The following is a 57671-nucleotide window of genomic DNA, read 5'->3' on the forward strand; positions in this document are numbered from 1 at the left end:
GTCGCGGATGATCCGGCCGTAGCCGGTGGAGTCCGGCACCTCGGCGGTCAGCACGGTGACGGCGTTGCCGTCGGCCTCGTGGGTGGCGGTGAGCTGCCGCAGGGTGGCGCCGGTCAGCAGCGGGGTGTCCCCGCAGACCACGACGACGGTCCCCTCGACGGAGCCCCCCAGCTCTTCGAGGGCCATGCGGACGGCGTGGCCGGTGCCGTTCTGCTCGTACTGGACGGCGGTGCGCACCTCGGCGTCGATCTGCGCGAGGTGGCCGGCGACCTGCTCGCGGGCGTGCCCCACGACGACGACGAGGTGCTGCGGCTCCAGCTCACGGGAGGCCGCGACGACGTGTCCGACGAGCGAACGCCCGCAGATCTCGTGGAGGACCTTGGGGGTGGCCGACTTCATGCGGGTGCCCTCACCCGCTGCGAGTACGACGACGGCTGCCGGGCGGTTGGCGCTCACGGGTGTGCCCTTCGGCTTCGGGGGTGGACCACCGAAGGATACCGGGGGGTCGGGGCGCCGGAACGAGCACGGGTCCCGACCGTGACGGCCGGGACCCGTGCTCGAATATGTGTTTGGCTCCCGGAGAAGGATTCGAACCCTCATTCAACGGACCAAAACCGTTTGTCCTGCCCTTAGACGATCCGGGATGGATTGTCGCGCACGCCCGGATCCGAAGATCAGATGCGGATGCAGCCCCTACTATGCCGCACCACCCGCCCCGGATGCGACGGTCTCCCCCCGGCGTTCCGACGTGCTGAATGGGCGAGAGGGGGAAGGAGGGCCGACCGTAGGGTGGGTGTTATGACCAGTACGGGGGATCAGCAGGCCGGGGCCGGGCGGGACGGGCCCCTGTGGTGGGAGCGGCGGCGGGCCGCCGTGCTCGACATCGCGCTCGGCGGGGTGTCCTCGCTGGAGTGCGCGTTCGAAGGGGTGCCGTTCGCGCGGGACGCCGGGCTGCCCGTGGTGCTCGGGGTGCTGTTCGGGCTGGTCGTGGGGGCGACCCTGGTCCTGCGGCGGCGCTGGCCCGCGGCCGTCGTGCTCGTGGGCATCGCCGTGACCCCGGCGGTCATGGGCTTCCTGCTGGCGCTCGTCGGCCTCTACACCCTGGCCGCCTCCGAGGTGCCCCGGCGGATCACCGCCGTGCTCGCCTCGATGTCGCTGGCCGGCACCTTCGTCGTCACGTACGTCCGGACCACCGGGGACCTGGCCGGGGAACGGTCCTGGGTGGCCGTGCTCTCGGTATTCATGGCGGTGGCCCTGACCGTCCCGCCCGTCCTGCTCGGCCTGTACATAGGGGCGCGGCGGCGGCTGATGGAGAGCCTGCAGGAACGCGCGGACTCGCTGGAGCGGGAGCTGTCCCTGCTGGCGGACCGGGCCGAGGAGCGGGCCGAATGGGCCCGTACGGAGGAACGCACGCGGATCGCGCGGGAGATGCACGACGTCGTGGCGCACCGGGTGAGCCTGATGGTGGTGCACGCGGCGGCCCTGGAGGCGGTGGCCGTGAAGGACCCGGCGAAGGCCGTGAAGAACGCGGCGCTCGTCGGGGACATGGGCCGGCAGGCCCTCACCGAACTGCGGGAGATGCTCGGCGTGCTGCGCGCGGGCGAGCCGAGGGCGGCCGCGGCCGCGGCCGTGCGGCCGGTGGCGGTGGCGGTGGCGGCGGGGCCCGCGGAGGACGGCGGGCCCGGGCCGGCGCTGCACGAGATCGAGGCGCTGGTGGGGCAGTCCCGGGTCGCCGGGATGGCGGTGGAGCTCGACGTGCAGGGGGAGGTGCGCGGGTATGCGGCGGAGGTGGAGCAGACGGCGTACCGGGTGGTGCAGGAGGCGCTGACCAACTGCCACAAGCATGCGCCGGGGGCGCGGGTGCGGGTGCGGCTCGCGCACCGGGGGGACGAGTTCGCGATGCAGGTGGAGAACGGGCCGTCCGACGGGCAGGCGGCCGGGGCGGGCCTGCCCAGCGGGGGCAACGGGCTGCTCGGCATGCGGGAGCGGGTCCTCGCCCTCGGCGGCGTCTTCGTCTCCGGCCCGACGGACCGGGGCGGCTTCCGCGTCTCCGCCATCCTCCCCGACCGGACCCCACCCCCACCCGCCCCCTGACCGGGGCTCCGCGCCTCAAGCGCCGGCGGGGCTTGGGTTGGGGGCTCCGCCCCCGGGCCCCCGCGCCTCAATCGCCGGCGGGGCTTGATCTTGCTCCGCAGGGTCCGGTTGCGCCGGGCACCATCCAGCCTCGCGGGGCACATTCCAGCCTCGCCGGCGTTTGAGGCGCGGGGTCTGGGGCGGAGCCCCAGTTCGGGAAGGGGCGGGTAGGGGAAAGCCCCGCAGGGTCACAGCCCGGCCCTTCGGGGGCTCCGCCCCCGCACCCCCGCGCCTCAATCGCCGGCGAGGCTTGATGGGGCCCCGCGCCTCAAGCACCGGCGGGGCTTGGGTTGGGGGCTCCGCCCCCCGGCCCCCGCGCCTCAAGCGCCGGCGGGGCTTGGGTGGGGGGGCTCCGCCCCCGGGCCCCGCGCCTCAAGCGCCGGCGGGGCTTGGGTTGGGGGCTCCGCCCCCCGGCCCCCGCGCCTCAAGCGCCGGCGAGGCTGGATTGGGGCCCCGCGTCGCCTCATACGCCGCCGGCGGGGAGGGGTGCGCCCCGCAGGGTTACGGTGTTGTGGTGAGGCGGGTGGGTTGGAGGCCCGTGAGGACCGTGGTGAGGGCTTCGTCGATGCCCGCGCCGAGGTACCAGTCCCCCGTGTGGTCGATGCCGTACACCCGCCCCGCCGCATCGATCGCCAGGTGCGAGCGCCCGTCGGATTCCACCCCCAGCGGGCAGACGTGCGTGTCCAGCGCCCGCCCCAGGTCGGCGAAGGTCCGCGCGAGGTGCAGCCCCGTGAGGGGGTCGATGCGCACCGGGGCGGGGGCTATCTGGCGCCCCGGCCCGGCGGGCCCGAAGGCCAGCCCGCCGAATTCGGCCCAGGCCTCGACCGCCGCGGGAAAGACCGTGTGCCGGTGCCCCGCCGGAGTCGTGTGGTCGCGCAGGGCATCGGCCCAGTACTCGGCCTGCTTGATGTCCCAGCGCCCGGGCTGCCACCCGGCGGCCCGCAGGGCGGTGTCCACGGACACGGGGAAACGGGTCGCCGAGGACCGGTCGTAAGAGGCGGAGGCGGAGCCGGAGGCGGACATCGGGCGCTCAGCCCTTCGTGTGGTCGTCGGGGGCGGCGAGATCGACGGGGCGCACCCCGAAGTGGCCGAGCATGGCCTCGCAGGACCGGCAGGGCGGCGCGTAACTGCCGTGCAGCGGGTCCCCGTCCTCGCGGATGCGCCGCGCGGTGAGCCGGGACTGCCGCAGGGAGCGCCGGGCCTCGCCGTGGGTGAGCGGCTTGCGGGAGGCGCGCTTGCTGCGCCCGGCCTCGACGGCGGCGAGGTGCCGGGACAGCAGGATCGCCTCGGGACATCGCCCGGTGAAGCGTTCCCGCTGCCCGGTGCCGAGGGTGTCGAGGAAGTCCTGGACGAGGGGGTGCAGCACGGGCGGCAGGTCGCCCTTGCCGGCGGTGCTGGTGAGGGTCTCGCCGCGGACGGAGAGGGCGGCGGCGACGGTCGGGAGGATCCCGTCGCGGCGGAAGCGGAGCACGGGTGCGCGGCGGCCGTCGTGCGGGCCCCAGGGCCGGCGGGGGTCGCCGGAGCCGTCCGGTTCCGTGCTGGTGCGAGGTGCCGTTTTCTGCATGGTGCTCTGTTCCCCTCCCGTGGCTCGCGGTGTTCCCGCTGGTGCGCACGCCCCCGTGCCGCTGGGACAGCCTGCCAAATGTCTCTGCCGATGCGGAAGCGGGGTCGAATTTTCGTATCAATTCGGATGTTCCCGGCCGTCCTGCGGGGGGTGGTGTACGGGGAGGGTGGCCCTCTTGCGGAAGCGCATAGGCTGTGCGGAACCAGCCAGATCCAGCAGGGGGCTACCGCCATGACGACAGGTCGGCTCGGGCAGCAGGCCGCGCCACCCAACGCCGCGTACGCCGGGCAGGTCGTGCAGTTTCCCGACCCGGTCCGTGCCGCCCGGCATCCCCGTGGCGTCCGCATGGACGCGAACGGCCATCCGGACTTCTCTCCGTACGCCCGCGCGGCGGTGGAGATCGCCGAGCCCCCGGAGGGCTTCGGCGTCGACGAACTGCGCCTGACGGACTACGTGTCCGCGAACGCCGCGTGCCACGCCTCCGGCCACGAGCTGTGGGGTGCGGCGGCCGCGGTCGCGACCCCGCACGGCTGGACCTGGCACCACGTGGCCGGCTCCCGCCGGCTGGAGCTCGTACCGGTCGAGGTGAAGGCGCTGCTGCGCCACCACGCGGGTCTGGTGACCGCGCAGGTGGACCACGGCAAGCGCGGCACCCGCCCGCTGCAGGAGCGGCGGCCGGCGCACTTCGGCCTGCCGAAGTCGGCGGTCTCGGTGACGGAACGGCAGGTCCAGGGCGTGGAGGAGGACCTGGGCTACCGCCTGCCGGAGGCCTACCGGTCCTTCCTGAAGGCCGCGGGCGGCTGCGCCCCCGCGGGCGTGGCGCTGGACGCCGAGCTCGGAATGCTGGTGGACCAGCCGTTCTTCACGGTCCGGGACGAGGCCGCGGTCAACGACCTGGTGTACGCGAACAAGTGCCTGCGCGACCACCTGACGAAGGACTACCTGTGCGTGGCCTTCGTGCAGGGCGGTCTGCTCGCCGTGAAGGTGCGCGGCGAGGCCCCCGGCTCGGTGTGGTTCTGCCCGTACGACGATGCGCGGGACCAGGACGGCTGGTCGGTGCAGGACCGGGTGGAGCGGCTGCTGCTGCCCTGTGGTGAAGACTTCGACGCCTTCCTGGAGCGGCTGGCTGGGAGCCCGGCCGAACTGGAGACGGTGGCGGGCCTGATGGTGGACGGCGGCTTCGCGCGCGTCGTCCCGGTGGAGGGGTGACGTCGCGGTGGTGACGTTCGCGCAGGCGCAGGAGCGCGCCGAGGAATGGGTCAACGGGGACGTGCCCGCGTACCAGCACCGCGAGGTGCGGGTGCGGGAGTTCGGCCTCGGGTTCGTGGTGTGGGCGGAGGACCGCCCGAACGGTCCGGTCTCGGGCGGCGGGCGGCAGCGCCTGGTCATCGCCCGGGACAGCGGCGAGGTGTCGCTCTGGCCGGGGCTGCCGGTGGGCGAGGTCATCCGCCGGTACGAGGAGGCCTACGGGGCGGAGCCGGTGACGGGCGGGGATGCGTCCGTGCCGCCGCAGCGGATCGACTCCGACCAGACCTCGTTCATGCTGAGCCCGCCGGAGTGGCTGCAGGAGGCGGCCGACCGGGCGGGCATCCCGGACGGGCGGCCGTCGGCGTCGTCCGCTTCGTCCGCACCGCCGGTGCCGCCCGCGCCGCCCGCGCCCCCGGCACCCCCGGTGTCCGCGCCGGCCGACCGGGCGGCCGCCGCCCCGGCCGACCCCTTCGCCCCGGCGGCCGCCGAGGCGCCCCCCTCGGGCCACACCCCGTGGGCCGGTACGGACGTCAACACGGACTCCGCCGAGGACGAGGGCTCGGTACCGCTGCCCCAGACGGTCTTCGCGCCCCCGCTGTCCGGCGTGGACGCGGAGGACCTGCCCGCCTCCGGGGTGGCCCCGGAGGCCAAGACCACGCTGATGGCGGGCGGCAGCCAGCTGCCGAAGACCGCGGTGAACCCGGCGGTGGTCCCGGCCGCCGGCCCGGGTCCCGATGCGGCCCCGGACGCGGCGGCCGACGGCGCCGAGGCGCGCCCGCCCGCGGCCGCGCCCGGCAGTGACGACCCGCACTACGCGGCGACGATGCTGGCCGGCCCGTCCGTGACGGCCGGTCCGCCCGCGCCCCCGACTCCCCCCGGCCCGCCCGGTGCGCCGACGCCCCCGGCGCCTCCCGGCCCGCCCGGGCCCCCCGGCGCGCCCGGGGGCAACGACCCGCACCACGCGGCGACGATGCTGGCCGGTCCGTCCGTGACCGGCGGTCCGCCCGCGCCCCCCGGTCCGCCCGGTGCGCCCGGTGCGCCGAACCCGCCCGGTCCGCCGGCTCCCCCCGGCCCGCCCGGGGCTCCCGGCGCGCCCGGAGCCGGGGGCGGCGACCCGCACTACGCGGCCACGATGCTGGCCGGTCCGTCCGTACCCGCGCCTCCCGGCCCGCCCGGCACCCCCGCCCCTCCCGGTCCGCCCGGTCCGCCCAGGGCGCCCGGCGGCGAGGACCCGCACCACGCGGCGACGATGCTGGCCGGTCCCTCCGTGACGGGCGGCCCGCCGGCGCCCCCGGGCCCGCCCGGCATGCCGCCGGCCGGTCCGCCCCAGGCCGGTCCGCCGCAGCCCGTGCCCCCGCAGCCCGGGGTGCCCACGGTCGGCCCCGGCTACCAGGCCGTGCTGCGCTACCGCGCGCCCGACGGCTCCGAGCAGCAGCTCATCCGCCGCTCGGCGCCCGGCACCCCGCACCCGGAGTGGCAGATCCTGCACGAGCTGCGGGCGATGAACGTGCCCCCGCAGCAGGTGCTCGAACTGCACACCGAGCTGGAGTCCTGCGAACTGCCCGGCGGCTACTGCGCCCGGATGATCCGCGAGACCTGGCCCCAGGTGCGGATCACGAGCGTGGCCCCGTACGGCACCGACCACGCGGGCCGTCAGCAGGGCATGCACCACCTGCTCACCCACCAGGGCGAGCTGCACCAGGTGGCGGACGGCCCGGCGCGCCCGGCGCCGGTACGGGCCCCGCTGCCGCAGGTGCCGCTCCAGCCGGCGGTCCCGATGGAGGCGATCGCGCAGGAGCTGGCGGGTGCCTTCGGGCCGCAGGGCGTGTTCCGCTACGACCAGCGGGCGGTCTCCCGCCAGGGCGTGCCGGAGATCGTGGCGCAGACCCTGGTCTGGGCGGGTCTGCCGGTGGACTTCGGCCCGTTCTTCTGGGCGCAGGCCGTGCCCGGGCAGCCGGTCCCGACGCTGGCCGAGCTGGCCCAGCAGCGCGGGGTGCAGGCGGCTTCGGACGCGGGCTCGTACCTGGTGGTGGGCAGCGACTTCGGCAAGGCGCTCTGCGTCCAGTACGGCACGGCGCACATAGTGGCGGTGCCGGTGGAGGCCGGTCCCGGCGGGGCGCCGGTGCCCCCGCAGTTCGTGAACTCCAGCCTGCCGCAGTTCGCGCGCTCGCTGGCGATGCTGGGTCACATGTGGCGGCTGCGCCTGCACCTGACCCCGGAGCAGGCGGGCCGCTGGACGGTCGACTTCCAGGCGAACCTGGCCGGTCTGGACCCGGCGGCGCTGGCCTCCCCGGAGAACTGGTGGTCGGTGCTGCTGGAGCAGATGTGGGACGGCCTGCTGTAGGCCGCGCCGCCGGGACGGCCCCGTGCCGTCCGGCCGACCGGCTGCCCGGCCGACCGGCCGAGCGGAGGCGGTCGACCGGCTGACCGGGTGAGCGGAGACGGCCGGTACGAGGACCGAAACGGTCCTTGTACCGGCCGTTTCGCGTGTCCGGATTCCGGCTTCTGACAGCAAATGACGCATCCTTGAGCGGAAGCCGGGTTTGAGCCGCGTGTCCGAGAGAGGGGCTTCCAGATGGGTGCAGCCGTGTCACCTCAGGGTTTCGCGATCGTCAGGGGCCGCGGCTACCGGCCGGCCCAGGTGGACCGCCGGCTCGCCGAGCTGTGCACGGCCCGGGACGAGGCCTGGGAGCGGGCCGCGCGGCTGACGGTGCTGGCCAAGCAGATGGAGGCGGAGGCGGCCCGGCTGCGGGAGGTGGTGGCGCAGCTGGCCCCGCAGACGTACGAGCTGCTGAGCGAGCGGGCCCGGCGGATCCTGGCGCTCGCGTACGAGGAGGCGGAGGAGCTCGCGTTCGAGGCGCGCGGGGACGCCGCGGCGACGATGGCGGCGGCCCAGGCGCACGCCGAGCGGGTGGCGGAGCTGGCCCGCGGGGATGCGCAGGCGGTCCGCGAGCAGACCGAGGTGCGGGCCCGGCAGGGGTTGCTGCGGGCGCAGCGGCAGGCGGACGACATGCGGCTGGCGGCCCGGGAGGACGCGAAGGCGTGGCGCGGGGAGGCGGTGGCCGCGCTGCGCGAGACCCGGCAGCGCGCGGACGCCCTGCTGGCGGAGCAGGAGCAGGACCACGCCGAGCGCCGGGATGCGGCGGAACGGGACTTCGCGGCGCGCTCGGCCGAGCTGGACGCGCGGCTCGCGGAGCTGGAGGCGTACGGGCAGAGCAGGCTGGCCGAGGCGAAGCGGGCGTACGCGGCGGCCGAGGAATCGGCGCGGCACGGCCAGGAGGACGCGGAGGCGCGGGGCGCGGAGCTGATCGCGCAGGCCCGGGTGCGGGAGGAGCGGATCGCCCGGGAGACCGACCGGGTGCTGCGGGAGCACGCGGAGGCGCAGGAGGAGATGCGCGCCCACATGGACCACGTCCGCTCCAGCCTGGCCGCCCTGACGGGCCGGGCGGCCACGGCGGAGGGCTGAGCCGCCGCCGCCCGGTCCGGCCGCGTCAGGCCGTGCGGGGCTCCGGGACCGGGGCTTGCAGCTGAGCCGGGACCGGGGCCTGGGCCGGGCCGTCGGCCGCGGGTGCGTCGGCCGGGGGCGCGTCGGCAGGGGCGGGCTGCGGGAAGGCGAACGGCACGGTGTTGCTCCGGAGCAGGGTGGCCGTGGTCAGCGTGACGGCGGCGGTGACCGGCCCGGCCGCGGTGTCGGGCGGGGCGCAGGGTGCGCTGACGGCCGTGTCCGTGGCCTGGGTGACGGTCAGCGGGCGGTCGTCGAGGGTGAGCGACGGGACCCCCGGCCCGGGGCGGAACCCGGCGCCGGTGACGAGGAGTTCGCCGTTCTCGTACCGCACCGCGGTGATGACGGGGATGGGGCGGCTGACCACCTTGTTGGCGAGGTAGGCCAGCGCCGGGCCGCCCGTGAGCAGGGCGATCTCCTCGGGCAGGGCCGGCAGCCCGGCGCGGATGTCGAGGAGGAACGGGATGACCACGTACGCCAGGGCCACCCCGTTGAACAGGACGTACTGGAAGTCGGCCAGGTCGGTCCCGCCCGCGTCGTTGTCGACCAACTCGCGCAGGCTGGCCTCGCCCGTGCTGCGGGGCTTGGTCAGCCGGCCGGCCTCGACCCTGCCGCCGACGATGCCCTTGGCGCCGAACAGCGCGAGGTACGGGCCGCCGAGCAGCAGCAGGTAGAGCGGGGCGAGGGGTTCGAGCGGGCCGTCCTCGCCCGCGAACCAGTCCAGCCCCCTGCCGGAGGCGAGCGCGTACGCGAGGAGGGTGAGCAGCATCCAGGCCAGGACCAGGGACCAGGCCAGGGCGAAGGTGCGGGAGGTGGACCAGCGGCCGTCCTTGCCGAGCATCGGCTGCTTCCAGGAGAGCAGGCCCGCCGAGCCCGCCACGGCGACCGCGACCGCCGCCCCCGTCACCCACGTCTGCGCGTCCACGTCCGCCCCTGCCCCCGCTGCGCCCCCGTACCGGCGCCTGCCGCGCCGGTCTCGCCTCTGGTCTACCGCGCGTCCCGGGACATGACAAGGCCGGGGCCCTCCCGGTGCGGGGCCCCGGCCTGGTGACGCCGTGTCGGGTGTTCCGTTACGGGGTGACGGTGATCGCCGCGCGGTCGTCCTTCGGGTTGGTGTCGCCGGCCGGGCGCTGCGGGCCGGCGTTCGGGGCGTCCGGGTCCACGGTCGGGAACTGGTGGTACATCCACACCTGGCCCTTGGCGTCCGCGACCACCCGGTCGATCTTCAGCTTGAACGGGAAGCGGATCTTGGCGCCGGCCTTGAAGGACGCGGGGGCCGGGACGCAGCGGTAGTGGGTCGCGCCGGTGGCCCGGTTGGTGACGGGCTCGCAGCCCGTGGGCAGTGCGGCGACGCTGACTCCGGCCGGCAGGGTCACGCGGGTGACGAGCTGGGACTCGTCGTCGGTGCCGGTCGTGCCCGGGCCCTTGAAGTCGAAGCCGAAGGAGGCGGCGACGGTCTGCCCGGCGCGGCCGCGGAGCGCGCCGCCGACGGCCGCGTACTCGCGCGGGTTGTCCACGGAGACGTAGGTGGTCTTCCGGTTGTCGTGCGGGTTCAGGTCGAGGGCCGGTCCGGCGGTCCCGGCGGCTGCTGCCGCGGTGGTCGCCGCGGTGGTCGTGACGGGCAGCAGCTGCAGGGCCGGGCCGGTCCCGCGGGTGAGGGTGCGGTCGGCGAGCCGGGCCTTGCGGGCCTCGGCGGTGTCCTCGGCCACGCCGTAGTCGAAGCTCTCCTGGAACCCGTCGCGGCCGGCCCTGACGGTCGGGGCGGTGGACAGCTTCCAGGTCCGGCCCGGCTCGTAGCTGCCGGTGAACTCGCACAGGACGGACGTCGAGCCGTCCTTGCGGGTGCCGTGGAAGCAGTTGCGGGCCTGTCCGGCGAGCAGGTCGAGGCCCCGGGTGGCGGAGAGGTCGGCCAGGAGGAGCCGGACGGGCTCGGTGCCCTTGTTGGAGAAGACGACCGGGGAGGTGAAGGACGCACCCGGCTTCAGGTTCTGGCTCGGCAGGCCGTTCCAGTGCATGGCGAGGTCCGGTCCGCCGATCTGGACCTTGGTGGTCCAGGGCTTGACGGTGGCGCCCGTCGCCTCACCGGTGATCTTGATCTCGCCGCTGGTGCCGGACTTCGCCCCCTTGGCCGCGGTGAGCTTGACGATGGCGACCCCGGTGGCGTCGGAGACGGCGGTGGTGGACGTGCAGACGGCCGTCTCGCCGGTGCGCCGGCAGTTGTCGCCGCCGTACCAGACCTTCCAGTCGGCCTTGCCCTTCAGCGAGCTGAGGTCGAAGGAAACCCGGTACGCGACCTGGCTGTTGTCGCCCTTGACCTTGGCGCGGAGGCGGACCGAGAAGGACTTGCGCACGGGTTCGGCCGCGCCGTCGCGGAGCGGCAGGGCCACCTGGGAGGCGGCGGTCAGGCGGAGTTCGCGGGGAGCGGGGTCCGCGGCCGGGGCGCCGGACGCGGCCTGGGCGTACGGGGCCGCCAGGCCCAGGGCCGCCGCGGTGGCCGTGGTGAGCAGCGAGATCTTCTTCATGTCCGCTTCGATCCGCGAGGGGCGTGCGGAGTTGTGGATTCCATGATCACGAAACGGCAACGGTGTGCGGAGGTGCAGGGTGCGGTCACGTACGCACGGACTCGGGCTGCTCCTCGCGGAGTTCGGGCAGGACGGGGAACCGGCGCGGGGCCACCAGCAGCAGGACCAGCAGGGCGGCCACCGCCGCGGCCGCCGCGCCCAGGTAGACGTGGTCCACCGCGGCCACCATCGAGGACTTGAGGTGGGTGGCCGCGGCCGGGCTGAGCGCGGCCGGTTCGGCGAGCGCCCGCGAGACCCCGTCGAGGTGCTCGGGCAGCCCGGAGACCGGCGCGCCCGCCAGCCGGGCGGCGATCGTGGCGTTGGCGACCGCCCCGAAGGCCGCCGCCCCCACGCTCTGGCCGACCTGCCGGCAGAAGAGGACGGAGGCGGTGGTGGTGCCCCGCTCCGACCAGCCCACCGTGGACTGGACGCCGACCATGAGCGGGAGCTGGAAGAGCCCGAGCGCGGCGCCCAGGGCCAGCATCAGCAGGGCGGGCTGCCAGGGCTGGGCGGGGTGCGGGAGCAGCGGGAAGGAGGCCAGGCAGACGATGGCGGCCGCCATGCCGAGGGCGGCGGAGTTGCGGAAGCCGATCCGGCGGTAGACGTGCTGGCTCAGGGCGGCGGAGACGGGCCAGCTGAGGGTCATCGCGGACATCACGAATCCGGCCCCGACCGGGCCCAGGCCCAGGGCGAACTGCGCGTACGTGGGCAGGAAGACCACGGGGGCGACCATCAGCACGCCCAGGGCGGCCATGGCCAGGTTCACCGCGGCGATGGTGCGCCGCTGCCAGACCCAGCCGGGCAGAATCGGTTCTGCGGCCCGGCGTTCCACCATCAGCGTGAGCAGCGCGAGCAGGGCGCTGCCGGTCAGCAGGGCGGCCGTGGGCCAGGACCACCAGGGCCAGGTCACCCCGCTCTGGACCAGGGTGAACAGCAGCAGCCCCCCGCAGGCGAACACGGAGGCGGCGCCCGCCCAGTCGATGCGGGTCCGCGGACCGCGCACCCCGGCCGGCTCCTTGAGGTGGCGGACGGTCAGGTATCCGGAGAGGGCGCTGACGGGCAGGCTGACCAGGAAGATCCACCGCCAGTCGGCGTACGCGGCGAGCAGCCCGCCGAGGGCCGGTCCGGCCACCGCCGAGGTGGCCCACACGCTGGAGAGCCGGGCCTGGATGCGGGGGCGGTCCTTCAGCGGGTAGAGGTCGGCGGCCAGGGTCTGCACGGTTCCCTGGATCGCCCCGCCGCCCAGGCCCTGGACGATGCGGAACGCGATGAGCGACCCCATGTTCCAGGCGCCCGCGCACAGCAGCGAGCCGATCAGGAACAGGGCGGAGCCGAACAGCAGGACGGGCTTGCGGCCGAAGGTGTCGGCCAGCTTGCCGTACACGGGGAGGGTGACCGTGACCGCGAGCAGATAGCCCGAGAAGAGCCAGGAGAAGACGGAGAAGCCGCCGAGGTCGCCGACGATCTGCGGGACGGCGGTGGCCACCGCGGTGCCGTCGATGGCGACCAGGGCCATGCCGAGCATCAGGGCCGCCACCACCGCGCGGCCCGGGCTGCGGTGTTCCGGCGCCTCCGGTGTCCCTGCCGCGCTGTCCGCCGTACCCACATGGGTCCTTTCACTGTGCACCTAGTTCGCCGGAACACCTTCTCACCGCGGTGCCGGGCCCGGATAGCCCTCAGGCCGGATCGTTCGAGGGGCGGACGTCCCCTAGGGGGACCTCCGTACTCAGACCCAGGGGCCGTTCGTCCCGGCGGATGAGGCGGCGGGGGTGGGGGTGGCCCTTAACTGGTCCATACGAGCGCGGGGTGGGGCTAACCCCCCGGTGAAGACACCCCCGGGCACCAGGGCGGCGGGGGGCCGCCCGCGGCGAGACTTCGATGCACCGGCACGAAGCCGCACGCGGCAGCACGAGGACGTACGGGGACGTACGCGAAGACGAGGAGAGACACCGTGACTACGGCTGTGACCATTCCCCGGCACGGGGGTACGGGCGGGCGGACGGCCGTCGCGGCGCGGGCGCGCCAGGTCGTGAAGGCGTACGGCTCGGGCGAGACCCGAGTCGTCGCGCTCGACCACGTCGACGTGGACATCGTCCGCGGACAGTTCACCGCGATCATGGGGCCTTCGGGATCCGGCAAGTCCACCCTGATGCACTGCCTGGCCGGCCTGGACACGGTCACCAGCGGGCAGATCCACATAGACGAGACCGAGATCACCGGGCTCAAGGACAAGAAGCTCACGCAGCTGCGCCGGGACCGGATCGGCTTCATCTTCCAGGCGTTCAACCTGCTGCCCACGCTCAACGCGCTGGAGAACATCACGCTGCCCATGGACATCGCGGGCCGCAAGCCGGACCGGCAGTGGCTGGACCGGGTCGTGGAGACCGTCGGGCTCGCGGGCCGCCTCAAGCACCGGCCCACCCAGCTCTCCGGCGGCCAGCAGCAGCGGGTCGCGGTGGCCCGGGCCCTCGCCGCCCGCCCCGAGATCATCTTCGGCGACGAGCCGACCGGAAACCTGGACTCCCGGGCCGGCGCCGAGGTCCTCGGCTTCCTGCGCCGCTCGGTGGACGAGCTCGGCCAGACCATCGTCATGGTCACCCACGACCCCGTCGCCGCGTCCTACGCCGACCGCGTGCTCTACCTCGCCGACGGCCGGATCGTGGACGAGATGTTCAACCCGACCGCCGACCAGGTGCTCGACCGCATGAAGGACTTCGACGCGCGCGGGCGGACGTCATGACCGTGCTCAAGACCTCGATGCGCAACTTCCTTGCGCACAAGGGACGGATGGCGCTCTCCGCCGTGGCCGTCCTGCTGTCCGTGGCCTTCGTCTGCGGCACCCTCGTGTTCACCGACACCATGAACGCGACGTTCGACAAGCTCTTCGCCTCCACCGCCGCCGACGTGACGGTCAGCCCCAAGAGCGCGGAGTCCCCGGGCGAGCCCAGCCCCACCGGCCGGCCCGACACCCTGCCCGCCTCCCTCGTCGCGAAGGCGGCGGCCGCCCCCGGCGTGAAGTCGGCGGCCGGCTCGGTCGTCTCGACGTCCGTCACCGTCGTCAACTCCGGCAACAAGAACATGGGATCGAGCACCGGCGCCCCGACCATCGCGGTCGGCTGGAGCGACCGCGAGCTCAAGACCATGGCGATCGCCTCCGGCCACGCCCCGCGCGGCCCCACCGAGGTGATGGTCGACGCCGACACCGCCGACAAGCACCACCTCAAGATCGGCGACGAGCTGCGCACCATCGCGGTCACCGGCGACTTCCGCGCCCGCATCAGCGGCATCGCGGACTTCAAGGTCACCAACCCCGGTGCGACCATCGTCTACTTCGACATGCCCACCGCCCAGCGCCAGCTGCTCGGCGCCACCGGCACGTTCACCAACATCGACATCACCGCCGAGCCCGGCGTCACCCACGACCGGGTGAAGAAGAGCGTCGACAGCGCCCTCGGCGCCGGCCACTACACCCTCCAGACCGCCAAGGAGGCCGCCGACACCGGCCGCGAGGAAATCGGCTCGTTCCTCAGCGTGATGAAGTACGCCATGCTCGGCTTCGCCGGCATCGCCTTCCTCGTCGGCATCTTCCTGATCTTCAACACCTTCTCCATGCTCGTCGCCCAGCGCACCCGCGAGATCGGCCTGATGCGCGCCATCGGAGCCGAGCGCAAGCAGGTCAACCGCTCGGTGCTCGTCGAGGCCTTCCTGCTCGGCATCGTCGGATCGGTCCTGGGCGTCGGCGCGGGCGTGGGCCTGGCCGTCGTCCTGATGAAGCTCATGGGCCAGATGGGCATGAACCTCTCCACCGACGACCTGACCGTCCTGTGGACCACCCCGGTCATCGGCCTCGTGCTCGGCATCGTCGTCACCGTGGTCTCCGCCTACATACCCGCCCGCCGCGCCGGCAAGGTCTCCCCCATGGCCGCCCTGCGCGACGCCGGCACCCCCGCCGACCGCCGCGCCGGACGGGTCCGCGGCACCCTGGGCCTGCTGCTCACCGCAGCCGGCGGCGGCGCCCTGCTGCTGGCCGGCGGCGCCGAGAAGGCGGCCGAGGGCTCCCTGTGGCTGGGCCTCGGCGTGGTGCTGAGCCTGATCGGCTTCATCGTCATCGGCCCGCTGCTGGCCGGCGCCGTGGTCAAGGTGCTCTCCGGCGTGGTCCTGCGGCCCTTCGGAGCCGTCGGCCGCCTCGCCGAGCGCAACGCCCTGCGCAACCCGCGCCGCACCGGGGCCACCGGCGCCGCGCTGATGATCGGCCTGGCCCTGGTCGCCTGCCTGTCCGTGGTCGGCTCCTCGATGGTGGCCTCGGCCACCGACGAGCTCGACCGCAGCGTCGGCGCGGACTTCATCATCCAGCCCGCGGGCGGCGCGCCCGTCCCGCTGGTGCCGCAGGCCGAGCAGGCCGTCAAGAAGGTGCCCGGGCTCGACCACGTCACCGCGTACCGCCTCGTCGACGCGAAGCTGACCGCCCCCGACGGCACCACCGAGAGCGAGGGCCTCGCCGTCACCGACCCCGGCTACGCCCAGGACGTGCGGCGCGAGATGGCCGCCGGCGAGCACGCGGCGGCCTACGGCAAGAACTCCATGTCCGTCGGCGACCTCTACGCGAAGAAGCACGGCATCAAGGTCGGCGACACGATGAAGGTCGCCTTCAAGGACGGGGCCACCGCCAAGCTGCGGATCGCCGCCATCACCTCGGACGAGGGGAACCTCGACAAGGGCGCCATGTACGTCAGCACGGCCACGGCCCGGCAGTACGTGCCGGCCGAGAAGCTGCCGGCACCGTTCATGCTGCTGGCCAAGGCCCGGGACGGGCAGGCCGACAGCGCGTACGAGGCCCTCAAGACGGCCATCGGCCCGTACCCGCAGTACAAGGCGCTCAACCAGACCGACTACAAGCAGACCCTCAAGGACCAGGTCGGCCAGCTGCTGAACATGGTCTACGGCCTGCTCGCGCTCGCGATCATCGTCGCGGTGCTCGGGGTCGTGAACACCCTGGCCCTGTCGGTCGTCGAGCGCACCCGCGAGATCGGCCTGATGCGCGCCATCGGGCTCTCCCGGCGCCAGCTGCGCCGCATGATCCGGCTGGAGTCGGTGGTCATCGCCCTCTTCGGCGCCCTGCTGGGCCTCGGCCTGGGCATGGGCTGGGGCGCCACCGCACAGAAGCTGCTCGCGCTGGAGGGGCTGAACGTGCTGGAGATCCCGTGGGGGACCATCCTCACCGTGTTCGTCGGCTCGGCCTTCGTGGGCCTGTTCGCCGCCCTGGTCCCGGCCTTCCGGGCCGGGAGGATGAACGTGCTGAACGCGATCGCCAGCGAGTAGTCGCCGGCGGGCAGCGGAAACCTCCGGCCGGTGCGGACCGGCCGGGAGCCGCCCCGGCCCCGGGGCGGCACGGGGGTGGGGCGGGGCCCGGTGTGCCGAACTCGGCGCGCCGGGCCCCGCCGCCGTACCTGCCGCCCCGCCCGGTCCGCCCCGGCGGTCAGACCCGGTGGAGCAGCACGTACCCGTGGGAGGCGCCGGCGCGGACGAACTCCGCGCCCGGGTGCAGCTGCCGCGCGTACTCCAGCGGGTCCGGGACCCAGCCGGAGGAGTTGTCGATCGCGATCCAGTCCGGGACCACCCCCCGCGTCCCGCCGATCCAGAAGACCCGGCACCGGGAGGTCAGCCGCGCGATCGGACCCACGTCCGCCTCCACGCTCGCCCCGTCCGGTATCCGCGCGAGCAGCTCCTCCACCGCCGCGACCCGCGCGCTCTTCTCGTACGTGGCCCCCTCGGCGAGCGCGGCCAGCGGCAGCGACGGGGTCAGGGCCAGGGCGGCCGCTGCCACGGCGGCCGGCAGCTGGAGGCTGTACGCGCGCAGCCAGGGCCGGGGACTGCGGCGGGTCCGGTCGATCGCGTCGGCCAGGGCCAGCACCACGACCGGCATCAGGACCGCGCTGTAGTGCCAGTCCGTGCCCCAGTAGTGGTCGTCGGCGGACACCATCCGCCAGCCGAGGGTGGGCAGGGCCACCAGCAGGAGCGGGGAGCGCAGGGCGAGCAGCCCGGTGGTGGGCACGAGGATCCACAGCAGGGTGCGGAACTTGGTGCCGAGGCCGTCCAGCGGGCCGCCGCCGTGCTCCAGCTTGGTCCAGTAGTCGTAGTCGCCCGCAGTGTTGAAGGCGGGAATGACCACGGTGAACACGAGGAGGGCGGCGACCAGCCCGAAGACCACCGCGCCCAGGGCCCACAGCGCGGCCCGCGGATCGTTTCTCCGGGCCCGGAGCGCGACCACGGCCGCCAGGGCGGCGAGGGTGACCCCGAGGTCCTCCTTGACCAGGACCAGCGGCAGCGCCCACAGCAGCGCCGCCCGGTACCGGGAGGCGAGGAGGGCCTCCAGGGCGAAGGCCAGCAGCGGCACCGCGAAGCAGATCTCGTGGAAGTCGAAGTCCGCGGCGCGCTGGATCCCCCAGGAGAGCCCGAAGGCCACCCCGAGGGCCGCGCCGCGGCTGCGCCCGAGCAGCCGGACGGCGGCCCGGGTGACGGGTATCACGGCCAGTGCGAACAGCGCGGACTGGGCGACGAGCAGGGTGACCGGGGTGGGGAACAGCCGGTAGGCCGGGGCGATCAGCGCGGTGACCGGGCTGAAGTGGTCCCCGAGTATGTGCGTGCCGGGACCCTTGAGGTCGGCGATCGGCGCCTGCAGCCCCGCGTACCCGCGGATCGCCTGCTCGAAGATCCCCAGGTCCCAGGAGAGGGTCTCCATACGGCGGTACCGCAGCACGCTGAGCGCGGTGTACGCGACGAAGAACACGGCGGCGAGCGCGTACGGCACCGGCTCGCTCCGCACCCGCCCGACCGCCCCGCGCACCCGCCCGCGCAGCCCCCGTCGCGCAGTGCGCCCCTCGGCCCCCGCCGCCCCCGGCTGCGCCCCCCGCTCGCCCCCGGCCTCCGCCCTCGGCCCGGGCACGGCAACCCCGCCGGCGCGCGCGGCCCCGGCGGGGGAGGCGGGCCGGTACGCCCCGGCCGCGGCCCGTCCGGTCGGCGGCAGGGCGGGCCCCGCGCCCGCCGCGGTGGCTGCCGGGTCCGCCGTGTCGGCTGGGCGCGCCGGGCCTCCCGGTCCGTACGGTCGGGTGCCGGTGCCGGTGCCGGTGCCGGTTCCGGCGTGGCGCGGCTCGGGGAGGTGCGGAGCCGCCGCCGGGGGCTGCCCCGGCCCGGGTGCGGGCACGGCGGGGACCGGTCCGTCGCCGGGGGCGGGGACCGGTCCGGGGGTCGGACGGCCGAGGTCGGGGGAAGGCATGGAGGGTCCTCGGGTCGGGGTCAGAGGGCCGGCGGGGTCAGGGCCAGGGCGGAGGCCGCCGCGGGCGCGGAGGCCCCCGGCGGCGCCGGTGCCGGGCCCGCCTCCGGTGGCGGGACGGCGAAGACCGGGTCCGAAGGAGCGTACGCGTCCGCTCCGGCACGTGCGCCCGTCCGGCCCGGCGCCCCGGATCCGGAGGCCTCGCCGCCCGGCTCCGATGCGCTCGGGGTCGGGCCCCCGGACGGCCCCCCGGCGCCGGTCGCGGGCGGCCCGCCCAGCGGGCCCAGGGTGCCGGTGGGCGTTGGCGTCGCAGCGGGGGGAGTCGGGGTGCCGGACGGGTCGCCGGTGCCGGACGGGTCGCCGGTGCCGGACGGATCGCCGCTGCCGGACGGATCACCGCTGCCGGAAGGGGGCGGGCTGACCGTGCCCGACCCCGAGCCGGCCCCGGAGGGCGGCGGCAGCGAGGCCGACGGCGACACCGACGGGGTGTCCGAGAAGGAACCGGTCGGCGCGGCCGGCCGCACCGGCTCGGGCTGCGAGCCCAGCGCGAGTCCGCCCGCCACCCCGCCCACCCCCAGCAGGCACACCGCCCCGGCGGCGACCAGGGCCAGCCGCCGGCGCCTGCGCGCGGTCCCGCGCCGCACGACGTACGCCACGTCGGCGGGCACGGCCTGCCGCCCCGCGTCCCGGGCTGCGCGCTTGAGCGCCTCGGAAAGCTGCTCAGACATCGGAGGCCTCCTCCAGGTGGGGCCGGAGCGCGGCTCGCGCGCGGGAGAGGTGGGTCTTGACGGTGCCGGCGGAGATCCCGGTCTCGGCCGCGACCTGTTCGACGGTCAGGTCGCACACGTAGTGCAGGACGGCCACCCGGCGCTGCCGGTCCGGCAGCTCCCGCAGCGCGGCCACCAGCGCGAGGCCGCCCGGGTCGGGCGCGGCCACCGCGGCCCCGCCCCCGTGCCGCCGCCAGGCCTCCGAGGCCCGCCGGCGCCGCCGCCACCGGCTCACGGCCAGCCGCCAGGCCACCGTGCGGATCCACGCCTCGGGCCCCGCGTCGCGCTTGAGCCGCCCCCGCCGGTCCCAGGCCCGTACGAAGGCCTCCTGCACCACGTCCTGCGCCTCGTGCAGGTCGCCGGTCATCAGGTAGACCTGTCCCACCAGCTGCTGGGCGGAGTGAGCGTAGAACTCCTCGAACTCCTCGACGGTCAAAAGGGCTCCCGGGGCTGGACAGATCTCACCCCGTATACGCCCGGGCCCCCCACCCCGGTTGACACCGCTCGCAAACTTTTTCGCCCCGGCCCGCCCCGGCCCGCCCCGCCCAGGCCCGCCCCGCCCCCGGCACGCGAACGGCCCCGGCCCCGCCGCACGAAGGCGGCGGGGCCGGGGCCGGGGACGTCCCCCGCGTGATCTCAGACGGCGAGCACGGGTACGTCGTACAGCGGGATGTGCTTGTCGCGCGTCACGAGGGTGAGCCCTTCGGTCTGCGCCTGGGCGACCAGTATCCGGTCGAAGGGGTCGCGGTGGTGCGGGGGCAGCCGACCGGCCCGCACTCCGTGTTCCGCGGTGATCGGGAGCGACAGGAACTGGCCGTCCCTGGCGCGCTCCGCGATGTCAGCGGGTGCGTTGAGCTTGCCGGTCGCCTGCTTGACCGAGAGCTCCCACGGGGTCACCGCGCTCATGTACACCCAGCGCTCGCGGCTGAGCAGGTCACGGGTCTCGTCGGTGAGGTCGCCGTTGAGCCACCACAGGACGACGTGCGTGTCGAGCAGGAGCTTCACGCGTCGACTCCGAAAGCCTCGGCGAACCCGTCGGGGAGCTCGTCGAAGTCGTCGGCGAGCTGGATCTGACCGGCCAGCGACCCGTAGTCGGTCCGCTGTACCTTGCCGGCCAGCGGAATCACCTTGGCGACCGGCTCGCCGGACTTGCTGATGATCACTTCTTCGCCCGTGGCGACGATTTCCAGGATCTTGGAGAAGTGGGTCTTCGCCTCGTGCACGTTGTACTGCCGGGCTGCTTCCATCGCGGCCTCTCAAGGCATAGGTGGACTAAGTGCTGGACTTAGGCTAACCGGGCGCACGTGGTCCCCGCCAGCTCCGTCCTCCCTGCGGGTGACCGCATTCCCTCGCGCGAGTGACGCAGCCACGTCGTAACCTGGGAGCCCCCGGCCCGTGCGACGTGTCGGGTCGTTCGCGTTGCCCGCGAACCTGCCCCTTCTGCCCTTCCCCCCGGACGGAAAGCCTTCATGAGCCTGCACGGTCTGCTCGACGCCGTCATCCAGGACCCCGCGCTCGGGGAGGCCGTCAAGACGGCCGCCGACGGCCACCGCATGCACGTCGACCTGGTCGGACCGCCCGCCGCGCGGCCCTTCGCCGTGGCCGCGCTGGCCCGGCGTACCGGCCGGACCGTGCTCGCCGTCACGGCCACCGGGCGCGAGGCCGAGGACCTGGCCGCCGCCCTGCGCTCCCTGCTGCCCGCCGACGAGGTCGTGGACTACCCGTCCTGGGAGACCCTGCCGCACGAGCGGCTGTCCCCGCGCAGCGACACCGTGGGCCGCCGCCTGGCCGTGCTGCGCCGGCTCGTGCACCCCAGCGCGGACGACCCGGCCGCCGGGCCGGTCTCGGTGGTCGTCGCCCCGATCCGCTCCGTGCTCCAGCCGCAGGTCAAGGGGCTCGGGGACCTGGTGCCCGTGGCACTGCGGCAGGGTGCGAGCGCCGACCTCGGCGAGATCACCGAGGCCCTCGCGGCCGCCGCGTACGCCCGGGTGGAGCTGGTCGAGAAGCGCGGGGAGTTCGCCGTCCGCGGCGGCATCCTCGACGTGTTCCCGCCCACCGAGGAGCACCCCCTGCGCATCGAGTTCTGGGGCGACGAGGTCGAGGAGATCCGCTACTTCAAGGTCGCCGACCAGCGCTCCCTGGAGGTGGCCGAGCACGGCCTGTGGGCCCCGCCCTGCCGGGAGCTGCTGCTCACCCCCCAGGTGCGCGAACGGGCCGCCGCCCTCGCCGAGGCCCACCCCGAGCTGGGCGAACTCCTCGGCAAGATCGCCGAGGGGATCGCCGTCGAGGGCATGGAATCCCTCGCCCCGGTCCTCGTCGACGACATGGAACTGCTGCTGGACGTGCTGCCCGACGGCGCGATGGCCGTGGTCTGCGACCCCGAGCGGGTGCGCACCCGGGCCGCCGACCTGGTCGCGACCAGCCAGGAGTTCCTCCAGGCCTCCTGGGCGGCCACCGCGGGCGGCGGCGAGGCCCCCATCGACGTGGGCGCCGCCTCCCTGTGGGGCATCGCGGACGTACGCGACCGGGCCCGCGAGCTCGGCATGATGTGGTGGACCGTTTCCCCGTTCGCCGCCGACGAGGACCTGTCCTCCGACACCCTCAAGCTCGGCATGCACGCCGCCGAGTCCTACCGCGGGGACACCGCACGCGCCCTCGCCGACACCAAGGGCTGGCTCGCCGACGGCTGGCGCACCGTCTTCCTCACCGAGGGCCACGGCCCGGCGGCCCGCACCGTCGAGGTGCTCGGCGGCGAGGGCATCCCGGCCCGCCTCGACGCCGGCCTCGACACCATCGAGCCCTCCCTGGTCCACGTGGCCTGCGGGGCCCTCGACACCGGTTTCGTCGACCCCGCCCTGCGGATCGCCGTCCTCACCGAGACCGACCTGACCGGCCAGCGGACCGCCACCAAGGACCTCGGCCGGATGCCGACCCGGCGCCGCAAGACCATCGACCCGCTGACCCTCGAAGTCGGCGACTACATCGTCCACGAGCAGCACGGCGTCGGCCGCTACCTCGAAATGGTGCAGCGCACCGTCCAGGGCGCCACCCGCGAGTACCTGCTCGTCGAGTACGCGCCCGCCAAGCGCGGCCAGCCCGGCGACCGCCTCTACATCCCCACCGACCAGCTGGAGCAGGTCACCAAGTACGTCGGCGGCGAGGCGCCCACCCTCCACCGGCTCGGCGGCGCCGACTGGACCAAGACCAAGGCGCGCGCCAAGAAGGCGGTCAAGGAGATCGCCGCCGACCTCATCAAGCTCTACAGCGCCCGGATGGCCGCCCCCGGCCACACCTTCGGCCCGGACACCCCCTGGCAGCGGGAGCTGGAGGACGCGTTCCCGTACGCGGAGACCCCCGACCAGCTGACCACCATCGCCGAGGTCAAGGAGGACATGGAGAAGTCGGTCCCGATGGACCGCCTGATCTGCGGAGACGTGGGCTACGGCAAGACCGAGATCGCGGTCCGCGCCGCCTTCAAGGCCGTGCAGGACGGCAAGCAGGTCGCCGTCCTCGTGCCCACCACCCTGCTCGTGCAGCAGCACTACGGCACCTTCTCCGAGCGCTACAGCCAGTTCCCCGTGGTCACCCGCGCCCTCTCCCGGTTCCAGACCGACACCGAGGCCAAGGCCACCCTGGAGGGCCTCAAGGACGGCTCGGTGGACGTGGTCATCGGCACCCACCGCCTCTTCTCCCAGGAGACGAAGTTCAAGGACCTGGGCCTGGTCATCGTCGACGAGGAGCAGCGCTTCGGCGTCGAGCACAAGGAGCAGCTGAAGAAGCTGCGGGCCAACGTGGACGTGCTGACCATGTCCGCGACCCCGATCCCCCGCACCCTGGAGATGGCGGTGACCGGCATCCGCGAGATGTCCACCATCACCACCCCGCCCGAGGAGCGGCACCCGGTCCTGACCTTCGTCGGCCCGTACGAGGAGAAGCAGATCGGCGCGGCCATCCGCCGCGAACTCCTGCGCGAGGGCCAGGTCTTCTACATCCACAACCGGGTCGAGTCCATCGACCGGGCCGCCGCCAAGCTGCGCGAGATCGTGCCCGAGGCGCGCATCGCCACCGCCCACGGCCAGATGTCGGAACAGGCCCTGGAGCAGGTCGTGGTCGACTTCTGGGAGAAGAAGTTCGACGTGCTCGTCTCCACGACCATCGTCGAGTCCGGCATCGACATCTCCAACGCCAACACCCTGATCGTGGAGCGCGGCGACAACTTCGGCCTCAGCCAGCTGCACCAGCTGCGCGGCCGGGTGGGCCGCGGCCGCGAGCGCGGGTACGCGTACTTCCTCTACCCGCCGGAGAAGCCGCTGACCGAGACCGCGCACGAGCGGCTCGCCACCATCGCCCAGCACACCGAGATGGGCGCCGGCATGTACGTGGCCATGAAGGACCTGGAGATCCGCGGCGCGGGCAACCTGCTCGGCGGCGAGCAGTCCGGCCACATCGCGGGCGTGGGCTTCGACCTGTACGTACGGATGGTCGGCGAGGCCGTGGCCGACTACCGGGCCTCCCTCGAAGGCGGAGCCGAGGAGGAGCCCCCGCTGGAGGTCAAGATCGAGCTGCCGGTGGACGCGCACGTCCCGCACGACTACGCCCCCGGCGAGCGGCTGCGCCTCCAGGCGTACCGCTCCATCGCCGCGGCCGCCACGGAGGAGGACGTCCGGGCCGTCCGCGAGGAGCTCACGGACCGGTACGGCAAGCTGCCCGAGCCGGTGGAGAACCTGCTGCTGGTGGCGGGGCTGCGGATGCTCGCCCGGGCCTGCGGGGTCGGCGACATCACCCTCCAGGGCAACAACATCCGCTTCGGGCCGGTGGAGCTGAGGGAGTCCCAGGAACTGCGGCTCAAGCGGCTCTACCCGGGAGCGGTCCTCAAGCCGGCCACCTCGCAGGTGCTCATCCCGCGGCCGAAGACCGGCAAGATCGGCGGCAAGCCGCTCGTCGGGCGGGAACTGCTGGCCTGGACCGGGGAGTTCCTCACCACGATCCTCGGCTCCTAGGCGGCCTGCCGTCCCCGGCGGCCTGCCGTCCCCGGGTGGTCTGCCACCCGGGGTGGTCTGCCACCCGGGGTGGTCTGCCACCCGGGGCGGTCTGTCGCCCGGGGCGGTCTGTCGCCCCGTCCGGGGGCGTGCCAGGATCGCGGGCATGCGCCGTCTCCCCGCCCCCACCGCCCTGCTGCTCGCCGCCGCGCTGGCCCTGGGCGGGTGCGCGGGGGGCTCGGCGGCGGACCGGGACGGCACGGGCGGGCCCGGCGGCCCGCCCGGCGGGGCCGCACTCGCGGCCGTGGACACGCTGGCCGTGAAGGGGCGGGCCCCGAAGACCGGCTACGGGCGGGAGCAGTTCGGCCGCGGCTGGCGGGACACCGACGGCAACGGCTGCCCCACCCGCGAGGACGTGCTGCGCCGGGACCTGGCGGACGCCCGGCTGCGCGACGGCCGCTGCACGGTGCTCTCCGGGGTGCTGGAGCGCGACCCGTACACCGGGCGGCGGCTGGAGTTCCGGCGCGGGCGCAGCGCCGTGGACGTGGACCACGTGGTCGCCCTGTCGGACGCCTGGCAGAAGGGGGCCCGCGGCTGGGACCGCACCCGGCGGATCGCGTTCGCCAACGACCCGCTGAACCTGCTGGCCGTGGACGCGCGCGCCAACCGCCGCAAGAGCGACGGGGACGCGGCCACCTGGCTGCCCGCGAACAAGCCCTACCGCTGTCCGTACGTGGCCGCCCAGGTGGCCGTGAAGAAGAAGTACGGGCTGTGGGTCACGGCGGGGGAGCGGGACGCGATGAAGCGCGTGCTGTCCCGCTGCCCCGGCCAGGCCCTCCCCGCGGACCGGGCCCCGGCCCGCTGAGCCCGCCGCCGCCCCGGCGGCCCTACGCGGTCTTGCCGCTCCGCTTCAGCTTGTCGGCGTCGATGACGTCCTTGTCGGCGGGCGGGGTGAGGTCCACCGGCTTGTCGTAGTCGGAGAAGGTGATGTCCCCGGGCTCCTTGCCGTTCTTGGTGGCGCGCAGCAGGTACGGCTCGCCCCGGGTGGCGACGTAGTACGTCTCCAGGCCGCCGTCCTGCGCGGGGGCGGTCACGGTCAGCGCCGACTGGCCGTTCACCGTCGCAGGGCCGCCCTTGCGGGCCACCGGGCTGCTCTTGCCGAAGGAGTCGAGGAGCTTCTCCAGGTTGCACATCTGGGCCGACTGCTTGGCCTCGGCGCTGTCCGCCCGCATCTTGAGCCAGCGGTTGGCGAGCATCGCCACCATCGCGTCGGCCTGGTTCTTCGGCATGCTCCTGGCCTGGGAGCGGTAGAGCTTCGCGTCGCCCTTGTAGTAGATGACCTCGGTCGACTTGATGATGTCGGCCGTGCCCGTGCCGCCGAGGGTGACCCGGCCGGAGCACTCGCCCTTGAGGTTCAGGGCGAGGTCCATCTCCACGTCCTTGCCGTCCGTACGGACGTGCCCGGTGAGGCGCATGGAGTCGGCGGACTTCGTCGCGGCGTACGCCTTCTCGTGGATCTCCGGTCCGGAGAGGTCGGCGAACGGGTCCGCGGCCTTCCCGGGCCCGGGTGCCTTTGCACTCGCGGGCGGCGCCTCGGGCTTGTCGTCGGTGCCCTGGTCCGACGAACCGCAGGCGGTGAGCCCGCCGAGTGCGGCGCAGACGAGTGCGCTCGCGGCCAGAGTGCGGATGCGCATCCGGTTCCCCCCTGTGTGTCGACTGTGCAAGCGAGGCTAACGGACCCCGGTGACAGCCTTCCCGGCCGCCGGGTACGGGGAACACGGCGCCGCCTCCGCCCCCAACCCGCCCCGTACCCGCCGCGCTTGACCGGCCCTGCGCGGAAATCCAGCCCCGCCACGGGTGCCTCCCGGCCCCCTGGGGCGGGGGAGATCGAGGCGCGGGGTCCGGGGCGCAGCCCCAAGGCAACGGTTGTGCAACCCGTGAGCCCGTGTCCCGGTCGATGTATACGCTCAGACCCTCGCGTTTTCCCACGTGGTGCCCCGCAGGCACCCGTACCCGACAGGAGCAGCAATGCACGGGCCAGGCCATGCACCCCCGCAGCCGGGGCGCCCCGCCGAAGGCACACTGGCCGCGCTCCGCGCGCTGTTCGCCGCGCTGACCCTGCTGAGCTGCGGTTTCCTCGGCTGGGCGGCCATCCTGCGGCTGGCGGTGCTCACCCGGAGGGCCGGGCACTGGGCGCTGCTCGCCCTGTCGGTGGTCAGCGGCATCGGCCTGCTGGTGTTCGCCGGCGCGGTCACCCCCTCCGACGAGAACGTGGAGATGAGCGACGGCGCCGCCATCGCCATCCTGTCCTGGATGCTCCTCAACACCGTCGGCATCCTCTGCTACTACATCTACGCCGAGGTGCGGCACTTCGAGGGCCGCCCCGCCCGCACCGGCCCGGTCGGCGGCCCCGTCGCCGGAGCGCCCGTGCCGCCGCTCCAGCAGCCCGCGATGCCGCCCGCCGGATACGGCTACCCGCCCGCCGGCCCGGCGGCCCACCACACGCCGGTCCCGCAGCCCCCGCACCACACCCCCGTGCCGCAGCCGCAGGCGCAGCCCCCGCACCACGCCCCGGTCCCGCCCCAGCCGCCGGTCCCGCAGCAGCCTGCCCCGCCGCAGCGCATCGGCCAGGTCCGCGCCGAGCTCGACGAGCTCAGCGAGCTGCTGCGCCGTGAGGAGCGCGACCGGTGAGCGGACGCGTCATCGCGGACCGCTACCAGCTCGCCACCCTCCTCGGGCAGGGCGGCATGGGCCAGGTCTGGACGGCGTACGACCAGCGGCTCGACCGCCGGGTCGCGGTGAAGCTGCTGCGCCCGGACAAGGCCACCGGCCCGGTCGGGGACACCGCCTCGGAGGAGATGCGCCGCCGCTTCGTGCGCGAGTGCCGGGTCACCGCCCAGGTGGACCACCCGGGCCTGGTCACCGTCCACGACGCGGGCAGCGACGAGGCCGACCTGTACCTCGTCATGCAGTACGTGGAGGGCGCCGACCTCGCCGACCACATCGCCGAGCACGACCCGTACCCCTGGCCGTGGGCGGTGTCCGTGGCCGCCCAGCTGTGCGGGGTGCTCGCGGCCGTGCACGCGGTGCCGATCGTCCACCGCGACCTCAAGCCGCGCAACGTCATGGTCCGGCCCGACGGCTCGGTGGTCGTGCTCGACCTGGGCGTGGCCTCCGTGATGGACACCGACACCACCCGCCTCACCCACACCGGCGCGCCCATCGGCAGCCCGGCGTACATGGCCCCCGAGCAGGCCATGGGCGGGGCCGTCGGCCCGTACACCGACCTGTACGCCCTCGGCGTGGTCCTCCACGAGCTCCTCAGCGGCAGCGTGCCCTTCGCCGGGTCCACCGCCCTCGGGGTGCTGCACCGGCACCTGTACGAGCCCCCGCTGCCGGTCCGTCAGGTGCGGCCCGAGGTGCCGCACCAGCTGGAGGCCCTGGTGCTGCGGCTGCTGGCCAAGGACCCCCGGCACCGGCCGGGCTCCGCGCAGGAGGTCTACGCGGCCCTGGTGCCGCTGCTGCCCGGCCAGGGCGCGGCCGGACCCGGGGGCGGTCCCCTCGACCCCACCCGGCCCTTCGTCCGCCCGCACGCCCCCTGGCCCGACCGGGCCGCGGCCGCCGCACCCGGCACCGCCCCGGCCGGACCGGCCGCCGGCTCCGGCCGGACCGACGTGGCCGCCGCAGTGGACCAGGTCAAGCGGCTCCTCGACGAAGGCCGGCTGACCCAGGCCGTGGACATCCTCGGCGGGATCCTGCCGGCGGCCGCCGCCCAGCACGGCGAGAAGTCCACGGTGGTCCGCTCCCTGCGCAAGCAGTACGCGGCCACGCTGATGGACGACGGGCAGTACCGGCGGGCCCTGCCCGAGCTGCGGCGGCTCGCGGACGAGCACGCGGCCGCCTCCGGGCCCGGCGACCCGCAGTCCCTCCGGTTCCGCTACGAGGCCGCCCAGTGCCTGGAGCAGCTCGGCGAACCCGCGGCGGCCCTCGCGGAGTACCGCGCGCTGCTGCCGTACTTCGAGAACCAGTACGCGAACGACGACCGCGAGCTGACCCTTGAGGTGCGGCGCCGGATCGGGCAGCTGCTGCTGGCGCTCGGGGACCGGGTGGCGGCGCACGAGACGATGGCGCGCCTGCTGTTCGATGCCGAGCGGCTGCACGGGCCGCACCACCCCTTCCCCGGCGAGATCCGCCGCACCCTCCACTGGCTGAACCAGGCCCCCTCCTAACCCTGCGCCTCAATCGCCGGCGGGGCTGGATTTGCCCCGGCCCGCCGGGGTTGGCCCCGCCCCGAACCCTGCGGAGCACATTCCAGCCCCTCCGGCGTTTGAGGAGCGGGTCCGGGCGGAGCCCGGTGCCCGGCGCCAGCCGGGTTGCCTTGGGGCTCCGCCCCAAACCCCGCGCCTCAATCGCCGGCGGGGCTGGATTTCCCCCGGCCCGGTGGGCAGCCGACCCTTCCGAGGCTGGATTTCCCCCGGCCCGGTGGGCAGCCGACCCTTCCGGGGCTGGGTTTGCCCCGGCCCGGTGGGCAGCCGAGCCTTCCGGGGCTGGGTTTGCCCCGGCCCGGTGCCCGGCGGCAGCCGGGGTGGCGCACCCTGATGCGGGGGGAATCGTTGGTCGAATCGGTGGCCCGGGCCACAGCGACTGCTTACCATCGATCACCGCAAGGCCTTGTGCACCAAAGCACAATCCTTCTGCCGGGAGGCTCCTTTGCACCGTCGCACAGCGCTCTCCGTCTCCGCCGCCCTGCTCGCGGCGGCCCCCCTCCTCACCGCGTGCTCGGAAGACACCCGGCCCGGCACGGCGGCCGTGGTCGGCGGTGAACGCATCACCATCTCGGCCCTGCAGGCGCAGACCCGGGACGTGCGCGACGCGCAGCACAAGTCCCCCGATGCCGCGCAGCTGATCTCCGACACCTCCGGCCTGGAGAAGTACAAGCTCAACTCCATGATCCAGAGCCGGGTGCTGGACCGGGCCGCCGAGAACGCCGGGATCACCATCAGCACCAAGGAGCTGGAGGACGCCCGCAAGGAGCGGATCCAGCAGTCCGGGGGCGTGGAGCAGTTCCGGGCGCTCGCCCTCCAGAAGGGCGGGCTCGCCCCCGGCCAGATCGACCGGGCCATCCGCGACCAGCTGATCCTGGCCCGGCTGAACCAGAAGTACGGCGAGGGCAAGCTCGCGGGCCCCGCCTCCGCGGCCGCCAAGGAGCTCGGCGTGAAGGTCAACCCGCGCTACGGCTCCTGGGACCCGTCCCAGCTCACCGTGGGTGCGGCCGCCACCCCGTGGATCCGCCAGGTCACCAAGCCGGTGCAGGAGGCACCCGTGGCGGGGTGAGCCCCGCGGCCGGAGGTAGGTTCGAAGCGTGACTGCTTCCGTTCCTTCCGACCTGCCCGAGGACCCCGCCGCCGTCGGCCGCATCGTCCTGCTGACCGCCAGCCACCGGGTCGCCCCCGGCCTGCTGTCCTGGCAGGCCTGGCAGACCCTGCGCACCGCCGACCTGGTGCTGTGCGCCGACCTCGGCCACCCGCAGCTGCCGTACCTGCGGGAGGCCGGTGTGACGGTCGAGCACGCCCGGCCGGACGCGCAGGAGCTCGTGGCGGCCTGCGCCGGCGGGCGCACGGTCGTGGTGGTCCCCGCCGGCGAGGGCGACCGCCGGCTCACCGACGGGCTGGCCCGGCTGGCCGGCTCGGGCCGCCACAGCATGCCCGACCTGGAGCTGCTGCCCGGCTCGTACGACCTGCCCGGCGCCCGGCTCCTCGACCTCGTGCAGGTCATGGACCGGATCCGGCGCGAGTGCCCGTGGTCCTCGCAGCAGACCCACCAGGGCCTGGCGAAGTACGGCATCGAGGAGGCGTACGAGCTCGTCGAGGCCATCGAGGACGGGGACCGCGCCGAGCTGCGCGAGGAGCTCGGCGACGTGCTGCTCCAGGTGGTCTTCCACGCGCGGATCGCCGAGGAGGACCCCGAGGAGCCGTTCTCGGTGGACGACGTGGCCGGGACCCTCGTGGAGAAGCTCGTCCACCGGCACCCGCACGTCTTCGGTGACGCGACCGCCGAGACCCCGGAGGAGGTCAAGGCCCACTGGCTGCGCACCAAGGCGGCGGAGAAGCAGCGCGCGTCGGTGACCGACGGGATCCCGCTGGGTCAGCCCGGACTGGCGCTCGCGGCCAAGCTCGCGGGGCGGGTGCGCAGCGGCGGGGTGCCGGTCGAGCTGCCCGCCGGGGAGGGCATCGGGTACGAGCTGCTGGCGCTGGCGGCGCGCGCGGAGGCCGAGGGGATCGACCCGGAGACGGCGCTGCGGGCGGCCGCCCGGACCTACCGGGACGCGATCCGCGCCGCGGAGGGGCTGGCGGAGTAGCGGGCGGGGACACAGGGTTCCCGGTCCCGCTCGCGGGCGGGTCCCCGCGTGCGGACGGCACGGGCGCCGGCTGTCCCCGTACGGGCCGACCCTGGCGGCGGTCGGCGGTCGGCGGTCGGCGGTGATGCGGTCGGCGGCGGTCGGCCGGGCCCGGCCTCAGTCCTCGTGGCCGGGGGCGGGCGGAGCGCCCGGGGTGCGGGCCGCGGGGTCGTGCCAGTGCGGGACCGGCCGGTTCAGGAACCACTCGCCGAAGCCCAGCGGGCGGGTCCGGTCGGCGCCGACGGCCGGGAGGGCGTCGTGGAAGACCCGGAGCGGGTCGGCGCCCAGCTCCGCCAGGAGCCGCACGGTCTCCTCGACGAACACGGGCGGGCCGCTGACGTAGACGTCCTGCTCGGCCCACCGGGCCCGGTTGCTCAGGGCGGTCGCGAGCCGTTCCGTGGCCTGCTTGCGGTGCCGCCCGGGGGCGGGGGTCACGTAGGTGACGGTCAGCCAGGGGTGCCCGGCCTGCCACGCGTCGATGAGCGGCCGGTCGTAGAGGTGCGCGCCGTCCCGGGCCGCGAGGAACAGCCGTACGTCCTGGCCGTGCGGGCGGCGGACCAGCTCCTCCAGCATGGCCCGCACCGGGGCCCAGCCGGTGCCCGCCGCCACGAAGGTGACCGGCCGGCCCGCCTCGCGGTGCAGGGCCATCGTCCCGCCGGCGGCGCCGAGCCGCAGCAGCTCCCCGGGCTGCGCCTCCTCGACCAGGGCCGTGCTGAGCCGCCCGCGCTTGATGCGGCTGACGTGCAGGTCGAGGGTGTGGTCGGGGCGGGGGGCGTTGCCGAGGGAGTAGGTGCGCCAGGTGCGGGGCACCCGCTCGCTGGTGACGCTCACGTACTGGCCGGGCCGGTGGGGGAGCGGCAGGTGCGGGCGGAGGGTCAGCACCGCGATGTCCTCGCCGTACCGGAGGTGCTGCACGATCTCCGCGTCCCACCAGGGCGGGTCGGCGCTGCGGGCGGCGCCGGCCATCATGGCGTCCGCGATGAGCGAGTACGCCTCGCCCCACGCCTTCTCCACGGCCGGGGTCCAGGCCTCGCCCGAGCATTCCGCGAGCGCGGCCAGCAGGCTGGCGCCGACGGCCGCGTAGTGCTCGGGGCCGGCGAGGAACTTGCGGTGGTCGCGTCCGAGGTCGCGCAGGTACGGGCCGACGGCCTCGTCCCCCAGGTGGGCGACGACGTGGGTGAGCGCGGCGAACAGCCGGTCCCGCTGGCGTTCCATCTCCTCGCCGGACTCCGGGAACATCTCCCGGACCCCCGGGTTGTGCCAGAACAGGTGCGAGTAGAAGTACTTGACCGCGTGCTCGGCCCGTCTCTCCACCACCGCGAAACTTCTTTTCAAGATCCTCACATCCACAGAACCGAAAGTAGGAACGTCGGATCGGCTCAGGTCAAGGTCCGTCCGATCTGCGGACAGCCGTCGCGAACCCGTCATATGGGATGAGCGCGGGCATGCACCCCGGGGGGATACCGTCGGGTGGTGCACGAAGAGAACGCAGCAGCTGGCCCCGCCGGACCCCCGGCCCCCACCCTGTTCGACTGGGAGTTCGCGACCGACCCGTATCCCGCGTACGCCTGGCTGCGCGAGCACTCCCCGGTGCACCGCACCAAGCTGCCCAGCGGGGTCGAGGCCTGGCTCGTCACCCGGTACGCCGACGCCCGCCAGGCTCTCGCCGACCAGCGGCTGAGCAAGAACCCGGCCCACCACGCGGAGCCCGCCCACGCCAAGGGCAAGACCGGCATCCCGGGCGAGCGCAAGGCCGAGCTGATGACCCACCTGCTCAACATCGACCCGCCCGACCACACCCGGCTGCGCCGGCTGGTGTCCAAGGCGTTCACCCCGCGCCGGGTCGCCGAGTTCACCCCCCGGGTGCAGGAGCTGACCGACCACCTCATCGACGGGTTCGCCGCGCGGGGCACGGCGGACCTCATCCACGAGTTCGCCTTCCCCCTCCCCATCTACGCCATCTGCGAGATGCTCGGGGTGCCGCGCGAGGACCAGGACGACTTCCGCGACTGGGCCGGGATGATGATCCGGCACGGGGGCGGCCCGCGCGGCGGGGTGGCCCGCTCGGTCAAGCAGATGCGCAACTACCTGGTCGAGCTGATCCACCGCAAGCGCGACGACCTGGGCGACGACCTCATCTCCGGACTCATCCGGGCGAGCGACCACGGCGAGCACCTGACGGAGAACGAGGCCGCCGCGATGGCCTTCATCCTCCTCTTCGCCGGCTTCGAGACCACGGTCAACCTCATCGGCAACGGGCTGCACTCCCTGTTCATGAACCCCGGCCAGCGCACCCGCCTCCAGGCCTCCCTCGCCGCCGGGGAGACGGAACTGCTGGCCACCGGCGTGGAGGAGCTGCTGCGCTACGACGGCCCCGTGGAGCTGGCCACCTGGCGGTTCGCCACCCGGCCGCTGACCCTCGGCGGGCAGGACATCGCCGCCGGGGACCCGGTGCTCGTGGTGCTCGCGGCCGCCGACCGCGATCCCGAGCGGTTCGCCGCGCCCGACACCCTGGACCTCTCGCGCACCGACAACCAGCACCTCGGGTACGGGCACGGCATCCACTACTGCCTCGGCGCCCCGCTGGCCCGGCTGGAGGGCCAGACCGCACTGGCCACCCTGCTGACCCGCCTGCCGGACCTGCGACTTGACGCGGATCCCGCCGAACTCCGGTGGCGCGGCGGGCTCATCATGCGCGGACTGCGCACGCTGCCCGTCGCGTTCACGCCGTCCGGAGGCTGAAAGCGGAACCCGCCGGAAACTGAACCGGATTCAAGCATTCCTGGACCGTTCTTGACGGACCATCAGGAGTGTGACCTTCGCGTGATCTGCGCTGCATCGACTTGTGACAAACGTTCGAGGCCGGTTAGGTTCGCCGTCGCCCCTTTGCTGTCACGCGAAAGGTCCACAGCCATGCGTTCCGGGAACGGCCGCCACAGACGCCCCCGTCAGGCACCCGCCATCGTCGTCACGGCCGGAGTCACCGGCTCCGCGCTCGCGTTGCCGCTGCTCGCGGCCACCAACGCGTCCGCAGCGGAAGCCGCCACCTGGGACAAGGTCGCCGAGTGCGAGAGCGGCGGCGCCTGGAGCGCAGACTTCGGCAACGCCGCGTACGGCGGGCTCCAGCTCACCCAGCAGATGTGGAAGGACGGCGGCGGGCTGGAGTTCGCCACCCGCCCCGACCTGGCCAGCCGCTCCCAGCAGATAGCCGTCGCCGAGCGGATCCTCGGCAGCGAGGGCCCCGGTGCCTGGCCGCTGTGCGCGGGCCCGGCGGGCCTCACCGGGAAGGGCCCGGCCGCCGACGTGGACCCCGGCTCCGCCGCCTCGCCGCGCCCGGTCTCCCCGGCCCCCGTGCGCCCCGACGAGCGCCCGGCACCCGAGAAGCCGGCGAAGCACGCCAAGCCGGCCACCCCCACCACCCCCGCCACCCCGGGTGCGCCCACCACCCCGGCGACCCCGACCACCCCGGCCGCCCCGGGCACGCCCTCCACCCCGGCCACGCCCGGGACCCCGACGGCCCCCGGTACGCCGGGCACGCCGACGGCTCCCACCACGCCTGCCGCGCCCGGCACTCCGACCGCCCCCGGCGCCCCGGGGGCCACCCCCGAGACCCCTGCGGCGGCCACGCCCGGCGCGGGCGAGGGTTCCGGCCGCCACCGCGGTGCGGCGGCCGACGAGGGCCTGGGCGCGGCGGGCGGCGCCACCGGCTCCGCTGACGCCGCGTCGGACCTCACCGACCCGGCGTCCATCCCGGCCCCCTCGCCCACGTACACCGTGCAGCCCGGGGACAGCCTCTCCGAGATTGCGGACGCCAAGGGCGTGAAGGGCGGCTGGGGCGCGCTGTACAAGGCGAACGAGAAGCTCATCGGCGAGGACGCGGATCTGATCCAGCCGGGCCAGAACCTCGATCTCCGTCAGAAATAGGGGCACTTCGGGCGCGGCTGATGCCCCGTTAAGGGTCGAATGTCCGTATTCGATCAAGTGAGACATGCGTCTCTTCCGCCCAACTGGCCCGGCCCGCCGTGATGATTCCGTAATAAGCGCTCTCACCTGCGCAAACACCCCTGGCGGAGGGGTGGATAGGGGCGGTTTCTCCCCGATGTCCGACCTTGAACATCGGGGAGGCCTCTGCCTACGGTCTGAACCGCTCGCCACCGCGGGCCCCTTCGACCGCATCGCCGAATCCTGCCGGCGGTCCGGAGGGAACAGTCGTCGCGCAAGCGCCGAAGGCAGGAGCGGGGGACCCAAGGTTTGCGCCGGGCCCGGCCGTTGAAAGACGGTCACGGGAACGGCTCGGGGTGAAGCCGCGCGCACCGCGTGCGGCCGGGCAGCTCATCAGCCCGAACCCGACAGCTCACCTCGCAGGCGTCGGTGAGGAGAAGTTCCATGCTGCTTTCCGGCAAGGGCAAGCATCGCCGCCCCACTGCGCTCGACCGGACGACCCGCATCGTGACCCTGGCGGGTGTCACCGGCGCCGCCGTCGCCGCCCCCCTGATGGCCGCCGGCACCGCCAGTGCCGCCACCACCTCCCAGTGGGACGCCGTCGCCCAGTGCGAGTCCGGCGGCAACTGGTCGATCAACACCGGCAACGGCTACTACGGCGGCCTGCAGTTCTCCGCCTCCACCTGGGCCGCCTTCGGCGGTACGGCGTACGCGCCGAACGCCCACCAGGCCACCAAGGCCCAGCAGATCGCCATCGGCGAGAAGGTCCTCGCGGGCCAGGGCAAGGGCGCCTGGCCGAGCTGCGGCGTCGGCCTGACCCGCACCTCCTCCGGCTCCGGCGACACCACCCCGTCGAAGCCCTCGACCTCGAAGCCCTCCTCCTCCGGCTCCTCGAAGTCCTCGGGCTCCGCCGCGTCCTCCGGTTCCTCGAAGTCCGCGTCGAAGAGCCGCGAGGAGTCCGCGCCGACCACCCGCTCCGAGCGCCCCTCCGCCCCCTCCGCGACCCAGGGCTACAAGAAGGGCGACGGCTCGTACGAGGTGAAGCCCGGGGACACCCTCGGCACCATCGCCGCGGCCCACGGGGTCAAGGGCGGCTGGGAGAAGCTCTTCGAGCTCAACAAGGACATCGTCGGCGACGCCGACCTGATCTTCCCGGGCCAGAAGCTGCACCTCTCCTGAGGCCCCGCCGGAGCCCGGCACCGAGCACCCCGGCACCGCCCGGCGCGACCCTCCGTACGCGCCGGGCGGTGTCGTTCGCCCGCCGGTTCCAGCCCCCGGAAGCCCGCCGTCCGCACCCCGGCGCCGGCCCCCGCGGGCCGAATTCAAGAGTCCTATGTCCCGTAACAGGGGTATTCGGACCCTTTTTCGTCCCAGGACCCGGGCGGTCGGCCGGCCGAGTGCCCGGATCCGGTTAGGCTCTAGGCGGCAAGGCCACCGCAAGGCCTCCGTGCCACCGCACACCCAGCGTCACATCCCAGAAGGAGATGCTCGTGCCGTCCATCGACGTCGTCGTAGCCCGGGAAATCCTGGACTCCCGAGGCAACCCCACGGTCGAGGTCGAGGTGGGCCTCGACGACGGCAGCACCGGCCGTGCTGCCGTTCCGTCCGGCGCCTCCACCGGTGCCTTCGAGGCCATCGAGCTCCGTGACGGCGACCCCAACCGCTACATGGGCAAGGGTGTCGAGAAGGCCGTCCTCGCCGTCATCGAGCAGATCGGCCCGGAGCTCGTCGGCTACGACGCCACCGAGCAGCGCCTGATCGACCAGGCCATGTTCGACCTGGACGCCACCGACAACAAGGGCTCCCTCGGCGCCAACGCCATCCTGGGCGTCTCCCTGGCCGTGGCCCACGCCGCGTCCGAGGCCTCGGACCTGCCGCTGTTCCGCTACCTCGGCGGCCCGAACGCGCACCTGCTGCCCGTTCCGATGATGAACATCCTCAACGGCGGGTCGCACGCCGACTCCAACGTGGACATCCAGGAGTTCATGATCGCGCCGATCGGCGCCGAGTCCTTCTCCGAGGCCCTGCGCTGGGGTGCCGAGGTCTACCACACCCTCAAGAAGGTCCTGCACTCCAAGGGCCTCTCCACCGGCCTGGGCGACGAGGGCGGCTTCGCCCCGAACCTGGAGTCGAACCGCGCCGCGCTCGACCTCATCGTCGAGGCCATCAAGCAGGCCGGCTACACCCCGGGCAAGGACATCGCGCTCGCGCTCGACGTCGCCGCGTCCGAGTTCTACAAGGACGGCAAGTACGAGTTCGAGGGCCAGTCCCGCTCGGCCGCCGAGATGACCGAGTACTACGAGGGCCTCGTCGACGCCTACCCGCTCGTCTCCATCGAGGACCCGCTCTTCGAGGACGACTGGGCCGGCTGGAAGGTCATCACCGACAAGCTGGGCTCCCGCGTCCAGATCGTCGGCGACGACCTGTTCGTCACCAACCCCGAGCGCCTCGCCCGCGGCATCGAGGAGGGCTCCGCCAACGCCCTGCTCGTGAAGGTGAACCAGATCGGTTCGCTCACCGAGACCCTCGACGCCGTCGAGATGGCCCAGCGCAACGGCTTCAAGTGCATGATGTCGCACCGCTCCGGCGAGACCGAGGACGTCACCATCGCCGACCTCGCCGTCGCCGTGAACTGCGGCCAGATCAAGACCGGCGCCCCGGCCCGCTCGGACCGCGTCGCCAAGTACAACCAGCTGCTGCGCATCGAGGAGATCCTCGACGACGCCGCCGTCTACGCCGGCCGCAGCGCCTTCCCGCGCTTCAAGGGCTGATCACCCCCGCGCGGCTCCGGCTCCGCGCTTTGCATCCAAAGAAACGAATAAGGAGCAAAGCCGCAGCGTAGCGAAGCGTCCCCGCCCCCGGTCCCGTACCGTGTGCGGGGACGTACGCGTGTAGGAGAGGGGAGGCGGAACATGGCCGGGAACCGGGACCGGTTCTCCACCGCAACCAGGCTCAAGCAGCTCGGGGAGCGGACCGCCGCCCACGTCTACCGCTCGCAGTCCCGCCGCCAGGTCCGGCGCAGCCGCCTGACCGGCCGGGCCGCCCTGCTCGCCCTGGTGCTCTGCACCCTGATCGTCGCCCTCGCGTACCCGATGCGCCAGTACGTCTCCCAGCGCTCGGACATCACGGAGCAGCAGCGCACCGCCGACGAGGCGCGCCAGCGCCTGGAGGAGCTGCGCGACGAGAAGGCCCGCTGGCAGGACCCGGCCTATGTGGAACAGCAGGCGCGCAGGCACCTGCACTACGTGCGGCCCGGGGAGGTCGGTTACACCGTCGTCGACCCCGAGGCCGCGGAAGAGGCACGCCGCCGCGCCGGGGAAGGCGCCGGCGACCGCCCCTGGTACTCCAACGTCTGGGACGGCGTCGACAAGGCCGACCGCCCCGACGACGACTGAGCCCGTCCGACCGAAACCGTCGGACCCCGAAAGAAGAGACTTCACAGCAGGCATGGAAACGCCCCCGCCCCAGACCGACCGGACCGAGCCGACGGCCGCCGACATCGAAGCGTTCCAGCAGCAGCTCGGCCGCCCGCCGCGCGGCCTGCGGGCCATCGCGCACCGCTGCCCCTGCGGGCAGCCGGACGTGGTCGAGACGGCCCCGCGGCTCCCGGACGGCACCCCGTTCCCCACCCTGTACTACCTGACCTGCCCGCGCGCCGCCTCCGCCATCGGCACCCTGGAGGCCAACGGCGTGATGAAGGAGATGCAGGCCCGGCTCGGCACCGACCCGGAGCTCGCCGCCGCCTACCGCGCCGCGCACGAGGACTACATCCGGCGCCGCGACGAGATCGAGGTGCTCCAGGGCTTCCCCAGCGCGGGCGGCATGCCCGACCGGGTCAAGTGCCTGCACGTGCTCGTCGGCCACTCGCTGGCGGCCGGCCCGGGCGTGAACCCGCTGGGCGACGAGGCCATCGCGATGCTCCCCGAGTGGTGGGCCAAGGGCGCCTGCGTCACCCCGTGCACCGACGGGGCGGCGGCTCCGGAGACCGGGGAGGGGTCCGCGTGACCCGGGTCGCGGCCGTCGACTGCGGCACCAACTCCATCCGCCTGCTGGTCGCCGACTGCGACCCGGCCACCGGCGAGCTGACCGAGCTGGACCGGCGGATGACCATCGTCCGGCTGGGCCAGGGCGTGGACCAGACCGGCCGGCTGGCCCCCGAGGCGCTGGAGCGCACCTTCGCGGCCTGCGGCGCGTACGCCGAAGTGATCAAGGAGCTGGGTGCGGAGCGGCTGCGGTTCGTGGCCACTTCCGCCTCCCGGGACGCCGAGAACCGCGAGGAGTTCGTCGCGGGGGTGCTCGGCATCCTGGGCGTCGAGCCGGAGGTCATCACCGGCGAGCAGGAGGCGGAGTTCTCCTTCACCGGGGCCACCCGGGAGCTGGCCGGTGCCGACCACCTGGAGAAGCCCTTCCTGGTCGTGGACATCGGCGGCGGCTCCACGGAGTTCGTGGTCGGCGAGGAGCACGTCCGGGCCGCCCGTTCCGTGGACGTCGGCTGCGTCCGGATGACCGAGCGCCACCTCGTCGTGGACGGGGCCGTGACCGACCCGCCGACCCCGGTGCAGATCGCCGCGATCCGCGCCGACATCGAGGCCGCGCTGGACCTGGCGGCCGAGACCGTCCCGCTGGGGGAGGCCCGCACCCTCGTCGGCCTGGCCGGCTCCGTGACCACGGTGGCCGGCATCGCCCTGGGCCTGCCGGAGTACGACTCCTCGGCGATCCACCACTCCCGGATCCCGTACGAGACCGTCCGCGAGGTCACCGAGCGGATGCTGACGTCCACGCACGACGAGCGCGCGCGGATCGGTGTCATGCACCCCGGCCGGACCGACGTGATCGGGGCCGGTGCGCTGGTCCTGCTGGCCGTCATGGAGCGCATCGGCGCCCGTGAGGTGGTCGTCTCCGAACACGACATTCTGGACGGAATCGCCTGGTCCATCGCCTGACCGGGGGGTGGCGGCGGGACTTTGGTCCCGCCGCCCGGAGAAAGTTCGTGAAGTTCTTCACAAGAGATTCGGGTCCGCGGCCGCCGCGGAAGGGCACTTCGAAGCCCTTTCGGGGTCCACGGACCCGTTTTGTTTGATCGATGAGTGCTTCGGGTTTCGTATCAGAGGTAACGACGAACCCTGTGGTTCAGACCCTTCGGAAGCTTCCAGGCCAGTTCAGGACGGGTGAACAACGAGTTCCGTCACCCCGTGGTTCCCGGAGCGGACCATGACCTGGGTCACGTGGGCGGCGCAGTGTAGCAGAGGGTCCTTCGGTTCTTGTGAAGGGGCTCACGAGCGACCCCCCGCCGGGTGCTGGATACTCGATGGCATGAGCACCACGGAGCGTCCCAGGATCCTCGTAGTAGGCGGTGGGTACGTAGGCCTGTACGCAGCCAAGCGCATCATGAAGAAGATGCGCTACGGCGAGGCGACCGTCACGGTCGTCGACCCGCGGTCGTACATGACCTACCAGCCCTTCCTCCCCGAAGTCGCCGCCGGCAGCATCTCGCCCCGGCACGTTGTCGTCCCGCTGCGACGCGTGCTTCCCAAGGCCGAGGTCCTCACCGGCCGGGTCACCAGCATCGACCAGGACCGCAAGGTCGCCGTCGTCACGCCGCTCGTCGGCGAGGCGTACGAGCTGCCCTTCGACTACCTGGTGATCGCGCTCGGCGCCATCTCCCGCACCTTCCCGATCCCCGGCCTCGCCGAGCAGGGCATCGGCATGAAGGGCGTGGAAGAGGGCATCGGCCTGCGCAACCACGTCCTCGAGCAGCTCGACAAGGCCGAGTCCACGACGGACGAGAACGTCCGCCGCAAGGCCCTCACCTTCGTCTTCGTCGGCGGCGGCTTCGCCGGTGCCGAGACGATCGGCGAGGTCGAGGACATGGCCCGCGACGCCGCGAAGTACTACACCAACGTGAAGCGCGAGGACATGCGCTTCATCCTGGTGGACGCCGCCGACAAGATCCTCCCCGAGGTCGGCCCGAAGCTGGGCACCTGGGGCAAGGAGCACCTCGAGTCCCGCGGCATCGAGATCTACCTCAGCACCTCCATGGACTCCTGCGTGGACGGCCACGTGGTGCTGAAGAACGGCCTCGAGGTCGACTCCAACACCATCGTGTGGACCGCCGGCGTCAAGCCGAACCCGGCCCTGGCCCGCTACGGCCTGCCGCTGGGCCCGCGCGGCCACGTGGACACCGCCGCCACCCTCCAGGTGCAGGGCACCGACTACATCTGGGCCGCGGGCGACAACGCCCAGGTCCCGGACCTCGTCGGCCGCAAGGCGGGCAACGAGAACGCCTGGTGCCCGCCGAACGCCCAGCACGCGCTGCGCCAGGCCAAGGTCCTCGGCGACAACGTGGTCTCCGGCATGCGGGGCTTCCCGCAGAAGGAGTACAGCCACGCCAACAAGGGCGCGGTGGCGGGCCTCGGCCTGCACAAGGGCGTGGCGATGATCGTCATGGGCAAGATGAAGATCAAGCTCAAGGGCCGGCTCGCCTGGTACATGCACCGTGGCTACCACGGCATGGCCATGCCGACCTGGAACCGCAAGATCCGCGTCTTCGCCGACTGGACCCTCGGCATGTTCCTCAAGCGCGAGGTCGTCTCCCTCGGTGCGCTGGAGACCCCCCGCGAGGAGTTCTACGAGGCCGCCAAGCCGGCCCCGGTCGCGGCGGCCCCCGCCGAGAAGGCCGAGAAGGCCAAGGCTTCCTGAGCCGGCCGACCGGGCTCCGGTCCGGCTCCGGCCGGTCCTGAACCAGCGTCCCCGAAGGGGCCGCCCGCCATCCGTGGTGCGGGCGGCCCCTTCGGCGTTCCCCGGGCGCTCCCCCGCGGGTTCGCCCGGCTTCCCCCCGGGTTCCCGCGGGTCCCACCGGGTTCCCTCCGGCGTGTCCGCGCCGATTGTGGGGGCAGGCGCCGGGGTAGGCCGGTTGGTTGAGCCTTCTGGAGGTGTTCGCCATGACCGACGCCGCTCCGCGGCTGACCGCACTCGCCGAGACCCTGCTCGGCTCACCCCTGCCGCTCCGCATCCGGGCCTGGGACGGCAGCGAGTCCGGGCCGCCGGGGGCGCCGGTCCTCGTCATCCGCCACCGCCGCGCGCTGCGCCGGCTGCTGTGGAAGCCGGGCGAGCTGGGGCTGGCGCGGGGCTGGGTCGCCGGGGAACTGGACGCCGACGGGGACCTCTACGGGCTGCTCGACGCCCTCGCCGGGCTGCTGTGGGAGCGCGACCCGGCGGCCGCGGACGGCAGCGGCAGCGGCACCGGCCCCGCCCGGCTGCGCGACCCGGCCGTGCGGTCCGCCGCCCTGGAGCTCGTACGCATCGCCCGGCCCTGGCCGAAGCCCGCGCCACCGCCGGAGGAGGCCGTGCGGCGCACCGGGTCCGCGCACACCCGGCGCCGCGACCGGCAGGCCGTCAGCCACCACTACGACGTGGGCAACGACTTCTACGAGCGGCTCCTTGGCCCCTCCATGGTCTACTCGTGCGCCTACTGGCGGCCCGGGCACACCCTGGAGCAGGCCCAGCACGACAAGCTGGACCTGGTCTGCCGCAAACTCGCCCTCGCCGAAGGCGGCCGGCTGCTCGACGTGGGCTGCGGCTGGGGCTCCATGGCCCTGCACGCGGCCCGGACGTACGGGGTCCGCGTCACCGGCGTCACCCTCTCCCGGGAGCAGGCCCTGTACGCCCGCAAGCGGGTCGCCGAGGAGGGGCTGGCGGACCGCGTCGAGATCCGCGTCCAGGACTACCGCGACGTCAAGGACGGCCCGTACGACGCGATTTCGTCCATCGGCATGGCCGAACACGTGGGGGCCGCGCGGTACCGGCAGTACGCCCGGACCCTGTTCGCCCTGCTGCGGCCCGGCGGACGGCTGCTGAACCACCAGATCGCCCGGCCCCCGGAGCCCGAGGAGGCGGAGTACCGGATCGACGAGTTCATCGACGCGTACGTGTTCCCCGACGGGGAGCTGTCCCCGCTGGGCACCACCGTCGGCGAGCTGGAGCGGGCCGGCTTCGAGGTCCGGGACGTCGAATCGCTGCGCGAGCACTACGGGCTGACCCTGCGGGCCTGGGTGGACCGGCTGGAGGAGCACTGGGAGGAGGCCGTACGCCTCACCTCGCCGGGCCGGGCCCGGGTCTGGCAGCTCTACATGGCGGCCTCGGCCCTGGGCTTCGAGCACGGGCGGCTGGGCGTCAACCAGGTGCTGGCGGTGCGGCCGGGGGAGCGCGGGGCCTCGGGACTGCCGCTGCGCACCCGGGACTGGCCGGCGGCCTGAGGGCGTACGGAAGGGGCCCCGCGGCACGACGGCCGCGGGGCCCCTCCGGTCGGGCACCTGCCCTGCTGCTACTCGGTCTTGATGGCGGTCAGCATGTTCAGCCGGGCCGCGCTGCGCGCCGGCCACATGGCGGCGAGCACGCCCACCAGGGCGGCGAGCACCAGGAAGATGCCGATCCGGTCGAACGGGATCACGAGCGCGTACTCGGGGATCGAGTTCTTGATCGTCTGGCCGATGGCCCAGGCGAGGAAGGTGCCGAGGCCGACGCCGATGACCGCGCCGAAGAGGGAGATGGCCACGGCCTCCAGGCGGATCATGTTCTTGACCCGGGCCCGGTCGAGGCCGATCGCCCGCAGCATGCCGATCTCCTGCTGGCGCTCGAACACCGACATGGCGAGGGTGTTGACGACGCCGAGGATGGCGATCAGCAGGGCCATGCCGAGCAGGCCGTACATGATGTTCAGCATCATGTTGATGATGCCGCCGAAGGTGTTCCGGATGTCGGTCTGGTCCTGGACGCTGATGGCCGGGTTGCTGCCGAGGGCGTCCACGATCTTCTGCTCGTTGGCCGCGGACTCGCCGCCGTCCATCTTGACGAAGACCTGGCGGATGTCGGAGCGTTCGCCGTTCGCGTGCCGGTCCAGGATCTTGGCGTCGAGGACGTACGGGGAGACGAACTCGTTCTCCTTGTAGACCGCGCCGACGGTCAGCGTCTCCTTCTTGCCGTCGTCGAACTTGGCCTCGACGGTCTTGCCGACGGTCAGGCCGGCCTTCTTCGCGGTGGTGTCGGCGACCGCCACCTTGCCCTCGGCCAGGGAGGCCGTGGAGCCGCTCAGGACCTCCAGGTCCAGCAGCTGGTCGATGCCCTTCGGGTTGACGCCCGAGGCGGAGTGGAAGAGGTCGTCGCCGGTCTTGAAGTAGCCGGCCTGCTGCGGGCTGACGGCGGTGACCCCGGGGGCCTTCTCCAGCGCCGGGAGGACCGACTTGTCGAGGCTGTCGCCGCTGGCCATGGTGACCATGTAGTCGGCCTTGATCACGTCGGTGGTCATGCGGTCGACGGCCTTGCCGACGGTGACGCCGAGCACGGTGAGGCCGGTGACCAGGGTCAGGCCGATGGCGAGCGAGGCGGCGGTGACGCCGGTGCGGCGCGGGTTGCGCACCGCGTTCTGCGCGGCGAGCTTGCCCGCCACGCCGAACACCCGCTGGAGCAGCGGCCGGACGGCGGCGATGAACGGCCGGGACAGCATCGGGATCAGGATGATGATGCCGATGAGGGCGAAGAAGGCGCCGAAGCCGATGGTGATGCGGCCGTCGGACCCCATGCCGGCGCCGGCGGCGACCGCGGCCAGGCCGATCAGGGTGAGGACGCCGCCGATGCTGTTGCGCACGACGAGGGACTTGGCGGTGGCGGGCAGGTGGGCGCTGCCCATGGCGGCGACCGGGGCGATCTTCGCGGTGCGGCGGGCCGGCAGCCAGGCGGCGAGCATCGTGACGAGGATGCCGATGACCAGCGCGGTCACGATGGTGCCCGGGGCGATGACCAGCGGGCCGTCCGGGATCTTCGCGCCGAAGGAGCCCATGGCCGAACGCAGGCCGATGGCGAGGCCGATGCCGGCCACGAGGCCGATCGCGGAGGAGACCACGCCGACCACGAAGGCCTCGGTGAGCACCGAGCGCTTGACCTGGCGGCGGGAGGCGCCGACGGCGCGCAGCAGCGCGAGCTCCTTGGTGCGCTGGGCGACCAGCATGGTGAACGTGTTGTAGATCAGGAAGATGCCGACGAAGAGCGCGATGGCGGCGAAGGCCAGCAGCACCTGGTTCATGCCGCTCATGCCCTGCTCGATGTCCTTGGCGTTGCGCTCGGCGAGCGCCTTGCCGGTCTCGGCCGTGGCCTGCTCGCCGACCAGCGGCTTGACCTCGGAGAGCAGCTTGTCCGCGGTGGCGCCGGGGGCGGCGGCGATGGAGAGCTCGGTGTAGTAGCCGGGCTTGAGGTACAGCTTCTGCGCGGTCGCCTGCTCGAACAGCACCAGGCTGCCGCCGGCGTTGACCTGGCCGTCCTCGGTGGTGAACACACCGGCGAGGGTGTACTCCTTCACCGGGCCGTTGGTGGCCACGCGGACCTTGTCGCCGACCTTGTAGCCGCCCTTGGAGGCGGTCTCCTCGTCGAGGGCGATCCGGCCGGGCTGCACCGGGCCGTTGCCCTGGGTGAAGTGGTAGCGCGGGTCCTTGCCGTCCTTGACGGGGGCGAAGTTGGAGCCGCTGTTGGCCCAGCCGTTGCCGATCAGCTTGCCCTTGGCGTCGGCGACGCCGGCGAAGCCCTGGACCCGGCCGGCGACCGAGTCCACGCCGTCCAGTGCGGCGATCTTGTCGAAGGTCTTCTGGCTGATGCCGGGCTCGGACTTCCTGCCGTTCTCCTCGCGGGTGCCGTAGGAGGTGACGGAGACGGCGACGCCGTCGTAGCTCTTGGCGGACTGGCTGCTGAGGGCCTTGCCGAGGGTGTCGGTGAAGACGAGGGTGCCGGAGACGAAGGCGACGCCGAGCATGACGGCGAGCACCGTCATGATCAGCCTGGCCTTGTGCGCGAGTACGTTGCGCAGCGCGGTACGGAACATGGTGGAGGAGTCCAGAAGTCGAGGTGGGCCGGGGCGCGGGAGGGGGCGGTGCCTCAGCTGGTGCGGCCCTTGGCGTCGAAGGCCTTCATGCGGTCGAGCACGCCGTCGGCGGTCGGGCGGTACATCTCGTCGACGATCCGGCCGTCGGCGAGGAAGATGACGCGGTCGGCGTAGGAGGCGGCGACCGGGTCGTGGGTGACCATGACGACGGTCTGGCCGAGTTCGCGCACGGAGTTGCGCAGGAAGCCGAGGACCTCCGCGCCGGAGCGGGAGTCGAGGTTTCCGGTGGGCTCGTCACCGAAGATGATCTCGGGCTTGGAGGCCAGGGCGCGGGCGACCGCCACGCGCTGCTGCTGGCCGCCGGAGAGCTGGGTGGGGCGGTGGGAGAGGCGGCCGGAGAGGCCGACCATCTCGATGACCTTGTCCAGCCACTGCTTGTCGGCCTTGCGGCCGGCGATGTCCATGGGGAGGGTGATGTTCTCCAGGGCGGTCAGGGTGGGCAGCAGGTTGAACGCCTGGAAGATGAAACCGATCTTGTCCCGGCGGAGCTGGGTGAGCTGCTTGTCCTTGAGCGAGCCGAGCTCGGTCTCGCCGATGCGCACCGAGCCGGCGGAGAAGGTGTCCAGGCCGGCCACGCAGTGCATCAGCGTGGACTTGCCGGAACCGGACGGGCCCATGATCGCGGTGAACTGCCCCTGGACGAAGTCCACGGAGACGTTGTCGAGGGCGACCACCTGGGTCTCGCCCTGGCCGTACACCTTGGAGAGCTGAGTGGCGCGGGCGGCCACGGCCGTGGTGTTGGGGGCGAAGTTCATGGTGGTCACGGGGGACTCCTGTCAGGGGCCGGTCGGTCTGCGGGACGTTTTCCATCGTCGCCGCCGGAATCCGGCCGGGGATCCACCGGCGAGCCCGTTCTCCGGACCCACTCGAGTCTGACCGGAGGGGCCCCGCCTCCTCCTTTGGTATGACGCCGTCCCCGGGCGGCGGGCCGCGGGAAGGGGGGTGGCGGGGGGTGGCGGGGGTGGCGCGGCGCGGCCGTCGAATTCCCGTCAATCCCTTGTGGACCTTGAGGGCGGCACGCAGGGGGCCCACCGTGGCTTCTGGTGTCTGACACACCCTCAAGCCTCAATAAAATCAGACAACATCAGAACGATCTTCCCCGGATGGCGGGGTCGTTCCGGATAGGCTCACCATGCGTTCTCAGCTGCTTCTCGCGGAGCCGCCCGCCTTGCCCGGATGGTGGAATGGCAGACACGGCGAGCTTAAACCTCGCTGGCCCTAGGGCCGTGCCGGTTCAAGTCCGGCTCCGGGCACGCTCCGCCCTCCTGGCGGGCCTTTTCCGACCGCCCCCCTTCCCGTGCACCTCGCCTCGGCCGCCCCGGCGCACCTTGCCCCGGGCCGCCCCGGCGCACATCGCGGCGCAGACCCCGGCGCACACCACGGCGCGGTCCCGGCGCGTGCCACAGCGCGGTCCCGGCGCGCGCCACGGCGCGGTCCCGGCGCGCGCCCCGGCTCCGCCGAATACCGAATGAAAAGATCCTCCCTGAGCAGTAGGGTGCTTTCTTTGCTAACGCATTACTCTTGAACGCAAGGCCGCGCACGGTGGCCATGGAGGAGTGAGATGAGGAGCAGCAACCCGGTCTTCTCGCGACGGGGGTTCAGCCGCGACAACGGCTACGCGGGCTTTGACGCGCAGCAGGTGCAGGCCGGGACCGCGACCAACCCTTACGCGACCAACCCGTACGCCACGGACCCGCAGACCGGCATGCCGGCCGCGCCCGCCCGCGGCAATGTGATGACGATCGACGACGTCGTGAGCCGCACGGCCATGACGCTCGGCACCGTCGTCCTGACGGCGGTCCTGTCCTGGGTCCTCCTGCCGGTGGACCCGGCCAACGTCAACAAGTCGTACGGCATCGCGGTCGGCGCGGCGCTCGTCGCGTTCGTGCTGGCGATGGTGCAGAGCTTCAAGCGCAAGCCGGTGCCCGCGCTGATCCTGGGCTACGCCGCGTTCGAGGGCGTGTTCCTCGGCGTCATCAGCTCCGCGACCAGCACCTACATCAGCGCCGGGGTGGTCGTCCAGGCCGTCCTGGGCACGATGTGCGTGTTCGCGGGCGTGCTGTTCGCGTACAAGATGCGCTGGATCCGCGTGAACCGCCGCTTCTACGGCTTCGTCATGGCCGCCGCCATGGGCTTCATGCTCCTGATGGTCGCCAACCTGCTGTTCTCCGTCTTCGGCGGCGGTGACGGCCTCGGCTTCCGCAGCGGCGGCCTCGGCATCGTGTTCGGCATCATCGGCGTCATCCTCGGCGCCGCGTTCCTCGCCCTCGACTTCAAGCAGGTCGAGGACGGCGTGACGTACGGCGCCCCGCGCGAGGAGTCCTGGCTGGCGGCCTTCGGCCTCACCATGACCCTGGTGTGGATCTACCTGGAGCTGCTGCGCCTGTTCCAGATCCTCTCCGGCGACGACTAGCCGGACCGGACGCACCCGACATGAGGAAGGCCCCCGCGGGCGGTGCTCGCGGGGGCCTTCCCCCTGCCCGGGGAGGGGGCGTGCGTCAGCCCCGGCGGCGGGCGGCGCGGCGGAGGTCGTACTCGTGGATGATCGCCTTGGCCTGGCCGTACGAGAGCTCGTGCGCCCCGCGGAGCCAGCTGACCTTTTCCTCGAACCGGATGAGGGAAGGGCCGTCGTCCACTTCCCTCAGCCAGTCGGAGACTTCACGACCGGTCGTCGTCGGGATTCGGGAGATCATGTTCCGGTGGGTTTCCTCGGAGAACTCTACGGACATGGGCGCCTCCGGACGCATGGTTCGTGCCTGGTTCTCTTCACGTCACCGTGCCCGACAGTTCGCCCGTTGGCAACAGTGCCGCAACGGCGCGTAGGGTCACCGGCGTGCTCGATACCTCACCTCTGACCGCCGCCGTGGAACGTTTCGCCGACCGGCTCCGGGCCGCACCGCAGAGCCGGCTCCAGCGCGGGGCCGCCGCCGAGGCCCTGGACCTGGCCCGCGAACTCTCGGCACGCGCCCAGGCCCTGGAGGGCGCCCCGGAGGGCGGGGTGCGGGAGATGCCGGACGCCGGGATCTTCGTGGTCGGCGATCAGGTGGCGGTGGCCGGCCAGGACCTGGCGGAGGCGCTGCGGCATGCGGCAACGGCCTCGTCCGGGATGGTGGACGAGGCCGTGGCGCTGGTGGAGCAGGCGGAGATCAGAGCGATGCGATGACCCGGTCCGCGAGGATGTAGACGTTGTTCGCGGGGTTCTCCGGGTCGCCCTCGCCGCAGGAGAAGGTCAGGGCGTACGCGCCCGAGATCCCGGAGCCGCCCAGCAGGACCGGGGCGCTGCCCGAGCGCAGGGCCTCGGCGAGGCGCTCGGCGGTCTCCCGGTGCCCGGGGGTCATGCACAGCGTGGTGCCGTCGGTGAACACGTACACGTCCAGGGTGCCCAGCGGGCCGGGCCGCACGTCGGCCAGCGCGGTGCGGGCCTGGGCCAGCTCCTCCAGGCGGCTCACCGTGCGCTCGTGGTCCCCGTGCGCCGCCGCGGCCTGGGCCTGGACGGGCACGAAGTCGGGGTGCGAGGGGTGCCGGCGGCGGGCCGCTGCGAGCTCCGGGGAGTCCTCCGGGTACTCCGGCGCGGCCGGCTCCTCGTCGAGGAAGGGCTCCAGACCCACCATGTCGGCCTGGCGCGGCAGGAACACGGGGTTGTCCTCGCCGAGCCCGGTCAGGCCGCCCAGCAGCGAGGGGGCGTCCGCGGCGTCGCGGGCCTCCTGAGCCGCCCAGAAGGCGCGGGCCTCGGCGAGCTCCCGCTCGCGCTCCTCGGCCAGGGCCTCGGCGACGGCGGCTCGTATCTCCGCGGCCGGGGACTCGACCGCGCCCGCGCTGCGGGCGTGCGGGACGGAGGCACCGCGGAGGGCGGCCGAGGCGGCGAGCTCGCCGCGCAGGGCCGTGACCTGCTTGCGGAGGCCGTGGACGGCGTGCAGCGCAGCAGCGCCCACGGCCGTGGCAGCGGCCGTGGTCAGCAGCAGGGCAAGAGACATGGCGCTCACTGACTAACTCCTGATGTGTTTCGATCCCCCGACTTCCTACCCCAGCTTGTCCCGACCTGGGAATGGGGTGCAGTGCATTACGTCACGAAATGGACAGGTCGTTCGTCACAGCCCGAAGTCCCATCCTGCCGCTGACCTGCACAAATGCCGAACCCCCAGGATGTATGTCACATCCTGGGGGAGATTCGGTCACGGGTCGGCCGCGGGACGGTTGGACCCGGCGTCAACAAGCGACGCGCGGGCGGCTCAGCAGCCGCTCGTTTTGACGGTCGCGCTGAGCTTCGCCTCCGCTGCGGCTCAGCTCAGCCGCTCGATGACCATCGCCATGCCCTGGCCGCCGCCCACGCACATCGTCTCCAGGCCGAACTGCTTGTCGTGGAACTGGAGGCTGTTGATCAGGGTGCCGGTGATGCGGGCGCCGGTCATCCCGAACGGGTGACCGACGGCGATGGCGCCGCCGTTGACGTTCAGCTTGTCGATGTCCACGCCGAGGTCCCGGTACGAGGGGATCACCTGGGCCGCGAAGGCCTCGTTGATCTCGACCAGGTCGATGTCGCCGATGGTCAGGCCGGCCCGCTTCAGGGCCTGCTTGCTCGCCTCGACCGGGCCCAGGCCCATGATCTCGGGGGAGAGCCCGGAGACGCCGGTGGACACGATGCGGGCCAGCGGGGTCAGACCCAGCTCGCGCGCCTTGGTGTCGCTCATGATGACGAGGGCCGCGGCGCCGTCGTTCAGCGGGCAGCAGTTGCCGGCGGTGACCAGGCCGTCGGGGCGGAAGACCGGCTTGAGGCCCTGGACGCCCTCCAGCGTGACCCCGGCGCGCGGGCCGTCGTCGGTGCTGACGACCGTGCCGTCCGGGGTGGTGACCGGGGTGATCTCGCGGGCCCAGAAGCCGTTCTTGATGGCGGCCTCGGCGAGGTTCTGCGAACGCACGCCGAACTCGTCCATGTCCTGGCGGGTGACGCCCTTGAGGCGGGCCAGGTTCTCGGCGGTCTGGCCCATCGCGATGTACGCGTCCGGCACCAGGCCGTCCTCGCGCGGGTCGTGCCAGGAGGCGCCCTCGCTCTCCGCGACGGCCTTGGTACGGGCCTCCGCCTCGGCGAAGAACGGGTTGTGCGTGTCCGGCAGGCCGTCGCTGGTGCCCTTCACCGAGCGGGAGACCATCTCGACGCCCGCCGAGATGAACACGTCGCCCTCACCGGCCTTGATGGCGTGCATGGCCATGCGGGAGGTCTGGAGGGACGAGGAGCAGTACCGGGTGATGGTGCAGCCCGGAAGGTGGTCCATGCCCATCTGCACGGCGACGATGCGGCCCAGGTTGTGGCCCTGCTCCCCGCCGGGGAGGCCGCAGCCGAGCATCAGGTCGTCGATCTCGCGCGGGTCCAGCCCGGGGACCTTGGCCAGGGCGGCCTGGATGATCGTGGCCGTCAGGTCGTCCGGGCGCAGGTCCTTGAGGGAGCCCTTGAAGGCGCGGCCGATGGGCGAGCGGGCTGCGGAAACGATGACGGCTTCGGGCATCACGGCTCCAAGGGGGCGTGCGGGTTTGTAGCGGACCATGTGAAGTTACCGGCCCGTACGGCGAAGGTCATCCGGCTGAGGGTGTGACCCCCGCCGCATCCCCCCGTGCGGGGGCAGGTCACGCCTCGCCGGTGCGCGAGGCGCGGGGGCGCGGGGGCGGAGCCCCCGGACCGGGCTGCGGCTCCGCCTCCGGGACGCGTCTGCGCCGGCGGTACTTCAGGAGGGCCCACGGCGCACGGGCCGCCGTGACCTCCGTGCCCGCCTGCCCCGCGGCGGCGGAGGCCGCCTGCGCCACCGGCAGCATGTTCTCGCCGCGCCCCGTGTCGAGCCGGTCCGCCTCCGGCCACAGGCCCAGCGCCGCGCACACCGTCGGCAGGACCGCCATCGCGGCGGTCGCGTACCCCTCCGCCGAGGGGTGGTACGAGTCCGGCCCGAACATCTCCCGCGGGTTCGCCGCGAACTCCGGCCCCAGCAGGTCGCCCATGGACACCGTCCGGCCGCCCTGTTCGATCACCCCGATGGTCTGGGCGGCGGCCAGCTGCCGGGAGACCCGCCGGGCCACCCAGCGCAGCGGCTGGTAGACCGGCTCGATCGTGCCCAGGTCGGGGCAGGTCCCGACGACCACCTCCGAACCCGCCCCGCGCAGCCTGCGTACGGCCGCGGACAGCAGCCGCACCGACTGGGTGGGGGGCATCCGCCGGGTCACGTCGTTCGCGCCGATCATGATCACGGAGATGTCGGGGAGGAAGCCCACGTCGTCCAGGATCAGGCGCACCTGCCGGTCCAGGTCGTCGGACATCGCACCCGAAAGGGCCACGTTGCGCAGCTCGACCGGGCGCTCGGCCACCGCCGCCAGCCCGGAGGCGAGCAGGGCGGCCGGGGTCTGGCCGGCCCGGTGGACACCCAGTCCGGCGGCCGTGGAATCACCCAGCATGGCCAGCCGCAGCGGCTCCGCCGAGGCCCCGCCGGACCCCGCGTACTCCGTGCCGTACCGGCCGTCCGCCTGCGGCGGATCCGCCTGCACGGTGCCCACGGTCCGCTTCGCCAGCTGGACCTCGGCCAGCACCAGGCCCACGGTCGCCGCCCCGAGCAGGCCGAGGCCGCCCCCGCCGTAGGCCGCGCCTGCCGCGATCCGGCGCGCCGTCCTCGCACGTGACACTCTTCCAGCCACCTCCTCGTCCGGTCCCGGCCCTCCAGGGCTCCACTTGCGTCTACCTGCCCCGCAACGCCGGTCGGTCAATCGCTTTTCGGCTTACTCTGGCGGTGCCTCCCGGAGAACCCGTGGAGTCCCCTCCCTGGAGAACATGGTGCATTTCCACGACTCGATGATCAGCCTCGTCGGCAACACCCCGCTGGTGAAGCTCAACCACGTGACCGAAGGCCTGCAGGCGACCGTCCTGGCCAAGGTCGAGTACTTCAACCCGGGCGGCTCCGTCAAGGACCGCATCGCCGTCCGCATGGTGGAGGCGGCCGAGCAGAGCGGAGCGCTCAAGCCGGGCGGCACGATCGTCGAGCCGACCAGCGGCAACACGGGCGTCGGCCTGGCCATCGTGGCCCAGCAGAAGGGCTACAAGTGCATCTTCGTCTGCCCTGACAAGGTGTCGCTCGACAAGATCAACGTGCTGCGCGCGTACGGCGCCGAGGTCGTGGTCTGCCCGACCGCCGTCGACCCCGAGCACCCGGACTCGTACTACAACGTCTCCGACCGCCTGGTCCGCGAGACCCCGGGGGCCTGGAAGCCCGACCAGTACAGCAACCCGAACAACCCGCGCTCGCACTACGAGACCACCGGCCCGGAGCTGTGGGAGCAGACCGAGGGCAAGATCACCCACTTCGTCGCGGGCGTCGGCACGGGCGGCACCATCTCGGGCACCGGCCGGTACCTCAAGGAGGTCTCCGGCGGCAAGGTCAAGGTCATCGGCGCGGACCCGGAGGGCTCGGTCTACTCCGGCGGCTCCGGCCGCCCGTACCTGGTCGAGGGCGTCGGCGAGGACTTCTGGCCCACCGCCTACGACAGCACCGTCACGGACGAGATCATCGCGGTGTCCGACAAGGACTCCTTCCAGATGACCCGCCGCCTCGCCAAGGAGGAGGGCCTGCTCGTCGGCGGCTCCTGCGGCATGGCGGTCGTCGCCGCGCTGCGCGCCGCCGAGGGCCTGGGCCCGGACGACGTGGTCGTCGTCCTGCTCCCGGACAGCGGCCGCGGCTACCTGAGCAAGATCTTCTCGGACGAGTGGATGGCCGGGCACGGCTTCCTGGAGGAGGCGGGCCCCGCGGCGCGCATCGGCGACGTCCTGGCCGACAAGGAGGGCGGCAGCATCCCCTCCCTCGTCCACATGCACCCCGAGGAGACCGTCGGCGAGGCCATCGAGGTGCTGCGCGAGTACGGCGTCTCCCAGATGCCGGTCGTCAAGCCCGGCGCGGGCCACCCGGACGTGATGGCCGCCGAGGTCATCGGCTCGGTCGTGGAGAAGGAGCTGCTGGCGGCCCTGTTCGCGCAGCGCGCCGCCCTGAGCGACCCGCTGGAGAAGCACATGAGCGCGCCGCTGCCGCAGGTCGGCTCCGGCGAGCCGGTCTCCGACCTGATGGCCGCGCTGGGCGAGGCCGACGCGGCGATCGTGCTGGTCGAGGGCAAGCCGACCGGCGTGGTCAGCCGTCAGGACCTGCTGGCGTTCCTCGCCCGCACCGCGAAGTAGCGGGGGGCGGCGGGGCCCGGCCTCGAGGCCTGCCGCCGGGCCCGGCTGCCAGGCCCGTACGTCGAAGCCCGTACGCCGAAGCCCGTACGTCGAAGCCCGTACGCGGGGTGCCGCAGCGCCCGTGCGTGCGGGCTTCGCGCAATCGGTACGGGCCCGACACGTGGTGGCAGCACCGCCTTAACAACCCTGCGGCACAGTGGTGTCCGTCGGCAGGGAACCCCGGTGGCGCACGGCGCCGGAGGGACCGGCCGGCACCACCGAACGGCGTCACGGACCACCGGAGCGGCTCCCGGACCTCCGACGACGCCACGGACGCGGACAACCGGCCCTGACCCGGCCCGTGTCCTGCGCGGGGACCGCCGTCGTCCCGCCCCCCGGGCGACCGGGGGTGCGGCGGTTCCCGCGCACACTCCTGCCCGCCGGCCCTTCCGGCGGATGCTCCGCTCCCGCGGTGCTCCGCTCCCGCGTGTTCCCACCCCGCGGTGTTCCGCTCGCGTCAGGGCTCGCGGTGCCGGGCGCCGTGTGCGAGGTTCACGCCGACGATCCCGGCCCAGGCGACGATCAGGCCGGTGAGCCCGCCGCCCGCGCTGCCCACCGCCGACAGCGGGACGGCCAGCACCAGGCTCGCGATGCCGAAGCCGTGGCGGGCCGCCCAGGCCCCCGCGGAGCCCGGCGGGGCCGCCCGTACCGCCGCCGCCTGCCGTTCGGCCGTACGCCGCCGGACCTGGGTCTCCAGGGTGTGCTCCAGCCGCGCGTCCACCGAGGCCAGGAAGGACTCGACGAGGGCCGGCTCGTACTCGGGACCCAGCTCGCGCCGGGCCTGGAGGGTGGCGTCGAGCTCCCGCCGGAGCTCCGGATCGTTCATGAGCCCGGTGCCGGGCGTCGGGGGGTTCATGGCTCCACGGTAGGAAGCGGGGCGGCCGCGGGCAGTAGGGCTGGCCCCCGTATCCCGGCTCCGGCGGGCCGGGGGGCGGGTCTCGCGGACCGGGCGCCGGTTGCCGTTCTGCATAGATGCATGCAGTCTGCTGCCAGACTGAATGGATGGAGGGGGCCATGAGCGAGAGCCCGGCCGCGCGGCTGCAGAAGCTCTTCGAGGGGCACCGGCTGACCCCGACCCAGCGCCGGATCGCGCACTGCATGGTCCGCGGGGCGGCGGACGTGCCGTTCCTGTCGAGCGTGGAGCTCGCCGAGCTGGCGGGCGTCAGCCAGCCCTCGGTGACCCGGTTCGCGGTGGCGCTCGGCTTCGACGGCTACCCGGCGCTCCGGCGCCACCTGCGCGAGGTCGCGCCCGCCGGGCCCCGTCCGGCACCGGGGGACGCGTACAACTCCTACCAGCAGGCGGTGCAGGCGGAGATCGACAACCTCCGGCACCTTTCCGCGCTGCTCGCCGATCCGGCGCCGGTCGAGGAGGCCGGCCGGCTGCTGGCCGGCTCGCGCCCGCTGCCGGTGCTCGGGCTGCGGGCGGCGTCCTCGCAGGCGCGGGGCTTCGCGTACTTCGCGGCGAAGGTGCACCCGGACGTACGGCTCCTCGACGAGGGTGGATCGATGCTCACCGACCGGATCGACGCGGCCCGGTCGGCCGGGGCCGGGGCGCTGCTGTGCTTCGCGCTGCCGCGGCATCCGCGGGAGGTGGTCGAGGCGCTGGAGTACGCGCGGGGGGTCGGGCTGACGGTGGTCACCGTCGCGGACTCGGCCTTCGCGCCGGTGGCCCGCCACTCGGACCTGCTGATCCCCGCGCCGGTCGGCACCGGCCTGGCCTTCGACACGGCGTGTGCGCCGATGCTGCTGGGGCGGGTGCTGCTGGAGTCCATGGCGGACGCGTTGCCCGACGCCCAGTCCCGGCTGGAGGCCTTCGACGCGGCGGCGGCGACCCGGGGCCTCTTCGTGGACTAGGCCCTGCGCCTCAATCGCCGGCGGGGCTTGGTTTGGTCCCGTTGTTCTGGAGGTGCGGCCCGCCGGGGGCTTTCGGGGCTCTGCCCCGGACCCCGGTCCTCAATCGCCGGACGGGCTGGATGTTGCTGCCTGGCGAATCGACACGGCGGGGCACATTCCAGCCTCGCCGGCGTTTGAGGCGCGGGGTCCGGGGCGGAGCCCCGAAACCCGGGGACGGGCCGGGGCGCATTCAGCCTCGCCGGCGTTTGAGGCGCGGGGGTGTGGGGGCGGAGCCCCCGGAGCGGCAGGCGGGTTACGCGCTCGCCGGGGGCAGGAGCGCGTCGCGGTGGTCGGCACCCGCTTCGCGGACCAGGTCGGACAGGGGCTGGGCCGGGCGGACCAGGGCGAAGCGCACCCCGCCCGCCCCGGCACGGAACCCGTGCACGGCCGGCCGCGGCAGGCTGTTGTAGCCGTAGTGGGCCGTGAAGAAGTACGCCCCCGTGCCGGGCACGGCGATCACATCGCCCGGCTGGAGGCGCGGCAGCAGCCGCGCCTCCGCGAGCAGGTCACCCGAGAAGCAGGCCGGCCCGGCCACGTCCTGGGCCACCTCCGGCTCCCCGGCCCGCGGCAGCCCCTTCGCGTCGTAGGCGAGGATCCGCAGCGGCCAGGAGGCCGGCATGTAGACCGTACGGGTGGCCACCTGCACCCCCGCGTGGGTCACCGCGATCGCCCGCCCCCCGGAGGTTTTCGTGTACTCCACCCGCGACAGCACCAGCCCGTGCCGGGCCAGCAGCGAACGGCCGAACTCCGTCACCAGCCCGTAGCGCCCCTCGAACAGCCCCGGCACGGCCTCCCGCAGCACCCGCACGTACTCCGCGTACGTCGGACCCGCCTCCGACCCCGCGTCACCGCCCGCGCCCGATCCCGCGTCCGACCCCCCGTCACCGCCCGATCCCGCTCCCGCGCCCGATCCCGCGTCCGCCCCCGCCCCCAGACCCGCCCCCACCGGCAGCCCGCCCCCGATGTCGATCGTGTCCACCTGGCGCCGGCCCGCCGCCGCGTTGATCTCCTCGGCCAGGTCGAAGACCTCCCGTACCCCCTGCGCGCTCAGCGCGAGCGGGACCCCCTGGGAGCCGGAGTGGGTGTGCAGCCGGGTCAGCCACGGGCGGGCCAGGTACGCCGCGACCACCCGCTCCCGGGCCCCCGGGTCGCGCAGGGCGAAGCCGAACTTCGAGGTGGCCGTCGCCGTGGAGGTCGAGAGGATCGAGCCCGCCCCGGCCTGGGTGTTGACCCGCAGCCCCAGCGGGGACCGGCTGGGCGCCGAGGCCATGAGGGCGTCGATGCGCGCGAGCTCCTGCGCGTTGTCCGCGTTGACCGCGATGCCCAGGGCCAGCGCGTCACGGAGTTCGGCCGCGGTCTTGGCGGGGGAGTCCAGCACGGTCCGCTCCGGGCTCACCCCGGCCGCCCGGGCCATCGCCAGCTCCCCGGGGCTCGCCGCCTCGCAGCCGATCCCGGCGGCCGAGAGCAGCTTCAGCACGGGCACCAGCGGGGCCGCCTTGACCGCGAAGCAGTGCAGGACGGGGGTGCCGGGCGGCAGGGCCGCCGCGAAGGCCGAGCGCAGGGCCGCGGCCGAGGCCTCGATCCCGTCCGCGTCCAGCAGGCACACCAGCGGGTCCGCGCCGTCCGCCCCGCCCACGAGCCCCTGCTCGACGGCGGCCCGTACGGCCAGGTCGCGGCGCGCGTCGGCGCCGCCGGTCAGCACGTCTTCGGCCATGCACGCCAGCCAATCATCCGGGGACGCCGCCCGCAGCCGTTGACTACTTCTATTCAAGGCGCAAGGATGTGAATGGATTGACCAACATCGAGGAGGCAAAGCCATGTCAGGACCCCGCCCCGTACGGGCCCCGCGCGGTACCGGACTCAGCGCCCTGGGATGGCAGCAGGAAGCCGCCCTCCGCATGCTCCAGAACAACCTGGACCCCGAGGTCGCCGAGCACCCCGACAAGCTCGTCGTCTACGGCGGCACCGGCAAGGCCGCCCGCGACTGGCGCTCGTTCGACGCCATGGTCCGCACCCTCCAGACCCTGAAGCAGGACGAGACGATGCTCGTCCAGTCCGGCCGCCCGGTCGGCGTCATGCAGACCCACGAGTGGGCCCCGCGCGTCCTGATCGCCAACTCCAACCTGGTCGGCGACTGGGCCAACTGGGAGGAGTTCCGCCGCCTGGAGCAGCTCGGCCTCACCATGTACGGCCAGATGACGGCCGGCTCCTGGATCTACATCGGCACCCAGGGCATCCTCCAGGGCACCTAC

At 73.6% G+C, this 57671-nt stretch carries 47 protein-coding genes, 2 tRNA genes and 1 riboswitch (2 of these 50 cut by a window edge); of the genes, 27 read left to right on the forward strand and 22 right to left on the reverse strand.

The features are described 5' to 3' along the window. Both glmU and ACZ407_RS12460 read right to left on the reverse strand, forming a co-directional pair. Window positions 1–456 carry the 5' portion of a bifunctional UDP-N-acetylglucosamine diphosphorylase/glucosamine-1-phosphate N-acetyltransferase GlmU gene (gene glmU, locus ACZ407_RS12455; protein ID WP_468127872.1) on the reverse strand. Its footprint begins 993 nt before the window's first position, so only the first 456 of its 1449 coding nucleotides appear in the window; its start codon is at window positions 454–456; its stop codon lies off the left edge, out of view. Window positions 457–570: 114 nt separating this feature from the next. Then, a tRNA-Gln gene (locus ACZ407_RS12460) sits at window positions 571–644 on the reverse strand. A 154-nt stretch (window positions 645–798) separates the two neighbouring features. Between ACZ407_RS12460 and ACZ407_RS12465 the strand changes: the two genes are divergently transcribed. Next, window positions 799–2094 (forward strand): sensor histidine kinase, encoded by a 1296-nt coding sequence (locus ACZ407_RS12465; RefSeq protein WP_468127874.1) that lies wholly within the window; start codon window positions 799–801, stop codon window positions 2092–2094. A 540-nt stretch (window positions 2095–2634) separates the two neighbouring features. Here ACZ407_RS12465 and ACZ407_RS12470 read toward each other — a convergent pair. Then, window positions 2635–3156, reverse strand: a complete 522-nt coding sequence (locus tag ACZ407_RS12470; RefSeq protein ID WP_468127876.1) for an SUKH-3 domain-containing protein — start codon at window positions 3154–3156, stop codon at window positions 2635–2637. A 7-nt stretch (window positions 3157–3163) separates the two neighbouring features. Next, entirely contained in the window at window positions 3164–3697 is a 534-nt protein-coding gene (locus ACZ407_RS12475) for a YwqJ-related putative deaminase (protein WP_468127878.1), read from the reverse strand. A 231-nt stretch (window positions 3698–3928) separates the two neighbouring features. Here ACZ407_RS12475 and ACZ407_RS12480 point away from each other — a divergent pair, with 231 nt between their 5' ends. The 3 genes from ACZ407_RS12480 (at window position 3929) to ACZ407_RS12490 (ending at window position 8411) form a co-directional block, all read left to right on the forward strand. Next, window positions 3929–4906 (forward strand): SMI1/KNR4 family protein, encoded by a 978-nt coding sequence (locus ACZ407_RS12480; protein ID WP_468127879.1) that lies wholly within the window; start codon window positions 3929–3931, stop codon window positions 4904–4906. A 7-nt stretch (window positions 4907–4913) separates the two neighbouring features. Continuing rightward, window positions 4914–7289, forward strand: coding sequence for an SUKH-4 family immunity protein (locus ACZ407_RS12485; protein WP_468127881.1), 2376 nt, complete (start codon window positions 4914–4916; stop codon window positions 7287–7289). A gap of 243 nt (window positions 7290–7532) precedes the next feature. Then, window positions 7533–8411 (forward strand): cellulose-binding protein, encoded by an 879-nt coding sequence (locus ACZ407_RS12490; RefSeq protein ID WP_468127883.1) that lies wholly within the window; start codon window positions 7533–7535, stop codon window positions 8409–8411. 25 nt (window positions 8412–8436) lie between these two features. Here the strand turns inward: ACZ407_RS12490 and ACZ407_RS12495 are convergent, their stop codons facing one another. The 3 genes from ACZ407_RS12495 to ACZ407_RS12505 all read right to left on the reverse strand — a co-directional run bounded on the left by ACZ407_RS12495 (window position 8437) and on the right by ACZ407_RS12505 (window position 12614). Next, the gene (locus ACZ407_RS12495; RefSeq protein ID WP_468127885.1) at window positions 8437–9372 is read right to left on the reverse strand and encodes a hypothetical protein; all 936 of its coding nucleotides are present in this window, start codon (window positions 9370–9372) and stop codon (window positions 8437–8439) included. A 145-nt stretch (window positions 9373–9517) separates the two neighbouring features. Next, the gene (locus tag ACZ407_RS12500; RefSeq protein WP_468127886.1) at window positions 9518–10969 is read right to left on the reverse strand and encodes a hypothetical protein; all 1452 of its coding nucleotides are present in this window, start codon (window positions 10967–10969) and stop codon (window positions 9518–9520) included. A gap of 85 nt (window positions 10970–11054) precedes the next feature. Further along, window positions 11055–12614 (reverse strand): MFS transporter, encoded by a 1560-nt coding sequence (locus tag ACZ407_RS12505; protein ID WP_468127888.1) that lies wholly within the window; start codon window positions 12612–12614, stop codon window positions 11055–11057. Window positions 12615–12959: 345 nt separating this feature from the next. On the opposite strand from ACZ407_RS12505, the gene ACZ407_RS12510 reads away from it, so the two are divergent. Together ACZ407_RS12510 and ACZ407_RS12515 are read left to right on the forward strand one after the other, a co-directional pair. After that, window positions 12960–13748, forward strand: coding sequence for an ABC transporter ATP-binding protein (locus tag ACZ407_RS12510; RefSeq protein ID WP_468127890.1), 789 nt, complete (start codon window positions 12960–12962; stop codon window positions 13746–13748). Beyond that, a complete protein-coding gene (locus tag ACZ407_RS12515) occupies window positions 13745–16327 on the forward strand; it encodes an ABC transporter permease (protein ID WP_468127892.1) in 2583 nt (860 codons plus the stop codon). Before ACZ407_RS12510 ends, ACZ407_RS12515 begins: the two co-directional genes overlap by 4 nt. Window positions 16328–16484: 157 nt before the next feature. Here the strand turns inward: ACZ407_RS12515 and ACZ407_RS12520 are convergent, their stop codons facing one another. The 5 genes from ACZ407_RS12520 to ACZ407_RS12540 form a co-directional block, all read right to left on the reverse strand. Continuing rightward, window positions 16485–17951 carry a DUF2079 domain-containing protein gene (locus ACZ407_RS12520; RefSeq protein ID WP_468128049.1) on the reverse strand — a complete coding sequence of 489 codons (1467 nt, stop codon included), beginning with the start codon at window positions 17949–17951 and terminating at the stop codon, window positions 16485–16487. 350 nt (window positions 17952–18301) lie between these two features. Continuing rightward, complete coding sequence (locus ACZ407_RS12525) at window positions 18302–19006, reverse strand: hypothetical protein (protein WP_468127894.1); 705 nt, start codon at window positions 19004–19006, stop codon at window positions 18302–18304. Next, window positions 18999–19481 carry a SigE family RNA polymerase sigma factor gene (locus ACZ407_RS12530; protein ID WP_468127896.1) on the reverse strand — a complete coding sequence of 161 codons (483 nt, stop codon included), beginning with the start codon at window positions 19479–19481 and terminating at the stop codon, window positions 18999–19001. Before ACZ407_RS12530 ends, ACZ407_RS12525 begins: the two co-directional genes overlap by 8 nt. A gap of 200 nt (window positions 19482–19681) precedes the next feature. Beyond that, window positions 19682–20050 carry a type II toxin-antitoxin system VapC family toxin gene (locus ACZ407_RS12535; protein WP_468127898.1) on the reverse strand — a complete coding sequence of 123 codons (369 nt, stop codon included), beginning with the start codon at window positions 20048–20050 and terminating at the stop codon, window positions 19682–19684. Further along, window positions 20047–20292: a type II toxin-antitoxin system Phd/YefM family antitoxin gene (locus ACZ407_RS12540; RefSeq protein ID WP_468127900.1), complete on the reverse strand. Its 246-nt coding sequence runs from the start codon at window positions 20290–20292 to the stop codon at window positions 20047–20049. The genes ACZ407_RS12535 and ACZ407_RS12540 overlap by 4 nt, the downstream gene beginning before the upstream one ends. A gap of 222 nt (window positions 20293–20514) precedes the next feature. Here ACZ407_RS12540 and mfd point away from each other — a divergent pair, with 222 nt between their 5' ends. Both mfd and ACZ407_RS12550 read left to right on the forward strand, forming a co-directional pair. After that, window positions 20515–24045 (forward strand): transcription-repair coupling factor, encoded by a 3531-nt coding sequence (gene mfd / locus ACZ407_RS12545; protein WP_468127902.1) that lies wholly within the window; start codon window positions 20515–20517, stop codon window positions 24043–24045. 145 nt (window positions 24046–24190) lie between these two features. Next, the gene (locus ACZ407_RS12550) at window positions 24191–24889 is read left to right on the forward strand and encodes an HNH endonuclease family protein (RefSeq protein WP_468127904.1); all 699 of its coding nucleotides are present in this window, start codon (window positions 24191–24193) and stop codon (window positions 24887–24889) included. A gap of 22 nt (window positions 24890–24911) precedes the next feature. Here the strand turns inward: ACZ407_RS12550 and ACZ407_RS12555 are convergent, their stop codons facing one another. Next, entirely contained in the window at window positions 24912–25718 is an 807-nt protein-coding gene (locus tag ACZ407_RS12555; RefSeq protein ID WP_468127906.1) for a hypothetical protein, read from the reverse strand. Window positions 25719–26052: 334 nt separating this feature from the next. Between ACZ407_RS12555 and ACZ407_RS12560 the strand changes: the two genes are divergently transcribed. The 4 genes from ACZ407_RS12560 to ACZ407_RS12575 all read left to right on the forward strand — a co-directional run bounded on the left by ACZ407_RS12560 (window position 26053) and on the right by ACZ407_RS12575 (window position 30382). After that, a complete protein-coding gene (locus ACZ407_RS12560; RefSeq protein WP_468127908.1) occupies window positions 26053–26715 on the forward strand; it encodes a hypothetical protein in 663 nt (220 codons plus the stop codon). Then, entirely contained in the window at window positions 26712–28253 is a 1542-nt protein-coding gene (locus ACZ407_RS12565; RefSeq protein ID WP_468127910.1) for a protein kinase domain-containing protein, read from the forward strand. Before ACZ407_RS12560 ends, ACZ407_RS12565 begins: the two co-directional genes overlap by 4 nt. A gap of 481 nt (window positions 28254–28734) precedes the next feature. After that, entirely contained in the window at window positions 28735–29358 is a 624-nt protein-coding gene (locus ACZ407_RS12570) for a SurA N-terminal domain-containing protein (protein WP_468127912.1), read from the forward strand. A 28-nt stretch (window positions 29359–29386) separates the two neighbouring features. Further along, window positions 29387–30382, forward strand: coding sequence for a nucleoside triphosphate pyrophosphohydrolase (locus tag ACZ407_RS12575; protein ID WP_468127914.1), 996 nt, complete (start codon window positions 29387–29389; stop codon window positions 30380–30382). Window positions 30383–30538: 156 nt separating this feature from the next. On the opposite strand, the gene ACZ407_RS12580 is transcribed toward ACZ407_RS12575, so the two are convergent. Continuing rightward, window positions 30539–31738: a globin domain-containing protein gene (locus tag ACZ407_RS12580; protein ID WP_468127916.1), complete on the reverse strand. Its 1200-nt coding sequence runs from the start codon at window positions 31736–31738 to the stop codon at window positions 30539–30541. 156 nt (window positions 31739–31894) lie between these two features. Between ACZ407_RS12580 and ACZ407_RS12585 the strand changes: the two genes are divergently transcribed. The 9 genes from ACZ407_RS12585 to ACZ407_RS12625 all read left to right on the forward strand — a co-directional run bounded on the left by ACZ407_RS12585 (window position 31895) and on the right by ACZ407_RS12625 (window position 42618). After that, entirely contained in the window at window positions 31895–33163 is a 1269-nt protein-coding gene (locus ACZ407_RS12585) for a cytochrome P450 family protein (RefSeq protein WP_468127918.1), read from the forward strand. Window positions 33164–33334: 171 nt separating this feature from the next. Further along, complete coding sequence (locus tag ACZ407_RS12590) at window positions 33335–34345, forward strand: LysM peptidoglycan-binding domain-containing protein (protein WP_468127919.1); 1011 nt, start codon at window positions 33335–33337, stop codon at window positions 34343–34345. A 287-nt stretch (window positions 34346–34632) separates the two neighbouring features. Beyond that, window positions 34633–34804, forward strand: a riboswitch (cyclic di-AMP (ydaO/yuaA leader). Between the two features lie 3 nt (window positions 34805–34807). Next, window positions 34808–35542: a transglycosylase family protein gene (locus ACZ407_RS12595; RefSeq protein WP_468127921.1), complete on the forward strand. Its 735-nt coding sequence runs from the start codon at window positions 34808–34810 to the stop codon at window positions 35540–35542. 305 nt (window positions 35543–35847) lie between these two features. Continuing rightward, window positions 35848–37134 (forward strand): phosphopyruvate hydratase, encoded by a 1287-nt coding sequence (gene eno, locus ACZ407_RS12600; RefSeq protein WP_399949990.1) that lies wholly within the window; start codon window positions 35848–35850, stop codon window positions 37132–37134. A 141-nt stretch (window positions 37135–37275) separates the two neighbouring features. Beyond that, window positions 37276–37758 (forward strand): FtsB family cell division protein, encoded by a 483-nt coding sequence (locus tag ACZ407_RS12605; RefSeq protein ID WP_468127922.1) that lies wholly within the window; start codon window positions 37276–37278, stop codon window positions 37756–37758. A 52-nt stretch (window positions 37759–37810) separates the two neighbouring features. Next, window positions 37811–38368, forward strand: coding sequence for a DUF501 domain-containing protein (locus ACZ407_RS12610; protein WP_468127924.1), 558 nt, complete (start codon window positions 37811–37813; stop codon window positions 38366–38368). Beyond that, window positions 38365–39306 (forward strand): Ppx/GppA phosphatase family protein, encoded by a 942-nt coding sequence (locus ACZ407_RS12615; protein WP_468127926.1) that lies wholly within the window; start codon window positions 38365–38367, stop codon window positions 39304–39306. The genes ACZ407_RS12610 and ACZ407_RS12615 overlap by 4 nt, the downstream gene beginning before the upstream one ends. Before the next feature lie 370 nt (window positions 39307–39676). Beyond that, complete coding sequence (locus tag ACZ407_RS12620) at window positions 39677–41062, forward strand: NAD(P)/FAD-dependent oxidoreductase (RefSeq protein WP_468127927.1); 1386 nt, start codon at window positions 39677–39679, stop codon at window positions 41060–41062. A 242-nt stretch (window positions 41063–41304) separates the two neighbouring features. Then, window positions 41305–42618, forward strand: a complete 1314-nt coding sequence (locus ACZ407_RS12625) for a class I SAM-dependent methyltransferase (protein ID WP_468127928.1) — start codon at window positions 41305–41307, stop codon at window positions 42616–42618. A gap of 68 nt (window positions 42619–42686) precedes the next feature. Here the strand turns inward: ACZ407_RS12625 and ACZ407_RS12630 are convergent, their stop codons facing one another. Both ACZ407_RS12630 and ACZ407_RS12635 read right to left on the reverse strand, forming a co-directional pair. Then, entirely contained in the window at window positions 42687–45230 is a 2544-nt protein-coding gene (locus ACZ407_RS12630; protein ID WP_468127930.1) for an ABC transporter permease, read from the reverse strand. A 53-nt stretch (window positions 45231–45283) separates the two neighbouring features. Continuing rightward, entirely contained in the window at window positions 45284–46045 is a 762-nt protein-coding gene (locus tag ACZ407_RS12635; protein ID WP_468128050.1) for an ABC transporter ATP-binding protein, read from the reverse strand. A gap of 415 nt (window positions 46046–46460) precedes the next feature. Here ACZ407_RS12635 and ACZ407_RS12640 point away from each other — a divergent pair. Further along, window positions 46461–46543, forward strand: a tRNA-Leu gene (locus ACZ407_RS12640). Between the two features lie 308 nt (window positions 46544–46851). Then, complete coding sequence (locus ACZ407_RS12645) at window positions 46852–47703, forward strand: Bax inhibitor-1/YccA family protein (protein WP_468127932.1); 852 nt, start codon at window positions 46852–46854, stop codon at window positions 47701–47703. An 85-nt stretch (window positions 47704–47788) separates the two neighbouring features. Here ACZ407_RS12645 and ACZ407_RS12650 read toward each other — a convergent pair whose 3' ends face one another. After that, complete coding sequence (locus ACZ407_RS12650) at window positions 47789–48019, reverse strand: DUF4287 domain-containing protein (protein ID WP_468127933.1); 231 nt, start codon at window positions 48017–48019, stop codon at window positions 47789–47791. Between the two features lie 104 nt (window positions 48020–48123). Here ACZ407_RS12650 and ACZ407_RS12655 point away from each other — a divergent pair, with 104 nt between their 5' ends. Beyond that, window positions 48124–48453, forward strand: a complete 330-nt coding sequence (locus ACZ407_RS12655) for a hypothetical protein (protein WP_468127935.1) — start codon at window positions 48124–48126, stop codon at window positions 48451–48453. On the opposite strand, the gene ACZ407_RS12660 is transcribed toward ACZ407_RS12655, so the two are convergent. From ACZ407_RS12660 to ACZ407_RS12670, 3 genes are all read right to left on the reverse strand, one after another. Beyond that, window positions 48437–49264, reverse strand: coding sequence for a hypothetical protein (locus ACZ407_RS12660; protein WP_468128052.1), 828 nt, complete (start codon window positions 49262–49264; stop codon window positions 48437–48439). The genes ACZ407_RS12655 and ACZ407_RS12660 overlap by 17 nt on opposite strands. A 306-nt stretch (window positions 49265–49570) precedes the next feature. Then, window positions 49571–50791 (reverse strand): acetyl-CoA C-acetyltransferase, encoded by a 1221-nt coding sequence (locus tag ACZ407_RS12665; protein WP_468127937.1) that lies wholly within the window; start codon window positions 50789–50791, stop codon window positions 49571–49573. A 118-nt stretch (window positions 50792–50909) separates the two neighbouring features. After that, window positions 50910–51950: an SGNH/GDSL hydrolase family protein gene (locus ACZ407_RS12670; protein WP_468127938.1), complete on the reverse strand. Its 1041-nt coding sequence runs from the start codon at window positions 51948–51950 to the stop codon at window positions 50910–50912. A gap of 148 nt (window positions 51951–52098) precedes the next feature. Between ACZ407_RS12670 and ACZ407_RS12675 the strand changes: the two genes are divergently transcribed. Continuing rightward, a complete protein-coding gene (locus ACZ407_RS12675) occupies window positions 52099–53487 on the forward strand; it encodes a cystathionine beta-synthase (protein ID WP_468128054.1) in 1389 nt (462 codons plus the stop codon). A 496-nt stretch (window positions 53488–53983) separates the two neighbouring features. On the opposite strand, the gene ACZ407_RS12680 is transcribed toward ACZ407_RS12675, so the two are convergent. Continuing rightward, entirely contained in the window at window positions 53984–54382 is a 399-nt protein-coding gene (locus tag ACZ407_RS12680) for a hypothetical protein (RefSeq protein ID WP_468127940.1), read from the reverse strand. A 158-nt stretch (window positions 54383–54540) separates the two neighbouring features. On the opposite strand from ACZ407_RS12680, the gene ACZ407_RS12685 reads away from it, so the two are divergent. Next, on the forward strand, window positions 54541–55380 hold the full coding sequence (locus ACZ407_RS12685; protein ID WP_468127941.1) for a MurR/RpiR family transcriptional regulator: 840 nt from the start codon (window positions 54541–54543) through the stop codon (window positions 55378–55380). Window positions 55381–55672: 292 nt separating this feature from the next. Here the strand turns inward: ACZ407_RS12685 and ACZ407_RS12690 are convergent, their stop codons facing one another. Next, the gene (locus tag ACZ407_RS12690; protein ID WP_468127943.1) at window positions 55673–57133 is read right to left on the reverse strand and encodes a type III PLP-dependent enzyme domain-containing protein; all 1461 of its coding nucleotides are present in this window, start codon (window positions 57131–57133) and stop codon (window positions 55673–55675) included. Between the two features lie 103 nt (window positions 57134–57236). Here ACZ407_RS12690 and hutU point away from each other — a divergent pair, with 103 nt between their 5' ends. Further along, window positions 57237–57671 carry the 5' portion of a urocanate hydratase gene (gene hutU, locus ACZ407_RS12695; protein WP_468127945.1) on the forward strand. It continues 1230 nt past the right edge of the window, so only the first 435 of its 1665 coding nucleotides appear in the window; the start codon lies at window positions 57237–57239; its stop codon lies beyond the right edge, outside the window.

This window comes from Streptomyces sp. NPDC030809 (assembly GCF_055572195.1).

Bases quoted from the DNA above. Each gene is read 5' to 3' on its own strand.
- ACZ407_RS12465 (WP_468127874.1), top strand. From the start codon at position 799: ATGACCAGTACGGGGGATCAGCAGGCCGGGGCCGGGCGGGACGGGCCC.
- ACZ407_RS12470 (WP_468127876.1), bottom strand. From the start codon at position 3,156: ATGTCCGCCTCCGGCTCCGCCTCCGCCTCTTACGACCGGTCCTCGGCG.
- ACZ407_RS12475 (WP_468127878.1), bottom strand. From the start codon at position 3,697: ATGCAGAAAACGGCACCTCGCACCAGCACGGAACCGGACGGCTCCGGC.
- ACZ407_RS12480 (WP_468127879.1), top strand. From the start codon at position 3,929: ATGACGACAGGTCGGCTCGGGCAGCAGGCCGCGCCACCCAACGCCGCG.
- ACZ407_RS12500 (WP_468127886.1), bottom strand. From the start codon at position 10,969: ATGAAGAAGATCTCGCTGCTCACCACGGCCACCGCGGCGGCCCTGGGC.
- ACZ407_RS12515 (WP_468127892.1), top strand. From the start codon at position 13,745: ATGACCGTGCTCAAGACCTCGATGCGCAACTTCCTTGCGCACAAGGGA.
- ACZ407_RS12525 (WP_468127894.1), bottom strand. From the start codon at position 19,006: ATGTCTGAGCAGCTTTCCGAGGCGCTCAAGCGCGCAGCCCGGGACGCG.
- ACZ407_RS12540 (WP_468127900.1), bottom strand. From the start codon at position 20,292: ATGGAAGCAGCCCGGCAGTACAACGTGCACGAGGCGAAGACCCACTTC.
- mfd (WP_468127902.1), top strand. From the start codon at position 20,515: ATGAGCCTGCACGGTCTGCTCGACGCCGTCATCCAGGACCCCGCGCTC.
- ACZ407_RS12550 (WP_468127904.1), top strand. From the start codon at position 24,191: ATGCGCCGTCTCCCCGCCCCCACCGCCCTGCTGCTCGCCGCCGCGCTG.
- ACZ407_RS12555 (WP_468127906.1), bottom strand. From the start codon at position 25,718: ATGCGCATCCGCACTCTGGCCGCGAGCGCACTCGTCTGCGCCGCACTC.
- ACZ407_RS12560 (WP_468127908.1), top strand. From the start codon at position 26,053: ATGCACGGGCCAGGCCATGCACCCCCGCAGCCGGGGCGCCCCGCCGAA.
- ACZ407_RS12590 (WP_468127919.1), top strand. From the start codon at position 33,335: ATGCGTTCCGGGAACGGCCGCCACAGACGCCCCCGTCAGGCACCCGCC.
- ACZ407_RS12595 (WP_468127921.1), top strand. From the start codon at position 34,808: ATGCTGCTTTCCGGCAAGGGCAAGCATCGCCGCCCCACTGCGCTCGAC.
- eno (WP_399949990.1), top strand. From the start codon at position 35,848: ATGCTCGTGCCGTCCATCGACGTCGTCGTAGCCCGGGAAATCCTGGAC.
- ACZ407_RS12605 (WP_468127922.1), top strand. From the start codon at position 37,276: ATGGCCGGGAACCGGGACCGGTTCTCCACCGCAACCAGGCTCAAGCAG.
- ACZ407_RS12610 (WP_468127924.1), top strand. From the start codon at position 37,811: ATGGAAACGCCCCCGCCCCAGACCGACCGGACCGAGCCGACGGCCGCC.
- ACZ407_RS12620 (WP_468127927.1), top strand. From the start codon at position 39,677: ATGAGCACCACGGAGCGTCCCAGGATCCTCGTAGTAGGCGGTGGGTAC.
- ACZ407_RS12625 (WP_468127928.1), top strand. From the start codon at position 41,305: ATGACCGACGCCGCTCCGCGGCTGACCGCACTCGCCGAGACCCTGCTC.
- ACZ407_RS12630 (WP_468127930.1), bottom strand. From the start codon at position 45,230: ATGTTCCGTACCGCGCTGCGCAACGTACTCGCGCACAAGGCCAGGCTG.
- ACZ407_RS12635 (WP_468128050.1), bottom strand. From the start codon at position 46,045: ATGAACTTCGCCCCCAACACCACGGCCGTGGCCGCCCGCGCCACTCAG.
- ACZ407_RS12645 (WP_468127932.1), top strand. From the start codon at position 46,852: ATGAGGAGCAGCAACCCGGTCTTCTCGCGACGGGGGTTCAGCCGCGAC.
- ACZ407_RS12650 (WP_468127933.1), bottom strand. From the start codon at position 48,019: ATGTCCGTAGAGTTCTCCGAGGAAACCCACCGGAACATGATCTCCCGA.
- ACZ407_RS12660 (WP_468128052.1), bottom strand. From the start codon at position 49,264: ATGTCTCTTGCCCTGCTGCTGACCACGGCCGCTGCCACGGCCGTGGGC.
- ACZ407_RS12665 (WP_468127937.1), bottom strand. From the start codon at position 50,791: ATGCCCGAAGCCGTCATCGTTTCCGCAGCCCGCTCGCCCATCGGCCGC.
- ACZ407_RS12680 (WP_468127940.1), bottom strand. From the start codon at position 54,382: ATGAACCCCCCGACGCCCGGCACCGGGCTCATGAACGATCCGGAGCTC.
- ACZ407_RS12685 (WP_468127941.1), top strand. From the start codon at position 54,541: ATGAGCGAGAGCCCGGCCGCGCGGCTGCAGAAGCTCTTCGAGGGGCAC.
- ACZ407_RS12690 (WP_468127943.1), bottom strand. From the start codon at position 57,133: ATGGCCGAAGACGTGCTGACCGGCGGCGCCGACGCGCGCCGCGACCTG.